At 66.9% G+C, this 56,508-nt stretch carries 50 protein-coding genes, 1 tRNA gene and 1 pseudogene (1 of these 52 only partly in view); 30 read left to right on the forward strand and 22 right to left on the reverse strand.

Features of this window, described 5'->3' with window-relative positions:
* From BDO18943_RS27035 to BDO18943_RS27045, 3 genes and pseudogenes are all read right to left on the reverse strand, one after another.
* Positions 1-992: pseudogene (locus BDO18943_RS27035) on the reverse strand (sigma-54-dependent Fis family transcriptional regulator); the annotation flags it as partial.
* A gap of 232 nt (positions 993-1,224) precedes the next feature.
* Positions 1,225-1,545 (reverse strand): high-potential iron-sulfur protein, encoded by a 321-nt coding sequence (locus tag BDO18943_RS27040; protein ID WP_175024760.1) that lies wholly within the window; start codon positions 1,543-1,545, stop codon positions 1,225-1,227.
* A gap of 118 nt (positions 1,546-1,663) precedes the next feature.
* Positions 1,664-3,157 (reverse strand): aldehyde dehydrogenase family protein, encoded by a 1,494-nt coding sequence (locus BDO18943_RS27045; protein ID WP_043178155.1) that lies wholly within the window; start codon positions 3,155-3,157, stop codon positions 1,664-1,666.
* Between the two features lie 447 nt (positions 3,158-3,604).
* Between BDO18943_RS27045 and peaA the strand changes: the two genes are divergently transcribed.
* The 13 genes from peaA to BDO18943_RS27110 all read left to right on the forward strand — a co-directional run bounded on the left by peaA (position 3,605) and on the right by BDO18943_RS27110 (position 23,121).
* A complete protein-coding gene (peaA, locus tag BDO18943_RS27050; protein ID WP_175024761.1) occupies positions 3,605-5,212 on the forward strand; it encodes a quinohemoprotein amine dehydrogenase subunit alpha in 1,608 nt (535 codons plus the stop codon).
* A 71-nt stretch (positions 5,213-5,283) separates the two neighbouring features.
* Positions 5,284-6,714 carry a quinohemoprotein amine dehydrogenase maturation protein gene (gene peaB / locus BDO18943_RS27055; protein ID WP_175024762.1) on the forward strand — a complete coding sequence of 477 codons (1,431 nt, stop codon included), beginning with the start codon at positions 5,284-5,286 and terminating at the stop codon, positions 6,712-6,714.
* Between the two features lies 1 nt (position 6,715).
* On the forward strand, positions 6,716-7,039 hold the full coding sequence (gene qhpC / locus BDO18943_RS27060; protein ID WP_014900223.1) for a quinohemoprotein amine dehydrogenase subunit gamma: 324 nt from the start codon (positions 6,716-6,718) through the stop codon (positions 7,037-7,039).
* Positions 7,040-7,067: 28 nt separating this feature from the next.
* Positions 7,068-8,186 (forward strand): quinohemoprotein amine dehydrogenase subunit beta, encoded by a 1,119-nt coding sequence (peaD, locus tag BDO18943_RS27065; RefSeq protein WP_175024763.1) that lies wholly within the window; start codon positions 7,068-7,070, stop codon positions 8,184-8,186.
* A gap of 45 nt (positions 8,187-8,231) precedes the next feature.
* Positions 8,232-9,950, forward strand: coding sequence for an AMP-binding protein (locus BDO18943_RS27070; protein WP_175024764.1), 1,719 nt, complete (start codon positions 8,232-8,234; stop codon positions 9,948-9,950).
* Between the two features lie 485 nt (positions 9,951-10,435).
* Positions 10,436-12,667, forward strand: coding sequence for a TonB-dependent siderophore receptor (locus BDO18943_RS27075; RefSeq protein WP_175024765.1), 2,232 nt, complete (start codon positions 10,436-10,438; stop codon positions 12,665-12,667).
* Positions 12,668-12,726: 59 nt separating this feature from the next.
* Positions 12,727-13,359: a nicotinamide riboside transporter PnuC gene (pnuC, locus tag BDO18943_RS27080; RefSeq protein WP_175024766.1), complete on the forward strand. Its 633-nt coding sequence runs from the start codon at positions 12,727-12,729 to the stop codon at positions 13,357-13,359.
* A 41-nt stretch (positions 13,360-13,400) separates the two neighbouring features.
* Positions 13,401-14,591 carry a phosphotransferase enzyme family protein gene (locus tag BDO18943_RS27085; protein WP_175024767.1) on the forward strand — a complete coding sequence of 397 codons (1,191 nt, stop codon included), beginning with the start codon at positions 13,401-13,403 and terminating at the stop codon, positions 14,589-14,591.
* 243 nt (positions 14,592-14,834) lie between these two features.
* Complete coding sequence (locus BDO18943_RS27090; protein ID WP_175024768.1) at positions 14,835-16,163, forward strand: TolC family protein; 1,329 nt, start codon at positions 14,835-14,837, stop codon at positions 16,161-16,163.
* A 34-nt stretch (positions 16,164-16,197) separates the two neighbouring features.
* Positions 16,198-17,673: an efflux RND transporter periplasmic adaptor subunit gene (locus tag BDO18943_RS27095; protein ID WP_175024769.1), complete on the forward strand. Its 1,476-nt coding sequence runs from the start codon at positions 16,198-16,200 to the stop codon at positions 17,671-17,673.
* 125 nt (positions 17,674-17,798) lie between these two features.
* Positions 17,799-21,011, forward strand: coding sequence for an efflux RND transporter permease subunit (locus tag BDO18943_RS27100; protein ID WP_175024770.1), 3,213 nt, complete (start codon positions 17,799-17,801; stop codon positions 21,009-21,011).
* A complete protein-coding gene (irlR, locus tag BDO18943_RS27105; protein WP_021157388.1) occupies positions 21,011-21,694 on the forward strand; it encodes a heavy metal response regulator transcription factor IrlR in 684 nt (227 codons plus the stop codon). The genes BDO18943_RS27100 and irlR overlap by 1 nt, the downstream gene beginning before the upstream one ends.
* A complete protein-coding gene (locus BDO18943_RS27110; protein WP_175024771.1) occupies positions 21,691-23,121 on the forward strand; it encodes a heavy metal sensor histidine kinase in 1,431 nt (476 codons plus the stop codon). The genes irlR and BDO18943_RS27110 overlap by 4 nt, the downstream gene beginning before the upstream one ends.
* A gap of 79 nt (positions 23,122-23,200) precedes the next feature.
* Here the strand turns inward: BDO18943_RS27110 and BDO18943_RS27115 are convergent, their stop codons facing one another.
* Positions 23,201-23,488, reverse strand: a complete 288-nt coding sequence (locus BDO18943_RS27115) for a DUF4148 domain-containing protein (RefSeq protein WP_175024772.1) — start codon at positions 23,486-23,488, stop codon at positions 23,201-23,203.
* Between the two features lie 141 nt (positions 23,489-23,629).
* Between BDO18943_RS27115 and BDO18943_RS42740 the strand changes: the two genes are divergently transcribed.
* Entirely contained in the window at positions 23,630-24,034 is a 405-nt protein-coding gene (locus BDO18943_RS42740; protein WP_235996200.1) for a hypothetical protein, read from the forward strand.
* 32 nt (positions 24,035-24,066) lie between these two features.
* Here the strand turns inward: BDO18943_RS42740 and BDO18943_RS27125 are convergent, their stop codons facing one another.
* Positions 24,067-24,978 carry an aminoglycoside phosphotransferase family protein gene (locus BDO18943_RS27125; RefSeq protein WP_175024773.1) on the reverse strand — a complete coding sequence of 304 codons (912 nt, stop codon included), beginning with the start codon at positions 24,976-24,978 and terminating at the stop codon, positions 24,067-24,069.
* Between the two features lie 275 nt (positions 24,979-25,253).
* Positions 25,254-26,414: a porin gene (locus tag BDO18943_RS27130; protein ID WP_175024774.1), complete on the reverse strand. Its 1,161-nt coding sequence runs from the start codon at positions 26,412-26,414 to the stop codon at positions 25,254-25,256.
* Between the two features lie 317 nt (positions 26,415-26,731).
* Between BDO18943_RS27130 and BDO18943_RS27135 the strand changes: the two genes are divergently transcribed.
* Together BDO18943_RS27135 and BDO18943_RS27140 are read left to right on the forward strand one after the other, a co-directional pair.
* On the forward strand, positions 26,732-27,013 hold the full coding sequence (locus BDO18943_RS27135) for a DUF4148 domain-containing protein (protein WP_175024775.1): 282 nt from the start codon (positions 26,732-26,734) through the stop codon (positions 27,011-27,013).
* Positions 27,014-27,078: 65 nt separating this feature from the next.
* Complete coding sequence (locus BDO18943_RS27140) at positions 27,079-27,582, forward strand: hypothetical protein (protein WP_175024776.1); 504 nt, start codon at positions 27,079-27,081, stop codon at positions 27,580-27,582.
* A 12-nt stretch (positions 27,583-27,594) separates the two neighbouring features.
* Here the strand turns inward: BDO18943_RS27140 and BDO18943_RS27145 are convergent, their stop codons facing one another.
* The gene (locus tag BDO18943_RS27145) at positions 27,595-28,320 is read right to left on the reverse strand and encodes a ZIP family metal transporter (RefSeq protein WP_175024777.1); all 726 of its coding nucleotides are present in this window, start codon (positions 28,318-28,320) and stop codon (positions 27,595-27,597) included.
* A 182-nt stretch (positions 28,321-28,502) separates the two neighbouring features.
* Complete coding sequence (locus BDO18943_RS27150) at positions 28,503-29,798, reverse strand: O-acetylhomoserine aminocarboxypropyltransferase/cysteine synthase family protein (protein ID WP_089453527.1); 1,296 nt, start codon at positions 29,796-29,798, stop codon at positions 28,503-28,505.
* Positions 29,799-29,930: 132 nt separating this feature from the next.
* Here BDO18943_RS27150 and BDO18943_RS27155 point away from each other — a divergent pair, with 132 nt between their 5' ends.
* Positions 29,931-30,599: an O-methyltransferase gene (locus BDO18943_RS27155; RefSeq protein ID WP_175024778.1), complete on the forward strand. Its 669-nt coding sequence runs from the start codon at positions 29,931-29,933 to the stop codon at positions 30,597-30,599.
* A 9-nt stretch (positions 30,600-30,608) separates the two neighbouring features.
* Here BDO18943_RS27155 and BDO18943_RS27160 read toward each other — a convergent pair whose 3' ends face one another.
* The 5 genes from BDO18943_RS27160 to BDO18943_RS27180 form a co-directional block, all read right to left on the reverse strand.
* Positions 30,609-31,769, reverse strand: coding sequence for a DUF1176 domain-containing protein (locus tag BDO18943_RS27160; RefSeq protein WP_235996201.1), 1,161 nt, complete (start codon positions 31,767-31,769; stop codon positions 30,609-30,611).
* A 260-nt stretch (positions 31,770-32,029) separates the two neighbouring features.
* The gene (locus BDO18943_RS27165; RefSeq protein ID WP_175024780.1) at positions 32,030-32,842 is read right to left on the reverse strand and encodes a nucleotidyltransferase domain-containing protein; all 813 of its coding nucleotides are present in this window, start codon (positions 32,840-32,842) and stop codon (positions 32,030-32,032) included.
* A gap of 55 nt (positions 32,843-32,897) precedes the next feature.
* Positions 32,898-34,121, reverse strand: coding sequence for an RtcB family protein (locus BDO18943_RS27170; protein WP_275891898.1), 1,224 nt, complete (start codon positions 34,119-34,121; stop codon positions 32,898-32,900).
* Between the two features lie 59 nt (positions 34,122-34,180).
* Entirely contained in the window at positions 34,181-35,323 is a 1,143-nt protein-coding gene (locus BDO18943_RS27175) for a slipin family protein (protein WP_175024781.1), read from the reverse strand.
* A gap of 258 nt (positions 35,324-35,581) precedes the next feature.
* Positions 35,582-35,654 (reverse strand) — tRNA-Cys (locus tag BDO18943_RS27180).
* A 336-nt stretch (positions 35,655-35,990) separates the two neighbouring features.
* Between BDO18943_RS27180 and rtcR the strand changes: the two genes are divergently transcribed.
* Complete coding sequence (gene rtcR, locus BDO18943_RS27185; RefSeq protein ID WP_175024782.1) at positions 35,991-37,610, forward strand: RNA repair transcriptional activator RtcR; 1,620 nt, start codon at positions 35,991-35,993, stop codon at positions 37,608-37,610.
* Positions 37,611-37,691: 81 nt separating this feature from the next.
* On the forward strand, positions 37,692-38,216 hold the full coding sequence (locus BDO18943_RS27190; protein ID WP_175024783.1) for an SUKH-3 domain-containing protein: 525 nt from the start codon (positions 37,692-37,694) through the stop codon (positions 38,214-38,216).
* A gap of 38 nt (positions 38,217-38,254) precedes the next feature.
* Here the strand turns inward: BDO18943_RS27190 and BDO18943_RS27195 are convergent, their stop codons facing one another.
* Positions 38,255-38,845, reverse strand: coding sequence for a nuclear transport factor 2 family protein (locus BDO18943_RS27195; protein ID WP_175024784.1), 591 nt, complete (start codon positions 38,843-38,845; stop codon positions 38,255-38,257).
* A 128-nt stretch (positions 38,846-38,973) separates the two neighbouring features.
* Between BDO18943_RS27195 and BDO18943_RS27200 the strand changes: the two genes are divergently transcribed.
* A complete protein-coding gene (locus BDO18943_RS27200; RefSeq protein WP_043178107.1) occupies positions 38,974-39,516 on the forward strand; it encodes a MarR family winged helix-turn-helix transcriptional regulator in 543 nt (180 codons plus the stop codon).
* A 58-nt stretch (positions 39,517-39,574) separates the two neighbouring features.
* Here BDO18943_RS27200 and BDO18943_RS27205 read toward each other — a convergent pair whose 3' ends face one another.
* Entirely contained in the window at positions 39,575-40,786 is a 1,212-nt protein-coding gene (locus tag BDO18943_RS27205; RefSeq protein WP_175024785.1) for an IscS subfamily cysteine desulfurase, read from the reverse strand.
* A 255-nt stretch (positions 40,787-41,041) separates the two neighbouring features.
* Here BDO18943_RS27205 and BDO18943_RS27210 point away from each other — a divergent pair, with 255 nt between their 5' ends.
* The 5 genes from BDO18943_RS27210 to BDO18943_RS27230 all read left to right on the forward strand — a co-directional run bounded on the left by BDO18943_RS27210 (position 41,042) and on the right by BDO18943_RS27230 (position 45,164).
* Positions 41,042-41,590, forward strand: coding sequence for a flavin reductase family protein (locus BDO18943_RS27210; protein WP_205187747.1), 549 nt, complete (start codon positions 41,042-41,044; stop codon positions 41,588-41,590).
* A 36-nt stretch (positions 41,591-41,626) separates the two neighbouring features.
* A complete protein-coding gene (locus tag BDO18943_RS27215) occupies positions 41,627-43,105 on the forward strand; it encodes a 4-hydroxyphenylacetate 3-hydroxylase family protein (RefSeq protein WP_175024786.1) in 1,479 nt (492 codons plus the stop codon).
* A gap of 48 nt (positions 43,106-43,153) precedes the next feature.
* Complete coding sequence (locus tag BDO18943_RS27220) at positions 43,154-43,540, forward strand: cupin (RefSeq protein WP_089453518.1); 387 nt, start codon at positions 43,154-43,156, stop codon at positions 43,538-43,540.
* Between the two features lie 72 nt (positions 43,541-43,612).
* Entirely contained in the window at positions 43,613-44,302 is a 690-nt protein-coding gene (locus BDO18943_RS27225) for a DUF2848 domain-containing protein (protein WP_175024787.1), read from the forward strand.
* A 319-nt stretch (positions 44,303-44,621) separates the two neighbouring features.
* Positions 44,622-45,164: a MarR family winged helix-turn-helix transcriptional regulator gene (locus BDO18943_RS27230; RefSeq protein ID WP_175024788.1), complete on the forward strand. Its 543-nt coding sequence runs from the start codon at positions 44,622-44,624 to the stop codon at positions 45,162-45,164.
* Between the two features lie 217 nt (positions 45,165-45,381).
* On the opposite strand, the gene BDO18943_RS27235 is transcribed toward BDO18943_RS27230, so the two are convergent.
* The 5 genes from BDO18943_RS27235 to BDO18943_RS27255 all read right to left on the reverse strand — a co-directional run bounded on the left by BDO18943_RS27235 (position 45,382) and on the right by BDO18943_RS27255 (position 50,443).
* Positions 45,382-46,566 carry an OmpP1/FadL family transporter gene (locus BDO18943_RS27235; RefSeq protein ID WP_175024789.1) on the reverse strand — a complete coding sequence of 395 codons (1,185 nt, stop codon included), beginning with the start codon at positions 46,564-46,566 and terminating at the stop codon, positions 45,382-45,384.
* Positions 46,567-47,079: 513 nt separating this feature from the next.
* Entirely contained in the window at positions 47,080-47,505 is a 426-nt protein-coding gene (locus BDO18943_RS27240; protein ID WP_175024790.1) for a nuclear transport factor 2 family protein, read from the reverse strand.
* A gap of 23 nt (positions 47,506-47,528) precedes the next feature.
* Entirely contained in the window at positions 47,529-48,281 is a 753-nt protein-coding gene (locus tag BDO18943_RS27245; RefSeq protein WP_186248553.1) for an alpha/beta fold hydrolase, read from the reverse strand.
* A 372-nt stretch (positions 48,282-48,653) separates the two neighbouring features.
* Positions 48,654-49,643 (reverse strand): AraC family transcriptional regulator, encoded by a 990-nt coding sequence (locus BDO18943_RS27250; RefSeq protein ID WP_175024791.1) that lies wholly within the window; start codon positions 49,641-49,643, stop codon positions 48,654-48,656.
* Positions 49,644-49,816: 173 nt separating this feature from the next.
* The gene (locus BDO18943_RS27255; protein ID WP_175024792.1) at positions 49,817-50,443 is read right to left on the reverse strand and encodes a LysE family translocator; all 627 of its coding nucleotides are present in this window, start codon (positions 50,441-50,443) and stop codon (positions 49,817-49,819) included.
* 180 nt (positions 50,444-50,623) lie between these two features.
* On the opposite strand from BDO18943_RS27255, the gene BDO18943_RS27260 reads away from it, so the two are divergent.
* From BDO18943_RS27260 to BDO18943_RS27270, 3 genes are all read left to right on the forward strand, one after another.
* On the forward strand, positions 50,624-51,424 hold the full coding sequence (locus BDO18943_RS27260; protein ID WP_175024793.1) for an AraC family transcriptional regulator: 801 nt from the start codon (positions 50,624-50,626) through the stop codon (positions 51,422-51,424).
* Between the two features lie 125 nt (positions 51,425-51,549).
* Positions 51,550-51,969, forward strand: coding sequence for a type 1 periplasmic-binding domain-containing protein (locus BDO18943_RS27265; protein WP_175024794.1), 420 nt, complete (start codon positions 51,550-51,552; stop codon positions 51,967-51,969).
* A gap of 95 nt (positions 51,970-52,064) precedes the next feature.
* Entirely contained in the window at positions 52,065-53,060 is a 996-nt protein-coding gene (locus BDO18943_RS27270) for a LysR family transcriptional regulator (protein WP_235996202.1), read from the forward strand.
* A 22-nt stretch (positions 53,061-53,082) separates the two neighbouring features.
* Here the strand turns inward: BDO18943_RS27270 and BDO18943_RS27275 are convergent, their stop codons facing one another.
* Both BDO18943_RS27275 and BDO18943_RS27280 read right to left on the reverse strand, forming a co-directional pair.
* Entirely contained in the window at positions 53,083-53,325 is a 243-nt protein-coding gene (locus tag BDO18943_RS27275; RefSeq protein ID WP_235996203.1) for a hypothetical protein, read from the reverse strand.
* Between the two features lie 36 nt (positions 53,326-53,361).
* Complete coding sequence (locus BDO18943_RS27280) at positions 53,362-54,270, reverse strand: LysR substrate-binding domain-containing protein (protein ID WP_175024795.1); 909 nt, start codon at positions 54,268-54,270, stop codon at positions 53,362-53,364.
* A 108-nt stretch (positions 54,271-54,378) separates the two neighbouring features.
* Here BDO18943_RS27280 and BDO18943_RS27285 point away from each other — a divergent pair, with 108 nt between their 5' ends.
* Both BDO18943_RS27285 and BDO18943_RS27290 read left to right on the forward strand, forming a co-directional pair.
* On the forward strand, positions 54,379-55,461 hold the full coding sequence (locus BDO18943_RS27285; RefSeq protein WP_043178082.1) for a tartrate dehydrogenase: 1,083 nt from the start codon (positions 54,379-54,381) through the stop codon (positions 55,459-55,461).
* Between the two features lie 219 nt (positions 55,462-55,680).
* Positions 55,681-56,508 carry the 5' portion of an MFS transporter gene (locus BDO18943_RS27290; RefSeq protein ID WP_175024796.1) on the forward strand. It continues 483 nt past the right edge of the window, so the window shows 828 of its 1,311 coding nt (coding positions 1-828); it begins with the start codon at positions 55,681-55,683; its stop codon lies off the right edge, out of view.

A 56,508-nucleotide genomic window follows, 5' to 3' on the forward strand; every position in this document is an offset into this window, starting at 1 on the left:
CCGGCGGCGGCCGGGGCCGGCCCGCGTCCGCGCAACGCCGGCACCGCGGTTGCGCGCGGCAGGCGCAGCGCCTTGCAATGGAACGCGGCATCGACGCCTTCGACTCGCAGCATTCCGCCTTGCTCGGCGAACGCGACGAACGACGGCATGCGCGTGACCGCTGCGCTTTCGCAGCGGCGGCCGACGAGCGCGTCGCGCGCCGTGCCGAGCAGGTCGCACGCATGCGGGCTCGCGGCGACGATGCGGCCGTCTTCCGACACGGCAAGCACGCCGCTCCAGCTCGAACCGAGATACGCATGGCGCGGGTGGAACACGAGCACCACGTGCTCGGGGAAATAGACATCGAACAGGCGCGTCTCGATGTGCGTGGCCGCCGCGCTCATCAGCATCGACATGTCGTCGAGCGTGAGCGGCAGTTCGCCTTCGCGGGTGAGGTCGAGCACGCCGATCGGCTTGCCGTGCGGGTCGCACAGCGGCAGCGAGCGGCACGAGAAGCGGCTCAGCCGGCCGAGGAAATGCTCGCCGCTGTCGATCGCGACCGCGCGGCCTTCGACGAGCGCGGTGCCGAGCGCGTTCGTGCCGCGCAGCGATTCGCACCAGCTCGCGCCGGCGCGGATGTCGCCGATGCCGAGCGCGGCGAGCTGGCTCGCGTCGCCGTCGACCGACAGGATCGTTGCGCGCGCATCGGCCAGCAGGATCATCCCGTCGCGTCCGCAGCGCTCGGCGAGGAATTCGAGTTCGGGGGCGGCCGCGGCGAGCAGCAGGCGGTTCGCGTCGTGCAACTCGTCGAGGTTGCAGAATTCATGCAGGTTCAGCCGCGCGTCGTCGTCCCAGCGCACGCCGTGATCGAGGCTGCGCCGCCACGACTGGTCGATTTCGATGCGCAGGCAACCCTGCGGCAGCACGCCGTCGGAACTGAGGCGCTCGCGAATCAGGCGGGTTGCCTGCAGCCGGTCCGGAAGTCGTTGGCCGGAAGGGAAGTAGTCTTGCACGTCGCCCCTCCTCAGGAGAATGTCGGGCCGTCCGATCCGGCGCGGCCGCACGCAAAAAGGCCCGGCGAGTCTGGCATAAGCCCGGGCATAAATCCATCCGGTCAAAAACCTAAGGCCCAGGCGGGGCGCGGCAGTGCGGGCGATTCGCGCGGGCGGGCGGACCGCAATCGACGTGCGTGACGGGGCGGCGTGCATGGCTCGAGGGCGTGCGGAATGCTTGCGACGGCGGCGCTTACGTCCGCGGGTTGTACGCGTTGCACCAGCCGCCGTTCGCGACCCGTTTTCCGGCGAACAGCGGGCACGGTGCGGCCGGATCCGCGGCCTTGCCCTGGTACAAGCTGCAGCGGCCGCAGTCCTGGCCAGGGGTATAGCGTGCGAACGCGGCGCGGTTCACGTGAGCGGCGTCGGTGCGATAACCGAGCGCTTTCGCGGCCGGATCGGTTTCGTCGAGCAGCGCCGGCGCGGCAGAGGCGGCGCGCGGCAGCGCGGCGGCCGACAGCAGGCCGGCCGCGGCGATCATGAAGGTACGGCGGGAAGCGGGGAGGCGGGGCATCGGGTGTCTCGTTGTTGTTAAAGTTTGGGAACAGCGCAGCGGAATACGAACACGGGCCGACCTGCGCGCCGCGCGATCGTGTCGCGCGGCGCGGGCGTCGCTCAGCTCGGCGACGCGATCACACGTTCATCAGCACCGATTTCAACTCGGTGTAATGCTCGATCGCGGCCGCGCCCATTTCGCGGCCGAAACCCGACATCCGGTAGCCGCCGAACGGCAGCGCCGGATCGAGCGCGCTGTGGCAATTGACCCAGACCGAACCCGAGCGGATCTTCGGGATCATCCGGTGCGCGGCCGACAGGTTGTTGGTCCAGATGCTCGCGCCGAGCCCGTAGCGCGTGTCGTTCGCGAGGCGGATCGCATCGTCGATCGTGTCGAACGGCATCGCGACCAGCACCGGCCCGAAGATTTCCTCCTGCACGAGCGGCCCTTTCTGGTCGACGTCGACGAGCACGGTCGGCTTCACGAAGAAGCCGGGGCCGTACGCTTCGCCGCCGCACGCGAGCTGCGCGCCCAGTTCGCGGCCGCGCTCGATGTAGCCGGCCACGCGCTGTTGCTGCTTCGCCGAAATCAGCGGGCCCATGTCGACCGACGGGTCGAGCGCGTTGCCGAGCTTCATGTTGCTCGCGATGCCCGCGATGTCGCCGACCACACGATCGAAGTGCTTGCGCTGCACGTACAGGCGCGAGCCCGCGCAGCACACCTGGCCGTGGTTGAAGAAGATCGCGGTGGCCGCGCCCGCGGCCGCGACAGCCGGGTCCGCATCGTCGAACACGATCGTCGGCGACTTGCCGCCGAGCTCGAGCGTCACGCGCGTCATCGATTCCATCGCGGCCTTGCCGATCAGCTTGCCGACTTCGGTCGAGCCCGTGAACGTCAGCTTGTCGACATCGGGGTGGTGCGCGAGCGCGGCGCCCGCTTCGACGCCGGTGCCGGTGACGACGTTGAACACGCCGGCCGGATAACCGGCTTCCTGCACGAGTTCCGCGAGCCGCAGTGCGGAGAGCGGCGTTTCGTCGGCCGGTTTCAGCACCATCGTGCAGCCCGTCGCGAGCGCGGGGCCGAGCTTCCAGCACGCGAGCAGCAGCGGGAAATTCCACGCGACGATCGCGCCGACCACGCCCACGGCCTCGCGGCGGATGAAGCCGTGGAACTGGCTGTCGGGCATCAGCGGCATCGACACGTCGACGGTCGCGCCTTCGATCTTGGTCGCCCAGCCGGCCATGTAGCGCAGGAAGTCGATCGACAGCTGCACGTCCATCGCGCGCGCGATCTGCGCGCTCTTGCCGTTGTTCACGCATTCGAGCTCGGCGAGCTGCTGCGCGTCGCGTTCGAGCAGATCCGCGAGACGCCACAGCAGGTTCTGCCGTTCGCGCGGCCGCATGCGGCTCCATGCGGAATCGTCGAACGCCTGGCGGGCGGCGCGGACCGCGCGGTCGACGTCGGCCGCGCCGGAGGCCGGCACGCGACACAGCTCGTCGCCGGTCGCGGGGTTGTGGACGGCCAGGGTGGCGCCACTTTCGGCGCCGCGCCACGTCTCGCCGATCAGCATCGACGGCGTGCGTGCGATGAACGACTGGGTTTGCGGAAGTAACGACAACGTTGCCTGCATGGAAGCTCCTCGCTCATCGGGGTTCGGGTGTCGAGGCGAAAAGCAGCTTCCATACCAACGTTGATGCGGCGGCTTGCGTGCGCGCCGCACACGCCATGCGGCGCGGGGCGCGCGGCGTGACGGCCCGCGATCGCGCACCCGTCCGGCGTCGCGCCGCGTCGGCCGAGCGGTGTCTCAATTTGAGAATCCGGATGCAACGTGAGACGCGACATGCGGCACGCGCGCTGCCGGCCGTCATGGCCACACCGCCGCAAAGGCGCGCGAATGCCGGTTTGGCGCGCCGGTTTGAATCGGGATTTTCCCGAGCGTTCGGCGGTAAAAGCGCGTGTTTTCCTTGTGGCAAACCCGACGTCGGCAATTGGCACGGCCTGTGCTTGAAGAGCATGAGACAAGCGCCGCAGCGCTGCAGGCCGGACGATTCGAGACCCCACGTAAAGGAGCAGAGCCTTGTTCAAGACTTTCATTCGACGCAGCCGACCGCCCCGCGCGGCCGCCGCCGTCGCCGCCGCCGGTGCGCTCGCGCTGGCCTCGGGCGCCGCACAGGCCCAGGCCCAGGCGCCACGCGACGCTCACGCGATCCTGAGCCAGACATGCGCGGCCTGTCACGCGGCCGAGTCGAAGGATTCGTGGAGCCGCATCAGTCACCAGCGCAAGACGCCGGAAGGATGGCTGATGACGATCGCGCGGATGCAGACGATGCACGGCCTCACGATCAGCGACGACGAACGGCGCATTCTGGTGAAGTACCTGTCGGATACGCAGGGCCTTGCGCCGTCGGAGTCGAAGGATTTCCGCTACGCGCCCGAGCGTCGCCTGAACACGCAGGAGACCGCCGGCAACGAGGAATTCAAGCAGATGTGCGCGCGTTGCCACTCGGCCGCGCGCCCGCTGCTGCAGCGCCGCCCGGTCGCCGAATGGGACAAGCTCGTGAACTTCCACCTTGGGCAGTGGCCGTCGGTCGAGTATTCGGCGATGGGCCGCGACCGCGACTGGTTCAAGATCGCGCTGACCGACATGGCGCCGCTGCTCGCGAAGGACTACCCGTACAACAGCAGCGCATGGACTGCGTGGAAGCAGCACCATCCGCCCGCGACCGCGCTGGCCGGCACGTGGAGCTTCGGCGGCCACATGCCGGGCAAGGGCGATGCGTACGGCACGATGACCGTGAAGGGCGGCGCGGGCGACCGCTTCGACGTCGAGCTGAAGGGCCGCTTCGCGGACGGCAGCCCGCTCGTCGGCACCGGCACCGCGACGCTTTATACCGGCTACGAATGGCGGGCGAGCGTGAAGGTCGGCGACACGACGATGCGTCAGGTGCTGATGGCGAGCGACGGCACGCTGCGCGGCCGGATATTCGACGATGCGCACGACGAACGCGGCCTCGACTTCAACGCGGCGAAGCTCGGCAACGCGCAGATCGTGGCGGTGCAGCCGGCTTACGTGAAGGCGGGCGAGGAGACCGACGTGACGATCGTCGGCGCGAACCTGCAGGGCACGCCTGCGTTCGGCACGGGCGTGACGGTTGCATCGGTGCTCGAGCGCACGCCGGAATACGTGCGGGTGCGCGTGAAGGCCGCCGACGGCAGCGCGGCCGGCGCGCGCCGGGTGAGCGTCGGCGCCGCGCATGCGGACGGCTTCGCGGTCTATCGCGAGATCCACGATGTGAAGGTCGAACCCGACTACGCGGTCGCGCGCATCGGCGGCAACGGCGGCTCGACGCCGAAGGTCGAAGGGCGTTTCGACGCGGTGGCATGGGGTGTCGACGGCGCGGGCAAGCCGTTCCGCATCGGCGTCGTGCCCGCGCAATGGTCGGTCGCCCCGTTCGACGATCAGTCGAAGGGCGATCGCGACACGCAGTTCGCCGGCACGATGCAGGCGTCGACCGGCATCTTCACGCCGGGTAACGCGGGCCCGAACCCCGCGCGCCGAATGGGCACCAACAACACGGGCAACCTGAACGTCGTCGCGACGGTGACGGACGGGGCACGCACGGTGACGGGCACCGGGCACATGATCGTCGGCGTGCAGCGCTGGAACAACCCGCCGCTGCCCTGACCGGTCCGCCTGTCCGCACGCCGGGCCGCGACGCGGCCCGGTCCGAATCCGACGAACGCAAGGAGAATCCGATGAGCGCCATGCTGAACGTGGTCGAACGCAACGTGCACGAAGTGCGCGTCGACGACGAGCGCCTGATGTTTCATGTGCCGAGCAGCTCGCTGTTCGCGGCCGATCGCGTGACGGCCGACATCATCGACGCGCTGCGTGCGAGCAGCTGCACGGCCGATGAGCTGTTCGCGCGGCTGGCCGGCCGCTCGCCGCACGGCGAACTCGCCGAGACGCTTGGCGAGCTGATGGCCCTCGAGGTCGTCAGCGACGGCTCGCCGCTTACGCCCGAGATCGCGGTGAAGCGCGTCGAGCGCACCGCGATCGACACGGTCGTGCTGAACGTGAACACCGGCTGCAACCTGAGCTGCACGTATTGCTACAAGGAAGATCTCGACACGCCGTCCGCCGGGCGGCGGATGGACATCGACACCGCGAAGGCGTCGGTCGAGATGCTGCTGAAGGAATCGCCCGACCTGCCGCGCTACACGGTCGTGTTCTTCGGCGGCGAACCGCTCAGCAACCGCAAGCTGATCGAGTGCATGGTCGAGTATTGCGAGCTGCGCTTCGGCGCGCTCGGCAAGCAGGTCGAGTTCGTGATGACGACCAACGCGACGCTGCTGACCGAGGAGATCGTCGACTGGCTCGACGCGCATCGCTTCGGGCTGTCGGTCAGCATCGACGGGCCGCGCTCGATCCACGACCTGAACCGCCGCACGGTCGGCGGCGCGGGCACCTACGACGTCGTGCGCCGCAAGGTCGAGATGCTGCTCAAGCGCTACCGCAGCCGCCCGGTCGGCGCGCGCGTGACGCTGACGAGCGGCGTGACCGACATCGAAGGCATCTGGGATCACCTGTTCAACGAACTCGGTTTCGCGGAAGTCGGCTTCGCGCCGGTCACGTCGGGACAGCTCGACACGTTCAACCTGCAGACCGATGAGCTCGCGCAGGTGTTCGCGAACATGAAGGCGCTCGGCCGGCGCTACCTGGCCGCCGCGCTCGAGAACCGCAACATCGGCTTCTCGAACCTGCACCAGCTGATCACCGATCTGCACGAAGGGCACAAGAAGTCGTTGCCATGCGGCGCGGGGCTCAAGATGCTGGCGGTCGATCACAAGGGCGACCTGAACCTGTGCCACCGCTTCACCGGCTCGGCGCTGCCGACTTTCGGCAACGTGCATGAGGGCGTCGCGCAGGCCGAGCTCAACGACTTCCTGTCGCAACGCCTCGAGCGCAGCGGCACCGGCTGCGAAACCTGCCGGATCCGCAACCTGTGCTCGGGCGGCTGCTATCACGAGAGCTATGCGCGTTACGGCGACCCCGCGCATCCGACCTACCACTACTGCGAGCTGATGCGCGACTGGATCGATTTCGGCATCGAGGTCTACAGCCGGATCATCGCCGGCAACCCGGCGTTCATCGACAACCACATCACTCCGCGCAAGGCGAACTGACATGAAACATCTGAAGCCGCTCAACAACAAGGCGAAAAAGCTCGAGGAGGCCGTGCAGCAGGATCGCCTCGAGGAAGTCGTCGCGATGACGTCCGTCGCGGGCTGCACGTCGACGACCGACCCCGGCTGGGAAACGGACGTGTTCGGCGGGGTCGCGTCGCTGTGCCAGCCGATGGAGGCCGACCTGTACGGTTGCTCCGACCCGTGCTGGTGGCCCGCGCAGGTGCCCGACATGATGAGCACCTATCCCGACTGGAACAAGCACGCGACCGATTCGGGCGCGGACTGGCGCCAGCTCGGCAGCGTGTTCCCCAAAGACAAGTGATCCACCCGGCACCGATCAAGGATTCTCCATGCGATTCACGACACCCCTGAGCCGCGGGCTCCTCGCCGCCGCGCTCGCCTCGGCCGCGTCGCTGTCGGCCGCGGCCGACGGCCCGCTGCAGGCCGGCCACGAGTACCTCGCCGTCACGAACTATCCGAACAACCTGACGGTGATCGACACGGGCACCGACAGCGTCGTCAAGACCTGCACGCTGCCCGACGCGTTCGGCCCCGGCACGATCCAGATCAGCCCGGACCGCACGCGTGCCTACGTACTGAACAACCATTACGGCGACCTGTACGGTGTCGATCTCGATTCGTGCAAGACCGTGTTCCATGCGGAGCTCGCGCAAGCCGGCAACGAGCGGGCGCGCGCGATGTTCTCGATCGGGCTGAGCCCCGACGGCAAGGAGATCTACAGCGTCGTCAATCCGACGAAGCTGAACCGCGACAGCTACGACGTGCAGTCGCCGCGCCTGCAGGTGTACCGCACCGATGGCGGGCTCGACGCGAAGCCGGTGCGCACCTTCCCGGCGCCGCGCCAGACGACGATGCTGCAGGCCGCCGACGACGGGTCGCTGTTCATCGTCGGCGCCGATATCTACCGGATGAACGTGCAGACCGGCAAGTACGACGTCGCGGTGCCGCTGCGCAACTGGAAGCAGCCGCTGCACGGCCAGCCGGACGTGCTGTACGTGTGGCCGCAGCAGCGTCTGCAGCACACGTTGAACCTGCTCTACACGGCCAATCGCTTCAAGGACGAGAAGATGGATCCGGCATCCGCGCAGCCGATGTACGGCTACGTCGACATCGACCTGAAGACGGGCAACGCAACGGTCAGGGATTTCGCGCCGCTCACCGAGGTGTATTTCACGGGCGGGCTGTCGCCGAAGGATCCGAACGCGATGTACGGCGTGCTGAACCGGCTCGCGAAGTACGACGTGAAGAACGAGAAGCTGGTCGAGGCTGCGCCGCTCGATCACTCGTACTACTGCCTGTCGTTCAACCGCGCGGGCAGCAAGGTGTATCTCGCGGGCACCTACAACACTGTCGCCGTGTACGACGCCGACACGCTGAAGAAGCTGAAGGACATCCGCGTGCCGGGCGGCGACATGGCGATCACGACCGCACAGATGTTTACACGATGATGCATGCGCCGGCCCGCGGGCCGGCGCCATAGATCAGGAGACTCCATGACCACCGCCATCGCCGCCGGCATGCCGCGCGACGGCCTGTCGATCGTGCAGGGCCGCACCGACGTGCCGCTGTCGGATGCGACCGTCGCCGCGCTGCTGCGCGACACGGCGTCGCGCTTTCCGGCGCGGCCGGCCGTCGTGTTCCGCGAGCAGGGCATTCGCTGGGACTGGCGCACGTTCGCGCACGAGATCGACGTACTCGCGGCCGGCCTCGCCGCGCTGGGGACCGAACCGGGCGACCGCGTCGGCATCTGGTCGCCGAACCGCGTCGAATGGCTGCTCACCCAGTTCGCGACCGCGCGCATCGGCGCGATCCTCGTCAACATCAACCCGGCCTACCGGCTCGCGGAACTCGACTACGCGCTGAACAAGGCAGGCTGCCGCGCGCTGATCGCGGCCGAGCAGTTCAAGTCGTCGAAGTACCTGGAGATGCTGCAGGCGCTCGCGCCGGAACTCGCGCATTGCGCGCCGGGCGAGCTGCATGCCGCGCGGCTGCCGAGCCTGCGTACGGTCGTGTCGATGGGCGACGTCGCGCCGGCCGGGATGTTCCGCTTCGCGGACGTGATGGCGCGCGGCCGCGACACGCTCGATGTCGCGCGGCTCGATGCGATCGGCGCGACGCTCGCGGCCACCGACCCGATCAACATCCAGTTCACGAGCGGCACGACCGGCAGCCCGAAGGGCGCGACCCTCACGCACCGCAACGTCGTCAACAACGCGCGCTTCATCGCGATGGCGATGCGGTTCAGCGAGCAGGACACGCTGTGCATCCCGGTGCCGCTCTATCACTGCTTCGGGATGGTGCTGGCCGTGCTCGCGTGCGTGTCGAAGGGCGCCGCGATGGTGTTCCCCGGCGAGGCGTTCGACCCGGTCGCGACGCTCGCGGCGGTGGCCGATGAACGCTGCACCGCGCTGCACGGCGTGCCGACGATGTTCATCGCGGAGCTCGATCATCCGGAATTCGCTCGATTCGACCTGTCGACGCTGCGCACCGGGATCATGGCCGGCTCGCCGTGCCCGATCGAGACGATGAAGCGCGTCGTGTCGCAGATGCACCTGTCGGAAATCACGATCGCGTATGGGATGACCGAGACGAGCCCCGTGTCGTTCCAGAGTTCGACCGACGATCCGCTCGAGAAGCGCACGACGACGGTCGGGCGTGTGCAGCCGCACCTGGAAGTGAAGATCGTCGATCCGGACGGACGCATTGTGCCGGTCGGCGCGACAGGCGAGCTGTGCACGAAGGGCTATTCGGTGATGCTCGGCTACTGGGAAGACGAAGCGAAAACGCAGGAAACGATCGTCGACGGCTGGATGCACACGGGCGACCTCGCGACGCTCGATACGGATGGCTACTGCAACATCGTGGGCCGGCTGAAGGACATGGTGATCCGCGGCGGCGAGAACATCTATCCGCGCGAGATCGAGGAATTCCTGTTCCGCCATCCGAAGATCCAGAGCGTGCAGGTGTTCGGCGTGCCCGACGCGACGTACGGCGAAGAGCTGTGCGCGTGGATCGTGTTGCGCGCGGACGAGCGGATGACCGAGGACGACGTGCGCGGGTTCTGTCACGGACAGATCGCGCACTACAAGATTCCGCGCTACATCCGCTTCGTCGACGAACTGCCGATGACGGTGACGGGCAAGGTGCAGAAGTTCGTGATGCGCCAGCAGATGATCGACGCATGGGGGCTGAAAGCCGCCGATACCGCGTAGTACCGGACGGGCGGCCGCCGTGCCGCCCGCTACGCTTGCGATAACCACCCGCCGGGCGGCTTTCCCTGCCGCCCCGTCCGCCCGGGGTAAAATGCGCGCCACGCCGCGATGTCGCGCGCGACGGACATCCGCCGTTCCGACGAACGGCGCACGCAAATGCCCGGCGCCCGCACCGGGGCGTTCGAAGCGTCCCCCCGCATGACAAGACCGCGCGAGGCAGCCGGCCGCCCGACAGGCACCCGATCCACGGATCGGCAGCCGCGTCGGCGCCCGGCGCGTCGCCGTCCTCCGATGCCCATCCTGCGCTTTCCCGATCGAACGGCACGCATGCGGCCGGATCGTCCGATTCGTCAGATGAATGTCGTGCCGATTTGCCGACGGTGTCCGGCGGTTCGCCGGGATCGTCGCGGGTTCATGCGCGGGCACGCTTCGCAACGGCGTAATGGTTTCGACAGGGTCGAGTGGCGAGTTTTCCATCCAGAACAATGACGGTAAATAGAACAACAGCGTCGCCCGCACGGCGGCGGCGCGCGAAGGTCGGGCTTGGCGTCGGTCTCGGCATCACGCTTTTCGCGGCACAGGCCGCCGCGGCGCAGGGCGACACGCCGACGCCGGACGCCGAGGCAGCCGGTAGCGCGACGCTGCCGACGATCACGGTGAGCGGCGAGCGCGGCAACGCGCTGCGCGCCCGCAACGCATCGGTGGCGGGGCTCGACGACACGCCGCTGCGCGACACGCCGGCGTCGGTGAGCGTCGTCACGCGCGCGCAGCTCGACGACCAGCAGGCGAAGCGGCTGAGCGACATCGTGCGCAACGACGCGTCGGTCGTGAACGACTATGCACCGGTCGGCTATTTCGAAGGTTTTGCGATCCGCGGTTTTCCGGTCGATCTCGCGAGCGCGATCCGGATCGACGGGCTGACGGTGTCCGGCGAGCAGAACGTGCCGCTCGAGAACAAGGAGCGCGTCGAGATCCTGAAAGGGCTCGCCGGTATCGACAGTGGCGTCGTCGCGCCGGGCGGCGTGATCAACTTCGTGACGAAGCGCTCGGCGAACGTCGCGAGCGTGACCGGTGGCGTCGACAGCCGCGGCTCGACGTCGGCGGCCGTCGATCTCGGCCGCCGCTTCGGCCCCGACAACCAGTTCGGCTTCCGGATCAATGCCGCGAAGGAGAACATGCACTCGTACATCGACGGCACCAACGGGCGGCGCACGTTCGGCTCGATCGCCGCCGACTGGGACATCAGCCCGCGCGCGAGCCTGCAGCTCAACGCGGAATTCCAGCAGTGGATCCAGCGTTCCGCACCCGGCTACCAGCTGCTCGGCGGCACCGTCGTGCCGTCGATCAAGACGACGTCGAAGGCGCTCGGCACGCAGCCGTGGGCGAAACCGGTGACGACCGACGCGCTGAACCTGAATGCGCGCTTCGACTACCAGTTCAACGACGACTGGAAGGCCTATATCGCCGCCGGCCGCAGCCGCACGATGATCGACGACAACAGCGCGTTCGCGTACGGCTGCTCGTATGCGGCGAGCTGCGCGGCCGGCGCGACGTCGCCGTTCTTCTTCGGCGCGAACGGCGACTACGACGTGTACGACTTCCGCAGCCCCGGCGAATACCGGCGCAACGACGACCTGCGTGCGGTCACGACGGGCAAGTTCGCAACCGGCCCGCTGCGGCACGAGCTGACGCTCGGCGTGAGCGTGCAGCGCCGCGTCGTGAGCATGGCCGACGCGGTGTACGACTACGTGGGCAGCGAGAACATCTACGGGCCCGACACGACGTTCTCGCCGTCGCCGAATTCGCCCGGCCCGTCGTATCCGCGCCTCGACGCGTGGCAGTACGGCGTGTTCGGGCTCGACCGCATCAGCATCGGCGAACACTGGCAGGTGCTCGCGGGCGGCAAGGAGGTGCTGCTGCGCCAGCGCAGCTGGAGCAGCCTCGACGGCGACGCCACGCATACCGACCGCTCGGCGTTCTTGCCGCAGGTCGCGCTCGTCTACAAGCCGGTGAACGTGCTGTCGCTGTACGCGTCGTACAGCAAGGCGTTGTCGCTCGGCGACCAGGCGCCGGTGCGCGCGACCAATGCGTATGCGTTCCTGCCGCCCGTCGAATCGCACCAGATCGAGGTCGGCGCGAAATACGACTGGCTCGATCGGCTGAGCCTCACGGCGGCCGTATTCTCGATCAGCAAGCCGTTCCAGTTCGCCGACCCGGACCCGTCGGGCACGAGCTACACGTTCGTGCAGCGCGGCACGCAGCGGCACCAGGGGATCGAGCTCGGCGCGGCCGGGCGCGTGACCGAGCGGCTCGGACTGACGGCCAGTGTCGCGGCGATTCGTGCTCGTGCGTACGATTCGGGTTCGCCGGCGTACGAAGGGCACCAGATCATCAACGTGCCGGCGCTGCGCGCGTCGCTGTATGCGGACTACGCGGTGCCGGGCGTCGCGGGGCTGAACGTGCTGGGCGGCGTCGAGTACAGCGCGGCCCGCAATGCGAACGAGGAGGGCACCGCGCGCGTGCCGTCGTGGTTCGTGTTCAATCTCGGCGCGCGCTATACGACGAAGATCGGCGGCCATCGCACGGTGTTGCGCGTGTCGGTGGACAATCTGTTCAACAAGTTCTACTGGCGCGACGCGGGCGAGCAGCAGGGCGATGCGTACCTGTTCCCGGGTGCGCCGCGCACCGCGCGCGTGTCGTTGACCTATGATTTCTGACCGTCCGGAACCGGCAGCGTGACGCGCGGCCCCGGCAGCTAACCTGGAGAGCACAGACGATGTCCCCACTCGAAATCGCCGGCGTGATCGTCAGTGCGCTCGCGATCTGGCTGACCGCGAAGCGGCGCATGCTGTGCTGGCCGGTCGGGCTCGTGTCGGTCGCGCTGTACGGCTGGATCTTCTTCGACGCGAAGCTGTATTCGGACATGCTGCTGCAGGGCGCGTTCGCGGTGCTGCAGGTGTACGGTTGGCAACGCTGGCTCGCGCAGCGCGCGAGCGAGGCCGATGGCGGCGCGGCGCGGGCTGGCGACGTCGCGCCCGTCACGGGCGTGCGGCCGCTGCAGATGCTGCCCGACCTGATCGCGGCCGTCGTCGGCAGCGCGTTGCTGGGCGGCATGATGGCGCGCTGGACCGACGCGGCGCTGCCGTTCGTCGATGCGTCGCTGACCGCGTTCAGCCTCGTCGCGCAATACTGGACCGCGCGACGCTACATCGCGTCGTGGGGGCTGTGGATCGTCGTGAACGTCGTGTACGTCGGGATGTTCGTGTTCAAGGAACTGTATCTGACGGCCGGACTCTATGCGCTGTTCATCGGGCTGGCCGTCGTCGGCTGGCGCGACTGGAGCCGGACGGCCGCGGCGCTGCGCGCGGCGGCCGGCGGTGCGCTGGCAACGGGCGGCGGCGCGCGCTGAACCACGCGCCGATCTGAATCAACCACGGAGCAACGTCGTTCATGTCATTCCCACTCGAGCCGGACGGATCCCTGTCGCGTGACGTCGCGCCGCCGCAATTCGGTGTCGACGGCGAGCAGGCCGAACGCGACTGGCCGCTGATGACGCACGACGAAGTGGCGGCGGTGCTCGCACGCATCGACGGCACCGGCGAGCCGGCGCGGTTGACGTGGCACAGCCCGCGGCAGTTCGCGGCGGCCGTCCTGGTGCAGATGACGGACGGGCGCGGGCTGTTCGTCAAGCGCCATCACGTGAGCCTGCGCGATGTCGCAGGACTCGAGGAAGAGCATCGCTTCATCGCGCATCTGCGCGAACGCGGGATGCCCGTGGTGGACATTCTCGCGGATCGCGACGGTGCGACCGCGTTCGCGTCCGGCGACTGGACCTACGAGGTGCACGTGCGGGCGCCGGGCGTCGACCCGTATCGCGGCGTGATGTCGTGGCAGCCGTTCACACATCCGTCGCACGCGTACGCGGCCGGACGTGCGCTGGCCGAACTGCATCGCGCGTCGGCCGGCTACGACGCGCCGGCGCGGCCCGTGCGCACGCTGCTGTCGAGCTTTCGCGTGCTGTCGTCCCCCGATCTGGCGGGCGCACTCGAACGCTGGGTCGACGCGCAGCCGCTGCTCGTGCGCGCGCTCGGCGCGCGCGACTGGCGCGGTGACGTGGCCGACGCGATCGGCCCGTATCACGCGCGCCTCGTGCCGCTGCTGCCTGCGTTGCCGCCGCTGTGGACGCACGGTGACTGGCATGCGTCGAACCTGTTGTGGACCGAGGCGGGGCCCGGCGCGCAGGTGCGGACCGTGCTCGATTTCGGGCTGTCGGATCGCACCTGCGCGGTGATGGATCTCGCGCTCGCGATCGAGCGCAATACGGTCGACTGGATGGCGCCGGCCGATGCGCGCCGCGTCGAGTACGCGCAGATCGGCGCGCTGCTCGACGGGTATGAATCGCTCGAACCGCTGGGCGACGAAGCCTATGCGGCGCTGGTCGCGCTGCTGCCGATCGTGCATACGGAGTTCGCGCTGTCGGAAGTCGCTTATTTCGGCTGCATCATCGATGCGCCGGAAATTGTCGACATCGCGTACGACGGTTACCTGATCGGGCATGCGCGCTGGTTCGGCGCACGCGACGGGCGGCAACTGCTTGATTGGCTCGTGCAGCGGCGGCGGGTGAAGCAAGGGGCCGTTTGATTCCCGTGCCCGGGGTTTCGGCGCGCGCGTGCCGATTCCCCGCACTTCTGCAGTCTTCTTCGTGGCCATCGCGTCGCGCATTCACCGAATCCTCCTGATCGTTCAAGCGGGATGTGGCTCCCGCGGGGCGCCGCACGCGTGCGCGCGGCCGCGCCCAAGATGACGGAAATATCATCTTCGCCTCATGTTCGCACTGCGGTCGGACCGTAGCATCGGTCGCGAACCGTTACCGCAGAACCGAACATGCTCAAGCTCAACCTCGCCGTGGCCGTCGTCTTCGCGATGGCCGCGACGGCTCATGCGCAGCCGTCGCTGTCGCTGTTGCCGGGGCCGGCGCCGGCTGCCTCCGGCAGCGCCGCGCCGATCGGCGCACCGCCACCCGACACCCTTCCTTCCACCTCGTTGACGCTTGCCGATGCGCTGTCGATCGCGGCCCGGAACAATCCGGCGCTGCGCGGCGCGCGCGCGGACGTCGACGCATCGGCCGGCGCGCTGCTGCAGGCCGGCGCGCGCCCCAATCCCGAAGTGTCGTTCCTGCAGGAAGGGTTTCGCCGCGCCGAACGCACGTCGACCGCGCTGATCAACCAGACGATCGAGCTTGGCGGCAAGCGCAGCGCGCGGCTCGACGTCGCGTCGTACGGCCGGGAATCGGCCAATGCGTCGCTCGACGAGCAGGGCGCCGTCGTGCGCGCCGACGTGACCGCCGCGTTCTACGGGCTGCTCGCCGCGCAGCGCCAGCTTCAGGTGACCGAGGAATCGGCCGCGATTGCCGCGCGTTCCGCGGATCTCGCGAACCGCCGTGCGCAGGCCGGCAAGGTGTCGCCGGTCGAGGCGACCAAGGCGCACGTGGCGGCGGCCGGCGTGCAGATCGAAGTCGTGACCGCGCGCGGCCGTGTCGAGGTCGCGAGCGAGAAGCTGAACGCGGTGATGGGCGAAGCGCGCGACGGCCGGCTTGCGGTGCTCGGCGACCTCGAAGCTGTGCCGCCGGTCGACCCGCTGTCCGCGCTGACCGCGCAGCTCGACGATGCGCCGCTCGCGCGGATCGCGCGCGCCGAGATGCTGCGCTCGAACGCGGCCGTGTCGCTCGAACGCGCGCGGCGCATTCCGGACGTGACGATCAGCGCGGGCGTGAAGCGCGTGACCACGGGCGGTGTGCCGGACAACCAGGCCGTGGTCGGCGTGTCGATCCCGATCCCGTTGTTCAACACGAACAAGGGCGCGTTGCTCGAAGCGACGCACAAGGCCGAGCGCGCGAATGCCGATCTCGATCGCGAACGCACGCGCCTGCGGCTGGACCTCACGCAGGCGTACACGAATTTCGAAGCCGCCGCGCAGGAAGCGCAGCGCCTGAAGGCCGACATCCTGCCGGCCGCGCGCCTCGCGCTCGATGCGATGTCGCGCGGCTACGAACTCGGGAAGTTCAGCTTCCTCGACGTGCTCGATGCGCAGCGCACGCTGTTCCAGGGCCAGTCGCAATACGTGCGCGCGCTCGCCGATGCCCATACGGCCCGCGCCGACATCGGCCGGCTCGTCGGTACGCCGCTCTCACCGCTTGCACCGGTCGCGCAATAGCGCAACGGACGCCTCTTTTACCTGAAGGATCACCATGTCACGCAGCAGAATCCTGATCATCGCGGCGGTCGTGCTCGGCAGTGCCGGAATCGTCATCGGCGCACTCGGCGTCACGCGCAACGGCGGCGGCAACGGCGCGTCCGCGTCGGCGGTTGCCGAAGCCGCTTCGTCCGTCGAAGCCGCCGGCGAGCGCGGTGGTGTCGTGCTCAAGCGCGGCAAGCTGTCCGTCGAAATCGTGATGACGGAGAAACCCGGCGATGCGCGCCTCATCGTCTATCCGTTCGTCGATGGCAAGCCGGCCGACAAGGGCGTGACCGTGTCCGGTACGCTGGTCCGCTACGACCGCACGCACGAACCCTTGCGTTTCGACGCGGCCGGCCAGAAGTTCGTGTCCGCGCAGTCGATCGGCAAGCCGCACGTGTTCGATGCGACGATCGACGTGAAGGCGGGCAACGACTCCGCATCGTTCCCGTTCGCCCGCGCCGACGGCGCGATCGCGCTGACCGATGCGCAGTTGGCGACCTCGAAGATTGCGCTGGCGAAGGCCGGCCCCGCGCAGATCGCGACGCCGTTCCAGCTCCCTGGCGAGATCAAGTTCAACGAGGATCGCACCGCGCACGTGGTGCCGCGCGTGGCCGGCATCGTCGAGCAGGTGTCGGTGTCGCTCGGACAGAACGTCGCGAAGGGGCAGGTGCTGGCCGTGATCGCGAGCACCGATCTTGCCGACCGGCGCAGCGAGCTGCTGACGGCCGAGCGCCGGCTGTCGGGCGCACGCGCGACCTACGAGCGCGAACGCACGCTGTGGCAGGAGCGCATCTCGGCCGAGCAGGACTACCAGCAGGCGCAGGTGCAATTGCGTGAAGCCGAGATCGCCGTGCAGAACGCGCGGCAGAAGCTCGCCGCGCTGAACGCGCCGGTCGGCGCGGGTGCGCTGAACCGCTACGAACTGCGCGCGCCGTTCGCCGGCACGATCGTCGAGAAGCATGCGACGCCGGGCGAAGCGATCGCCGCCGATGCCAGCATGTTCGTGATCTCCGATCTGTCGACGGTATGGGCCGAGATGGCCGTGCCGGCGCAGCGGTTGAACGATGTGCGGGTCGGCCGCGACGCGACGGTCGTCGCGACCGCGTTCGAATCGCGTTCGAGCGGCCCGATCGCGTACGTGGGTTCGTTGCTCGGCGAACAGACGCGCACCGCGCCGGCGCGCGTCGTGCTGCCGAACCCGGACGGCGTGTGGCGGCCCGGGATGTTCGTGAACGTATCGGTCGACGCGGGCAAGCAGGGCGTGCCGCTCGCGGTCGCAAGCGACGCGCTGCAGGACGTCGACGGCGCACCGTCCGTCTTCGTGCGCTCGTCGAAGGGCTTCGTCGCCCAGGCTGTCGAAACCGGGCGGCGCGACGAACGGGCGACCGAAGTGTTGAAGGGGCTCAAGCCGGGCCAGGAATACGCGGCGTCGAACAGCTTCGTGCTGAAGGCCGAGCTCGGCAAGGGGAGCGCGGAACATGAATGAGCGCTACGTGTGTGCCGTTGCACGACTCGCGGCCCGCTATGCGGCCCGCTTTCCGGCCCGCCGCGTGACTGGCCGGGCGGCCCGTCCGTCGACGGTGACCGTGCCCCGTTTCAAGGAATCCCGTCATGTTTGAACGCCTGATCCGCTTTGCGATTGCGCACCGCTGGCTCGTGATGCTGGCGATCGCGGCCGTGGCCGCGCTGGGCGTGTTCAGCTACCAGAAGCTGCCGATCGACGCGGTGCCCGACATCACCAACGTGCAGGTCCAGATCAACACGTCCGCGCCCGGTTATTCGCCGCTCGAAGCCGAGCAGCGCATCACCTATCCGGTCGAAACCGTGATGGCCGGCCTGCCGGGCCTCGAGCAGACGCGTTCGATCTCGCGCTACGGGCTGTCGCAGGTCACCGTGATCTTCAAGGACGGCACCGACATCTACTTCGCGCGGCAACTCGTCAACGAGCGCATCCAGGAAGCGAAGGACAAGCTGCCGGCCGGCATCGCGCCCGCGATGGGGCCGACGTCGACGGGCCTCGGCGAGATCTACCTGTGGACCGTCGAGGCCGACGCAGCCGCGCGCAAGCCCGACGGCACGCGCTATACCGCGGCCGACCTGCGCGAGCTGCAGGACTGGGTCGTCAGGCCGCAGCTCCGCAACGTGCGCGGCGTGACCGAGGTGAACTCGATCGGCGGCTACGTGAAGGAATACCGCGTCGCGCCGAACCCGGCGAAGCTGATGTCGTACGGGCTGACGCTCGCCGACGTCGTGCGCGCGCTGGAGCGCAACAACGACAACGTCGGCGCCGGCTACATCGAGAAGCGCGGCGAACAGTATCTCGTGCGCGTGCCGGGCCAGGCGCGCACCGTCGACGACATCGCCAACATCGTGCTGACCAACGTTGGCGGCGTGCCGGTGCGGATGAAGGACGTCGGGCTGGTCGACATCGGCCGCGAGCTGCGCACCGGCGCGGCGACGTCGGACGGCGAGGAGGTCGTGCTCGGCACGGTCTTCATGCTGATGGGCGAGAACAGCCGCACGGTCGCGAAGGCCGTTGCAGCGAAGATGGACGACGTGAACCGCACGCTGCCGTCGGGCGTGAAGGCGATTCCCGTGTATGACCGCACCGTGCTCGTCGAGAAGGCCGTCGCGACGGTGAAGAAGAACCTGCTCGAAGGCGCGATCCTCGTGATCGCCGTGCTGTTCCTGTTCCTCGGCAACATGCGCGCGGCGCTGATCACCGCGCTCGTGATCCCGCTGTCGATGCTGATGACCTTCACCGGGATGGTCAACGCGAAAGTGAGCGCGAACTTGATGAGCCTCGGCGCGCTCGACTTCGGGATCATCGTCGATGGTGCAGTGGTGATCGTCGAGAACTGCGTGAGGCGGCTCGCGCATGCGCAGGCGGCCGCCGGCCGGCCGCTGACGCGCGACGAGCGTTTCGCCGAGGTGTTCGGCGCGTCGCAGGAAGCGCGCCGCGCGCTGATCTTCGGGCAACTGATCATCATGGTCGTGTACCTGCCGATCTTTGCGCTGACGGGCGTCGAAGGCAAGATGTTCCACCCGATGGCGATTACCGTCGTGATGGCGCTCGCGGCCGCGATGGTACTGACCGTCACGTTCATTCCGGCGGCTGTCGCGCTGTTTATCGGCGAGCGCGTCGAGGAGAAGGAGAACCGGCTGATGGGCTGGGCGCGGCGTGCGTACGAGCCGGTGCTCGCCGCGTTCATGACGCGCCCGGCGCGCGTGATGATCGGCGCGGGCGCGATCGTGCTGGTCACGCTCGGGCTTGCCACGCGGCTTGGCAGCGAGTTCATCCCGAGCCTCAACGAAGGCGACCTGGCCGTGTCCGCGCTGCGGATTCCCGGCACGAGCCTGTCGCAGTCGGTCGAGATGCAGAAGTCGATCGAGAAGACACTGAAGGCGCGCTTCCCCGAGATCGAGCGCGTGTTCGCGCGCACCGGCACGGCCGAGATCGCGGCCGACCCGATGCCGCCAAACCTGTCGGACGGCTACATCATGCTGAAGCCCGCCGACCAGTGGCCCGACCCGAAGAAGCCGCGCGACCAGCTCGTGCGCGAGATCGAGGAGGCGCTCGCCGAGCTGCCGGGCAACGCCTACGAGTTCTCGCAGCCGATCCAGCTGCGCTTCAACGAACTGATCTCGGGCGTGCGCAGCGACGTCGCCGTGAAGATCTTCGGTGACGACATGGCCGTGTTGAACCAGACCGGCGAGCAGATCGCGGCCGCGCTGCAGAAGGTACCGGGCGCGTCCGAAGTGAAGGTCGAGCAGACCACCGGCCTGCCCGTGCTGACCGTCAACCTCGACCGCGACAAGCTCGCGCGCTACGGCGTGAGCGTCGCCGACCTGCAGGACTCGGTGGCCGCGGCGGTCGGCGGGCAGAAGGCCGGCACGCTGTTCCAGGGCGACCGCCGCTTCGACATCGTCGTGCGGTTACCCGACGAGCTGCGCTCGGACATCGAGGCGATCAAGCGGCTGCCGATCGCGCTGCCCGCGCCGGCGGCCGGCGCCAGCGCACCGCTCGCGGCGGCGCCGTACGTGCCGCTCGCGGAGCTCGCGACGATCGACGTCGCGCCGGGCCCGAACCAGATCAGCCGCGAGGACGGCAAGCGGCGGGTGGTCGTCAGCGCGAACGTGCGCGGCCGCGACGTCGGCTCGTTCGTCGCCGATGCGCGCGAGCAATTGCAGCAGGACGTGCGCGTACCGGCCGGCTACTGGGTGTCGTGGGGCGGGCAGTTCGAACAGCTGCAAAGCGCGAGCGAGCGCCTCAAGCTGGTCGTGCCGCTCGCGCTGTTCATGGTGTTCGTGCTGCTGTTCGTGATGTTCAACAACGTGAAGGACGGGCTGCTCGTGTTCACCGGCATTCCGTTCGCGCTGAGCGGCGGCGTGGTGTCGCTGTGGCTGCGCGGGATTCCGCTGTCGATCACGGCGGCGGTCGGCTTCATCGCGCTGTCGGGCGTGGCCGTGCTCAACGGGCTCGTGATGATCTCGTTCATCCGCAACCTGCGCGACGAAGGGATGCCGCTCGAGGCCGCCGTGCGCGAAGGCGCGCTCACGCGGCTGCGGCCGGTGCTGATGACCGCGCTCGTCGCGTCGCTCGGCTTCCTGCCGATGGCGTTCGCGACCGGCACCGGCGCCGAGGTGCAGCGCCCGCTCGCGACGGTCGTGATCGGCGGTATCCTGTCGTCCACGGCGCTGACGCTGCTGGTGCTGCCCGTGCTGTACCGCGTGAGCCATGCGGTGTCGTGGCGCGCGGCGTTGCGCGGCGGCTTCGGCTCGGGCGTGCTGCGTCGCCTGGGTTTCTTCAAGGGTAATGCGTGATGCGAATTCTGATTGTCGAAGATGAACCGAAGACGGGCGCGTACCTGCGCAAGGGGCTGACCGAGGCCGGCTATGTCGTCGACTGGGTCGAGGACGGCATCACGGGCCAGCACCAGGCCGAGACCGAGGAATACGACCTGCTCGTGCTCGACGTGATGCTGCCCGGGCAGGACGGCTGGACGCTGCTGCAGAACCTGCGGCGCAGCAAGTCGACGCCCGTGCTGTTCCTGACCGCGCGCGACGACGTCGGCGATCGCGTGAAGGGGCTCGAGCTCGGCGCCGACGACTACCTCGCGAAGCCGTTCGACTTCGTCGAGCTGACCGCGCGCATCAAGTCGATCCTGCGACGCGGCCAGCCGCGCGATTCGAACACGCTGCGCGTGGCCGACCTCGAACTCGACCTGACGCGCCGCAAGGCCACGCGGCAGGGCGACACGATCCTGCTGACCGCGAAGGAATTCGCGCTGCTGTGGCTGCTGATGCGCCGCGAGGGCGAGATCCTGCCGCGCGCGACGATCGCGTCGCAGGTGTGGGACATGAACTTCAACAGCGACACGAACGTCGTCGATTCGGCGATCCGGCGCCTGCGCTCGAAGATCGACGACGCGTACGACCCGAAGCTGATCCACACCGTGCGCGGGATGGGCTACGTGCTCGAGGCACGCGGCGGCGCGGCGGCATGATCACGCGCCTGCTGCCGCGCACGCTGCGCGGACGCCTGACCGCGCTGATCATCCTGTCGACGTCGGTGATCCTCGCGTCGAGCGGCGTCGCGCTCTATGAAGCGTTGAGCAATCGCGTCGAAACGACGGCGGCCGAGCAGATGGCCGGGATTTCCGCCGCGCTGGGCGCGCACCTGGCCGAAGCGCGCTCGACGGCCGACGTCGCGCGCAACACCGATATCTGGATCGACCAGTTGCATGGCCATCCGAACATGGATCTGTCGATCTACGATGCCGCGGGTACGCGCCTGGTCGGCACGCCCGGTTTCCGCCCGTATGGGCCGCTGATGTCGCTGGATGCGGGGCGCGTGCCGGTCGGCGTCGCGCCACCCGGCGCGCGGCACCAGTATCTGGTGACGAGTGTGCCGCTGGCCGGCGCGGGTGCAGGTGCGCCCGTGGTGCGCGTCGTGGTGCAGTACGACCGCAGCGCCGACGTGCTGTTGCTGCGCACGCACGCGTATACGATCGTCGTGATCGAAGTGTTCGGCGTGGTGCTCGCGGCGGCGATCGCGTACGGCATCGCGGCGCTCGGGCTGAGCCCGCTGCGGCGGTTCGCGGCGCGTGCCGAGCAGATGTCGACGAGCCGGCTCGCCCATCCGCTGCCGGCGCTCGACACGGCCGGCGAGCTGAAGGAGCTCGAGCATGCGTTCAACGGCATGCTCGAGCGGCTGAACGAGTCGTTCACGCGGCTGAGCCAGTTCTCGTCGAATCTCGCGCACGACATGCGCACGCCGCTCACGAACCTGCAGGCGGCCGCGCAGGTCGTGCTGTCGCAGCCGCGCAGTGCGGACGAATACCGGAACGTGATCGAGTCGAGCATCGACGAATACCAGCGGCTGTCGCGGATGATCGAGGACATGCTGTTTCTGGCACGCTCGGAACAGGCCGGCACGTCGATCGACGTGCGGCGGCTGGATGCGGCGGAGGAGGCCGGCCGTGTCGCCGGCTACTACGAGCCGCTGGCGGAGGATGCGGGCGTGCAGGTGAAGGTCGACGGCCATGCGTGGGTCGATGCCGATCTGACGCTGTACCAGCGCGCGCTGAGCAACCTGCTGTCCAACGCGCTGAGGTATGCGCCGCGCGGCAGCGTCGTGACGATCGACTGTGTGGAGCAGGGCGGTGCGACGACGATCGCCGTGTCGGATACGGGGCCCGGCATCGCCGCGGAGCATGTCGGGCGGATCTTCGAGCGCTTCTATCGCGTCGATCCGTCGCGGCACAATTCGGCGTCGGGGACGGGGCTCGGCCTTGCGATCGTCCGGTCGATCATGGACAACCACGGCGGCGAATGCGGCGTCGACAGCGACCCCGGCCGGCGCACGACGTTCTGGCTGCGCTTTCCGCGACGGCCGGCCGAGCTGAAACGGCCGGCGGCCATCAGTACCTGACACCGCCGACGGGCACGCCCGCGCGTTCGCCATGAGGCGGCCGCGCGCGGCGCGCTGCCCGCGGTCGTGTACCCGAGCGTCATTGCTGCGCAGTCAGGTTGTCGTGGTTGTCGGTCTGCGGCTTCTTCTCGCCGCCATGCACCGAAATCCCGTGAAGCTCCTTGTTGCGCGCGACGAGTTCGCCGGTCGGCGGGTACTGCGTCTTGCTCACCGGCACGACGCCGTCGTGCTGCGCCTGCTTCAGTTCGTTGACAACTTGCGTGCGGGTCTTGCCCTGCGTTTGCGCTTGCGCGAATGCGGCCTGCGTGGTGATGCCGAGCGACAGCGTGGCGGTGACGAACAGTGCTGCGAGTTTTGCGGTTTTCATCGAGTGCTCTCCTTGATCGGGGCCGCCGGGTGGCGAACCGTGGACCCAGTATGCGAAAGCAGCCGTGCGTGATCGTGATCGCGAGATGAAAAATGCGTCAGATTGCGTGATGCGGAGATGCGTCGATAGGATGCGACCGACATGACGCAAGCGTCATGTTCGCGTCATGGGCGCGATGAGCGGGAAGCGGAACATGAAGTCTGCCGATGGTCGACGTGGCCGACGGCATTCACGCCGTTCGCGACATCGGTATCGAAAGCGGGCGGCCTTGTTCAGACTTTCCTTCCGGACCGAAAAGTGCATCGTCCCGCCATCCGCCTAGCCTTGATCGCAGTCCTGATCGTCCCGTTGTTCGCCGGCTGCGCATCGACACGTTCCGGCACCACGCTGACCGCGCAGACCGCACCGGCCGCCGCAAAGAAGCCGGTGCCGACCGACCTCATGCCTGGCGAGCAGATCGACTATGCCGGGCATCGCTGTGGCAATCCGAACCTGTATGTGAAAACGCATACGTGCCTGTTCCCGCAGCGCAGCGGCACGCGTTGATCGCGATCGTGCCGCTCGGGATGACTCGGCCCTCAGCCGCCGTGCTCGCGGCGGTAGTCGTCCAGTATGCGCTGGATCGTGCGGTTCGACGGATCGTTCTCGCGCAGGTCGTCATCCAGTTTCGCGATCGTAATGAGCGCCTTCCACAGCGCCCAGCCTTGCCCGCGCGCCCAGGTACCGGCATCGACGGCTAGCGTCGATCGAAAAGCGCGGCGCGCTGCGTCGTCGAACAGCGTCCAGTTGATCGCGAGATCGCAGGCCGGGTCGCCCACCGCAGCGCAGCCGAAATCGATGACGGCGTGCAGTGCCCCGTCCTTCATCAGCAGGTTGCCGGCCGAGATGTCGCCATGCACCCAGACGGGAGCGGCGTTCCAGCTGGAATGCACTGCGGTTTCCCACACGGCAAGCGCACGGCCGGTATCGACGAAACCTGACAGGGTTTCAAGTGCGGCGCGTGTTTCGCCGTCGTAGAGCGACAACGGCCCGCCACGGAAGAAATTGTGCGGGCCCGGCGGCGGGCCGTCCGACGCGTCGATCCGATGCAGTTCGGTCAGAAAGCCGGCCACTGCGCGCGCGAACGCCGGCTTGTCGTCGATCGATTCATCGCGCGCGGGTTCGCCGTCCAGCCAGCCATAGACCGACCACGGCCACGGGTAGAACTCGGTAGGCGCGCCCTTGGCAATCGGTGCGGGAATGGGCAACGACAGATGCGAGGCCAGTTGCGGCAGCCAGTGCTGCTCCTTCTCGACCTGGGCGACATAATCGCGGCCGCTGGGGAGTCTCGCCAGCTTGTCGTCGCCGAGCCGGAAGGTCCGGTTGTCCCAGCCGCCCGGCAGCACGGGGACGACGTCGAGGTCGCGCCACTGCGGGAATTGCTGCGCGATGAGCCGCCGAACGAGATCGGCGTCGATGGGAAGTGTCAGGGCTTGTGGGTCGTCTGGCATGACAGGGTGCGGACAGCGGCAATGTCACAGAATAGCTCACGGGCGATGGCGGGTTCATCGCCGAACGCGCGCGGTGTCGATGCGCGATGAGCAAAAAAAAGCCCGGCACTCGACGTGTCCGGGCCTAACGCGTGACGTGCCGTGCGGCAGCGACCCGCTTGCGTGGTCTGGAACGGGCGCTGCCCGTCACGTCTTCGATCGTAGCGATACGACGCTTCGCGAACCTGATCGGAACATGAAATTTTCGTCACGTGGCGCGCGTATCGCCGCCGCGCTCAGAACCGGTGGCGCAACCCGAGATTGACGATGCCCTGCGTGCGCGTGCCGCCATAGCCATAGGAACCGATCGACGCCTGCGCCGTTTGCGTGCCACCGTCGAGCGTGCGTTGCTCGCCGTTCGCGCGTTGCCATGCACCGACCGCGTAGAGATCGGTGCGCTTCGACAGCACGTAATCGGCGCCGGCCGACACCTGATGGTAGGTCGCGCTCGTATCGCCGCGGGCGCGCGTGTAGCTGTAGCCGACGCCGACGAGCAGGCTGGGCGTCGCCTGGTAGTTGAAGAAACCGCGCGCGGTGTCGTACTTCTGCGTGCTGCGAAACGCGGACGTCGCATCGGCCTTGTACAGCGCATTGCTGTAGTCGATGCCGACCGCGAACGGCGCGAAGCTGTAGCGCAACGCGCCGCGCGCGATGCCGATCGATTTTGCCGAGATGTAGCCGCCGTTGACCAGCGACCCGTCGAATGTGCCGTCGGAGGTGCCATTCCAGCCGGTGCGGATGCCGTTGGCGAGCGACGAACGATTGGTCGCGTAGTAGTAGCCGCCCGCCACGTCGACCGGGCCGTTGCTGTACGACAGGCCGGCCGACCAGGTTTGCCCGGCGCCGCTCTTGCCGGCCACGCCGCCGAGCGCAACCATGCCGACGAACTGGAGTCCGTTGATCAAGGGCGACGTGTATTTCACCGCGTTGTCGGTGCGCGACGATGTGTCGTAGTTGTCGACATCGCCGGGTGTCGCGTAGACGCTGCCGAAGTAGAAGTCGCCGGTGACGGGCCATGCGACATCCGCGAGCGCGTCGTACTGGCGGCCGAGCGTCAGCGTGCCCCAGCGCGTGCTTTCCAGGCCGACGAATGCCTGCCGGCCGAACATCCGGTTGCCTTGCCCGAGCGCGCCGGTGTTCGGATTGAAGCCGTTTTCCAGCGTGAAGATCGCCTTCAGCCCGCCGCCCAGATCTTCCGCGCCCTTCACGCCGAAGCGGTTGCCGAGCAGGTTGCCGTTGCCGAGGCCGACGAGATTCCTGCCCTCCGCGTTGGCGTTCCAGACATAAGTCAGCGACGTATCGAACAGGCCGTATAGCGTGACTTCCGACGCATGTGCCGCGTGAGTGGTCGCGAGCAGCGCCCCCGACATCATGGCGAGCCGAACTGGAGTTTTCATGGTTTGCCCCTGGCGTTCAAGATGATCGTTTTGTGCATCGCTCAATTCCGGAGCCGCGTGCTTGGCCGGCGGATGGGAAATATCGCGATCGCGTTGCCGATTCTGGAAAGCGGTTGAATCGTGAAGGTGAGGGACAAATGAGAAAAATGTCATCGCCGCGTCATGAGCACAGAAACGCGTGACGAATTTTCATTCGCAGTGCGATGCAGAAGATGTCCCGGTGATGACGAAACCGTCATGCGGCAATCACGATTCCGCACCGCCGCCGGATCAAAGTGAAGGCTCCTGTCACGGATCTACATCAAGGAGAAAACAACATGAACATTCCGCGACCGATGATCGTCGCCGCCGCCGCCGCCGCCGCACTGTCGATGGCGGTTCTCTCGCAAGCGATGGCCGCACCGCAGAAGACCCGGCAGGAAGTCCTTCAGGAACTGGTGCGGGCGCGCCACGACGGCGTGATCCCGAGCCCGAATCACGACTACCCGGCGAGCCCGGCCGCCGTCGCGCGCAACCAGGAAATCCATCGCGCGACGGTGCATCGCGGCGAGACGGCGCCGCTGGTCGATGCGCATGACAACCGGTTTGCGGTGCGTTGATCGTTCATTCGCGGCTGACCGGCGCGGTGCCCGTCGGCCGCACCCCACACGAAGAGGAGCGTGTCATGCGCAATGTTGCGAAAGGAATCGTGCTCGCGGCGTGCCTGATGTCGACGGCCGCGATGGCGGCCGGCTGGCCGGAACGTGCGCTGTCGCACGCGTCGGCGCATGACGTCGGCCGGCGTGCGAACGAGCGGATGCGCTGCGAGTTCGCGGCCGTGCCGGCCGGCGAGTGGAGCGCGACGTTCACGCGCGGGCAATGCGAGGTCGACAACGGCCGGCTGACGTTCGCGCCGGCCGATGCCGGCGGCGGATCGGCCGTCGCGGAGAGGCGGATCCTGCTCGGCGAAATCCGCAGCGCGTCGCATCAGTCGCGCAAGCTGAAGGAGCAGCTGCAACTGACGACACGCGACGAAGTGATCGCGCTGAACGTGCTGACCGACGACGGCAGCCGCAAGTCGCGCGAGCATGCGATCGACCTGTGGGCCACATTGCGCAACGAAGGCGTGACGCCCGTCAACGGCACGCGCGTCGTCGAACCGTATCCGACGGGCGCGACGACGTGGTAGCCGGCGTCCGGCTTATCCGGCCTTCACCGATCCTTCGATCAGGAAAAACACGATGAAGCCGATGAAGAACGCGGCCGTCGCGAACGGCGTTTCGGGTACCTCGTGCGCTTCGACCAGCAGTTCTTCGGTGACGAGGTACAGCAGCGCGACGGTGCCCAGCCCGAGCAGCGCCGCGTAGAGATTGGCCGGAAGCCCGGCGAACGCCGCGTTACCGGCCACGGCTGCGATGCTCAATAGCGCCGCGAGCCCGACCGGTACGACGATCGATAGCATGCGGCCGATGCCGGCGGCCGCGAGTGCCGCGCTGACCGACAGCGCGAGGAACAGCACCTCGAGCGTCAGCGCGACGGTCAGGATGATGCCGCTTTCGTCGCTCGCGGAGAACGCGATGCCGAGCACGAGGCCGTCGACGACGAGATCGATCGCGGTGACGATGATCAGGCTCACGGGCAGCTGCGCTGCCTCGAAACGCGTCTCGATCGCGCCCGACAGCGCACGGATCGCGAGCATCAGCGCGATGCCGAGCACGAAGCCGACGACGACCGGAAACAGCGCATGCGCGCGGTCCTGCGGCAGCAGTTCGAGCGCCGCGGCCGAGAACACGATGCCGCCGGTGAAATGCTGGATGACGCTCGACGTTTTCGGGCCGGGGGCGCGCCACGCAGCTGTGAGGGCCCCGAAACAGGCCGCCAGCACGGGCGGTAACGTGAGCAGCGCGAGCTTCGCGGTCGGTGTCATGAGGCCTCTCGAACGGTTGGCGTACCGCAGCGGGCCTGGCGTCTGGCTGCCCGGCCGGCTGGTACGGTTCGTACACACCGGGCGGTGCCCCGGCTTCAACCGGGGATTGAACACCTTGAAGCCGCTTCAAGGTCAACCCAATCGATGCCGGGCGCACCGGCCAGCCGGTGCGCCCGTGCCGGTCAAAGCTGCGCGAGCGCCTGGTCGAGATCGGCGAGCAAGTCGTCGATATGCTCGATGCCGATCGACAGCCGTACCGTTTCTTCCTTCACGCCCGCCTTCGCGAGTTCGGCCGGCGACAGTTGCCGGTGCGTCGTCGATGCCGGGTGCGTCGCGAGCGATTTCGTGTCGCCGATGTTGACGAGCCGCGTGAACAGCTTCAGCGCGTCCTGGAACTTCGCACCGCCGTCGCGACCGCCCTTCACGCCGAACGTCAGGATGCCCGGCGCGCGGCCCGACAGGTAGCGCGCGACGAGCGCATGGTCGGGATGATCGGGCAGGCCCGCGTAATTCACCCACTCGACGTTTTCGTGGCGTGCGAGATGCTGCGCGATCTTCAGTGCGTTGTCGGTGATCCGCTCGACGCGCAGCGCCAGTGTTTCGATCCCCTGCAGGATCTGGAACGCATTGAACGGCGAGATCGCCGCGCCCATGTTGCGCAGCGGCACCACGCGCGCGCGGCCGATATAGGCGGCCGGCCCGAACGCTTCCGTATAGACGACACCGTGATAGCTGACGTCGGGCTGGTTCAGCCGCTTGAAGCGGTCCGCATGCTCGGCCCACGGAAACTTGCCCGAATCGACGATCGCGCCGCCGAGGCTCGTGCCGTGCCCGCCGAGATACTTCGTCAGCGAGTGCACGACGATATCCGCGCCGTGCTCGAACGGACGCAGCAGGTACGGCGACGGCACCGTGTTGTCGACGATCAGCGGGATCCCGTGGCGATGCGCGACTTCCGCGAGCGCGGCGATGTCGGTGACGTTGCCGAGCGGGTTGCCGACCGATTCCGCGAAGATCGCCTTCGTGCGCGCGTCGATCAGCGGTTCGAACGACGCGGGGTCGCGCGGATCGGCGAAGCGCGTCGTGATCCCGTATTGCGGCAGCGTATGCGCGAACAGGTTGTAGGTGCCGCCGTACAGCGAACTCGCGGACACGATGTTGTCGCCGGCTTCCGCGATCGTCTGGATCGCGTACGTGACGGCCGATTGCCCTGAGGCGAGCGCGAGCGCGCCGATGCCGCCCTCGAGCGCGGCGATCCGCTGCTCGAGCACGTCCGTCGTCGGATTCATGATCCGCGTGTAGATGTTGCCCTGCACCTTCAGATCGAACAGGTCGGCGCCGTGCTGCGTGTCGTCGAATGCGTACGCAACGGTCTGGTAGATCGGTACGGCGACCGCGCGCGTGGTCGGGTCGGGACGATAACCGCCGTGCACGGCGATGGTTTCGAGACGCCAGTTCGAAGAGGCCTGATCGGTCATGGGTGCTCCGTGTGTTGTTGTGGTGGTCGAGCGATTATAGGAGCACGCGCGCGACGCCTCTTAGAACGAATGGTTTGTTGCTTATGGCCGGGCGCCGCATAAAATGCCTGTTCCGCAAACAAGGGGTGAGCGATGAATCAGGATCATTGGAACCAGGTGGATGCGTATTTCTCCGCGACGCTCGTGCCGTCCGACGACGTGCTCGACGCCGCGCTGGCCGCGAGCGACGCGGCCGGACTGCCCGCGATCAACGTCGCGCCGAACCAGGGCAAGCTGCTGCAACTGCTCGCGACGATCCGCGGCGCGCGCCGGATCCTCGAGGTCGGCACGCTCGGCGGCTACAGCACGATCTGGCTCGCGCGCGCGTTGCCGCCGGGCGGCACGCTCGTGACCCTCGAACTGAACCCCGAACACGCGAAGGTCGCGACGCAGAACATCGCGCGTGCCGGGTTCGCGGAGGCCGTGACGGTGGTGGTGGGTAGCGCGAAGGACAGCCTCGCGCGGCTCGTCGACGCGGGTGGCGCGCCGTTCGATTTCATCTTCATCGATGCCGACAAGGACAACAACCCGGTCTATCTCGACGCGGCGCTGAAGCTGTCGCGGCCCGGCACCGTGATCGTCGTCGACAACGTCGTGCGCGGCGGGCGCGTGGCCGATCCGGACAATCGCGAGCCCGACGTGGTCGGCGTGCGCGACGGGTTCGCGCGTCTCGTGGCCGCCCCGAACGTCACGACCACGGCCGTGCAGACGGTCGGGCAGAAGGGCTGGGACGGGTTCTCGATCTCGATCGTCGGCGCGTGACGTGGTGCGTCAGTGCTGGCTGGCTGCCGCGTCGGCCCGTCGATACAGGCGTGGCCACTGATTGTCGAACAGGCCGTTGCAGGTGCCGTGCGTGGCGATATCGCTGAGCACGAAGTGCCGGCCGTCGAAGACCCACGTTGCGGTCGAGCCGCAATCGCCGGCACTGCGCAGCCTGACCTTGCTCGACAGCATCGAGCCGATCACGGCGTAGCCGGCGTCGGTCAGTTCGTTTGCGAACGACGCCGAATCGAGTCCCGCATTCGCGTTCTCGCCGAAATTCATCGCCGTCGGCGTGAACGGTGCCGTCCGTCGCACGCGATACCACAGGTCGGTGTGGTTATACAGGCTGCTGGTCTGGCACGGAATCGAGACGAGCGCCTCGTCGGCGGAGATCGCGTAGGCGAACGACGCCTTCCTGCGATCGCTGGCGGACATTTCGTCTTCGACGTCGGCAGCACATTGCTTCACGTCGCTGCCGAATTTCGCGAGCACCGCGTCGACGAGCGGGCCCTGTTCGGCGGCCGACACGCCGGCGGCCGGCAGCGGCGCCGGCACGACGGCGGGCGGTAGCGCCGGTGCGGCCGGCACCGACGACGCGGGCCGGGTGCCGGGGCGCAGCAGCGCCGTGACCGTGCCGACGCGGCCCTGCGTGTCGTCGATCAGCAGCAGCGCGGCGCTCAATCCCGACAACGGCGTGCGGGCGGTATGGGCCGACGCCGGATCGCCGAAGCTCAGCAGTTGCCCGTTGCGCGATGCGGCGAGCCAGGCGGCAACCGTTGCCGGATCGCTGGTCCGCATCCGGGCACGCGTCCAGAACGAGGGCGCGTCGTCGTTCTTGTCGCCGGACGCCTGCCATTGTGCGGGAGCCGCATCGAACGGCCGGCCGTCGACGCGTGCGGTGCGCAGGTCCAGCGGCACCGTCGCGTAGAGGTCGAGCGATGCTTGTGCGTCCGGGCCGGCATCGCGCGTCACGCGCAGGATGACGCGCGTGCGTGCGTCGTCGATATCGTCCGTGTGGCTTTCGGCGATGCAGCGGTTGCCGTTGTCGCAGACGACCGACCAGTTCTTGAAGTTGCGCTCGACCGGCGGCCGCGCGAGCGGGCGAGCCTGGGCAACGATCGGGGAAACGGCGAGGAGGGCGGCGATGGCGAGCGAAAGGCGGTGCGACATGACGGTTCGGATCGGCTGTGGATGGGCGGGCGGAAGACGTCGGACTGCAAGCGCATCGTCAGCAAGCGGGGCAGGTCGAGGGCTGCGGCGCATGCGGCGGCGCGCGTGACCGAACGGCATCGAGTATACCGCCGCAATGCGTTGCGATCGCGTCGGCGACGCGTAGTGTGCGGGCACGGACATTGCTGCCCGGTATTGGTCGGACAAGTGCGGGTGCAAAAAAACGGCGCGATCCCCGCAGGCATCGCGCCGTTCGCTTTTCATCGGCCGTCGACCACGTCGCGCAGGAACGCGTCGAGCATCGCCACGTCACCCCACGGCCGCTTGTATTCGCGATCGTGTTCGGCATCGGCGAGCATCGTCTCGACAAGCGCGTGGATTGCCGGCCGGCGGGGCCCGTATTCGCTTTCGTTCGCGCTCATTTTCAGCGCGAGCAACGCGTCGAGCTCCGCGCGCACCGCCGGCTCATGCACGGTGCCGTCGACGAGATCCACGAAGCGCATCGGCGGCATCCCGAGCCCCGAGTCGATCCAGCGTACCGCGAGCAGCGGCCGCAGCACGTACAGGTACTTCTTGTAACGCACCGTGTCGCCTTGCAGATAGCCGCGAAAGTTCTTCTTCGCCATCGCGAGGTAGTGATGACGCCCGCGCACCGGCGAGAAGAACGCTGACGCCAGCGACCTGAGCCGCGGCGCCCAGCGCGCGTCTTCGCGATACACGACGGGCGAGTCGAGCCATTCGAGCAGCGTCGGGTTCGAGCGGCGCAGCAGTTGCAGCGCCTTGCGCAGTTCCCAGCCGCTGACGTCGAGCTCGTCGTCGAGCGGCCGCTCGATCACGTCGCGTTGCGGTTCGACGCTCAGGTACCAGTCGCGCCGGTGCGCATACACGAAGCGCACGTCGTAATCGCTGTCGGGCGATGCGAAGCCCCAGCCGCGGCTGCCCGATTCGCACGCGAACAGCACGCTCACGTCGTGGCGTCGCTCGACTTCCGCGAGCTCCGCCATCACGCGCGCCCGCATGGTCGGGTCGACCGGATGTGCGCTGCGCACGGTCGTCAATTTTTCCGTTTTCATTATTGTTGTTTCCCTTTCGTTGTGCGCGGCCGCCGGCCATCGGCCGCGCACCGCGCTATCCTTTCACGCACACCACCTGGCGCAGCGTGTTCACCACTTCGACGAGGCTGCGCTGGGCCGCCATCACCGCGTCGATGTCCTTGTAGGCCATCGGGATTTCGTCGACGACGCCCGCGTCCTTCCGGCATTCGACGCCTTGGGTTGCCTTGACCTGATCGTCGACCGTGAAGCGGCGCTTCGCTTCGGTACGGCTCATCGTCCGGCCTGCACCGTGGCTGCACGAGCAGAAGCTGTCCGGGTTGCCGAGCCCGCGCACGATGAAGCTCTTCGCGCCCATCGAACCCGGAATGATCCCGAGCTGCCCCTTCTGCGCGGACACCGCGCCCTTGCGCGTCACGAGCACGTCTTCGCCGAAGTGGCGTTCGCGCTGCACATAGTTGTGGTGGCAGTTCACCGCGTGTTCGTCGACCGAGAAGGGTTTGGCGATCACGCCGCGCGCCGCGCCGATCACCGCATCCATCATGGCCTGCCGGTTGCGGCGCGCGTAGTCCTGCGCCCAGCCGACCGCTTCGACGTAGTCGTCGAAGTGCCGGCTGCCCTCGGTGAAATACGCGAGGTTGCGATCCGGCAGGTTCGCGATGTGCTGCCGCATGTCGGCCTGCGCGAGTTCGATGAACAGGCTGCCGATCGCGTTGCCGACGCCGCGCGAGCCGCTGTGCAGCATGAACCACACGTGGTCCGCTTCGTCGACGCACACTTCGATGAAGTGGTTGCCGGTGCCGAGCGTGCCGAGATGCGCGTAGTGGTTCGTCTTTTCCAGCTTCGGATACTTGTCGACGATCCGCTGGAAGCCCGGTTGCAGCGACTTCCACGATTCGGTCACGGCGGCCGGCGTGCGGTCGCCCCATGCGCCCGGATCGCGGCGGCCCGGCGCGCGGCCGTGCGGCACCGCGCGTTCGATCGCACTGCGCAGGCCCGCGAGCGAATCCGGCAGGTCGGACGCCGTCAGCGTCGTGCGCGCGGCCATCATCCCGCAGCCGATGTCGACGCCGACCGCGGCCGGAATGATCGCGCCCTTCGTCGGGATCACGCTGCCGATCGTCGAGCCCTTGCCGAGGTGGACGTCCGGCATCACCGCGACGTGGCTGAAGATGAACGGCATCTGCGCGGTGTTGCGCAGTTGCGCGCGCGCTTCGTCTTCGACGGCGACGCCTTGCGTCCACATCTTCACCGGCTTGCCGTTGGCCAGTTCCATTACCTGGTAATCCATTTCACTCATGTTCATCACCTTGCTTCTTCGTTCATGAGGCACGGCGCCCGTGCGCCGTGCCCGATCATTCATTGCGCACCCTTGATGCTGACGAGTCCGTTCAGCACCTGGTCGAGACCGCCGAACACCGAGATGCGGTCGATCCGTTCCGCGACGCGTTCGAGCGTTTCCAGCTCCTTGAGCCGCAGCGCGGTCGGGTTTTCTTCCATCACCTTCGCGGTGTTCAGCAGCGAACGCGTGGCCGCGGTTTCCTCGCGGCGGCGAATCACGTTCGCCTGCGCGGACTTTTCCGCCTCGACCACCTGCGCAAGAATCGTCTTCATGTCGCCCGGCAGCACGATATCCTTCACGCCGACGCTGCGCACCTCCACGCCCGAATGGCCGAGGCGGGCACGCACCTGTGCGATCACGACGTCGTCGATCGACTGCTTGTCCTCCAGCAGCTCGTCGAGCGAACGCGTGCCGACCGCCGACCGCAGTGCGAACTGCAGCTCGCGATACAGGTGTTCGACCGGCTTCTGCAGCTGGCCGAACGCATGCAGCACGTCCGCATAGCACCACGTCGCCGACAGGTTCAGCCGCAGCGCGACCTTGTCGCGCGTCAGGATTTCCTGTCCGCCGACTTCGATCGCCTGCAAACGCAGGTCGACGAGTTCGACCGTGACGTCACGGTTGAAGCGCCAGAACGCCGAAGTACCCGCGTCCAGCAACCGCTCGATCTTGCCGTCGATCTTCAGCACGCCGACGTGGTACGCCGGCACCTGCGCCAGCAGCACGCCCGCCAGGCCCGCCACGCCGCGCGCCCGCAGCGCCGGTTGCGCGATGCGCTTCACGAGCGCGGCCGGCAGCACACTGTCCTGCGCGAGATCGACGCGTTCGAGACGGTGCGTGGCCAGGCCGCGCCAGTACAGCCGGCGCGTGCCCGGCGCCAGAATCTCGACGAGCACGTCGTCTTCGTAGCGCAGGCCGGCTTCATCGTCGGCGATATCCATCGCGACGAAGTGCCGGGCGAGCACGTCCGGTGCGTCGTGACGCAGGTAATCGGCCAGTGCCGCGTCGACGAGCGGCGCGTCGAGACGCGCGGTCTGCACCGACAGGCGCTTGAACGGATCGAAGGCCTTGAACACGCCCGGTTCCAGCACCTTCACGAAATCGCCCTCATTCATCAGCAGCGCGCGTTCGTTCTTTTTTACGACATGTCGCATCCACATATTCTTGTCCTTTTCTTCATTGACCGCCGGGTGACGCGCATCGTGCGGATCGCGGGGCGACGCAACCGGGCGGGCGGCGCGCTGGCCCGGCGCTGAAGGGCACGGCGACGCATCCTGCATCGCGTCGTCGTGCGCCTTCGCGCGGGCCGTGCGGCCGTCCGGCCGATCGCGCGGAACCGCAACCGGTCCGACGCGCGGCGGGCCTTGCGGCCCGCACCGGCGGGTACTGCTTCTATCAACAGACTGTCGTTACGGACAGTGTTCGAGCGGGATTCGAACCCGCTACACACCGGCTTGCGCCGGCTGCTCTACCCGAATGAGCTACCGAACGGAGGGCGCCCCGGGATTCGAACCCGGGCGAAGTTCCAGTACGCGCCCGTTTGCCTTCGTCTGCCCATGGCGGCATGCGCGACCGCGACGAACCAGGTTCGGCGGCGGCGCACCAGCAGGGTTTTGTGAACCCTGGCTCGTGGGCCAGCGGGACATCCGGCACTTTCTATTTAGCGAGGAGCGTGCCAGCGCTCGGATTGATGCTCGAAAAATTTCTCAAGCCTTTGAAATAAAAGGAGAAATTATTTTTCGTGACGGGTGGGGTATGCACGTCCGGTCGTCGCGTGATGCGGAAAATCCGATACAATCGGATCGCCTATTATCTTGTGGGATAAACATGCGCAAGACCGTCGCGATCGGCTTTCTCGGCACGGTGCTCGACCAGGGCGGCGGCTCGCAGCGCCGCTGGCGCAACTGGCGGCCGACGATTTCGCTGTGCGAGCAGCGCGACACGCCGATCGACCGGCTCGAACTGCTGCACTCGCCGAACTACGCGCGGCTCGCGAACCGCGTGAAGCAGGATCTGGAGCGCGTGTCGCCGCACACCGACGTGCGGCTCATCCCGTTGGAGATTCGCGATCCATGGGATTTCGAGGAGGTCTACGCGACGCTGCACGATTTCGCCCGCGCCTACCCGTTCGATCTCGATCGCGAGGAGTACCTGATCCACATCACGACGGGCACGCACGTCGCGCAGATCTGCTGGTTCCTGCTGGCGGAGGCGCGCTACCTGCCTGCGCGTCTCGCGCAGACGGCGCCGCCGCAGAAGACCGACGAGGGGCCGAGCGGGCCCGGCACGATGTCGGTGATCGATCTCGACCTGTCGCGCTACAACCGGATCGCACAGCGCTTCACGCGCGAGCGCGACGAAACCGTGTCGTTCCTGAAGGCCGGCATCGCGACCCGCAACGCACGCTTCAATGCGTTGATCGAGCAACTGGAGCGCGTGGCCGTGCGTTCGCGCGCGCCGATGCTGCTGGTTGGGCCGACGGGCGCCGGCAAGTCGTTTCTCGCGAAGCGCGTGTACGAGCTGAAGCGCGGCCGCCATCGGCTTGCGGGGCCGTTCATCGAGATCAACTGCGCGACGCTGCGCGGCGACGCGGCGATGTCGACGCTGTTCGGTCACGTGAAGGGTGCGTTCACGGGCGCGCAGACGGCGCGGGCCGGGCTGCTGCGCGCGGCGGACGGCGGCTTGCTGTTTCTCGACGAGATCGGCGAACTCGGGCTCGACGAACAGGCGATGCTGCTGAAGGCGATCGAGGAGAAGCGCTTCCTGCCGGTCGGCGCGGACGTCGAGGCGACCAGCGATTTCGAGCTGATCGCGGGCACGCACCGCGACCTGCGGCAGATGGTGGCCGCCGGCACGTTCCGCGAGGATCTCTATGCGCGGATCAACCTGTGGACATACGAATTGCCGGGGCTGGCCGAGCGCCGCGAGGATATCGAACCGAACCTCGAATTCGAACTCGACCGTTTCGGCCGCGAGCAGGGCGAGCAGGTGCGGTTCAACGTCGAGGCGAAGCGGCGCTATCTCGCGTTCGCCGCGTCGCCCCGCGCGGCGTGGGCCGGCAACTTCCGCGAGCTGTCGGCATCGGTCACGCGGATGGCGACGCTGGCCGATGCGGGGCGGATCACCGAGGCGCTCGCCGAACAGGAAGTCGAACGGCTGACGCGCACGTGGTCGTCGCCGGGCGGCGCGAGTGCGTCCGATGCCTGCGTCGACGCGGTGTTCGGCGCGCGTGCGGCGGAACTCGACCTGTTCGACCGCGCGCAGCTCGAGCGCGTGCTCGACGTGTGCCGCGTGTCGGCCAGCCTGTCGGAAGCGGGGCGCACGCTGTTCGCGGTGTCGCGGCAGAGCAAGAAGCAGCCGAACGATGCGGACCGGCTGCGCAAGTATCTCGCGCGGTTCGGGCTGGATTGGGAAGGCGTGCGGCAGGCGCTCGACGGGGTGCGGTGAAGGGCCGGTAGGGGTGATGCCTTAACGGCGGCGGGCGTTCACGTGTGCCGTATCGTGTGCGAGAACTTCAGGAGCGTTGTCGTGATCGAGATTCCTTCGACTGTCAGGCCGCTATTTGTCGCGGCCGGTTGGCGCGGTGATGCAGAGGGCCGGGTGTCGTCGCACGATGGCGACCATCCGGGCGACACGATCCTGCGCGCGTTCGACGGGTTGATCGTGGGAACGGATCGCGCCGATCGCCGCGGGGAAACCTGCGCGCGGATGGGGCTCGCGTTTCATGCGCTGGCACACCAGGATCGCCAGATTGCCGCGTGGGAACAGGCGCTCGGGACGACGATGATCGGCGTTGCCGAGGACGATCTCGGGTACGTCGAGTTTTATGTCGATGCGCAGGGGCGTGTGTTCGCGACGAATTGCGTGGTCGACGGCGTGTATCTGTGCGGATTCACGTTCGGCGAAGCGGTCGAGCGGACGTTGTGCGGGCGGGTCGCGGTTCCGCTATTGCTCGACGAACGCGCGACGATCGCCTATTACGGCGGGGATCTGACGAGCGACGATCCCCGCGTGATGACGGCCGCGCAGCTCCTGGCCGGGCGCGACGGTTAGCGGCCGCGCCGTGATGCGGTTGCTCGCCCGGCCGTCCTTCAACCGGCCGCGGCTGCCTGCCGGAACGGCGCCAGGAATGCCCATTCCGGTTGCGCCGCTGCGACATCCGCGAGCCCGCGCGCGAACGCGTGCGCCGGCAGCCACGGATACCCGAACGCCGCGTGCAGCGCCTCGAGTTTCGCCGACTGCGGATCGTCGATCGTATCCATTCGTGCGATATGAATATGCAGCGCCGCAATCCGCGTGGCATGTTCGCTTTCGCCGTTGCCCGCGAACTGCCAGCGGTAGGTGCCATGCCCGATCCGCAACGCGCCGTTGTCCTTCTGCCGCATCACGACGAGCCACGACATCCCGCAGACGCCGTGTGAGTCGACTTCGGGTTCCGTGCAAACGTAATACGTCCGGCAGCGCTCGAACCGCTCGCCGAATTCCTCCACCAGCGTGCGTGCAATCGCGGCCGCGCCGGTCACGCGCGGCGGAAAATCGATATCGTCGTTCGCGAGCGAAAAGCTCAGCTCGGCATCGGCCGCGAAGCAGTCGGCGATCAGCGCGGACCGGTTCAGGTCCTTTGCGCGCAGATAGCATTCGAGCAGCGCGCGAACCGTTGCGGGATGAAGCGGGAAGGGCATGGACGAGCCTCCTGTATCGGGAAATCGGGCCGCATGCGCCGGCCGGCCTTGGCCGGGGGCGGATGTGCCTTTGCCGTATAATTTCGTTTCAAAGCTAAATTCGCATGACCGTACGGAGCGTCGAAGTCATGGCCAAGCAGCAAGAGGAGTCCGTTCTGACCATTACCAACCCGGCCTGCCTGATCGACGGCACGGACACGGAATTTCGCCATCTGATCAACGGGCTGCTGCCGTTCGCGGCCCGCCTGCTGTCGGTGCGCGACGGCTTCGGCTCGCTGATGGGCCTCACCGGCATCCAGTATTCGCTGCTCGTCTCGGTCGCGCATCTGTCGCACGACGACGTCGTGACCGTCAACCGCCTCGCCGATCACCTGCACCTGAGCGGCGCCTTCGTCACGATCGAGACCGGCAAGCTGAAGAAGCTCGGCCTGATCGACAAACGTTCGGATCCCGACGACAAGCGCAAGATGCGGCTCACGGTCACGCCGGCCGGCTCGAAGCTGCTGAAGGCCCTCGCCGACACGCAGCAGCGCATCAACAACGTGCTGTTCGAAGGTGTGACGAAGACCGAATTCAAGGCACTCTGCTCGGTGATCGACCGCCTCGTCACCAACGGCGATCGCGCAACGCTCGATCTCGCACACCTGATCGCGCGCCAGGAAAAAGGCTGACGCGCACGAGCCGCAGGCCCGCCCGCGATCGCCGGCCGGCCTGACGCATCGGCCATGCTCAGTGCGCGGCCCACTCGATCGTATTGAGGTCGACCCCTTCGAGATGCATGTCCCACAGCGGGCTCAGCGCACGCAGCTTGCCGACCGTGTCGCGCACCTGCGCGATCACGCTGTCCACTTCGGCTTCGGTCGTGAAGCGGCCGAGCGTGAAGCGGATCGAGCTGTGCGCGAGCTCGTCGCTGCGGCCCAGCGCGCGCAGCACGTACGACGGTTCCAGCGAGGCCGACGTGCACGCGGAGCCTGACGATACCGCGACACCCTTGATTCCCATGATCAGCGATTCGCCTTCGACGAAATTGAAGCTGACGTTCAGGTTGTGCGGAATCCGGCGAGCGAGATCGCCGTTCACGTAAACCTCGTCGAGCGTCGACAGGCCCGCCAGCAACCGGTCGCGCAATGCGCCGACGCGGCGGCTTTCTTCCACCATCTCCTTCTTCGCGAGCCGGAACGCCTCGCCCATCCCGACGATCTGGTGCGTCGGCAGCGTGCCCGAGCGCATCCCGCGCTCATGGCCGCCGCCGTGCATCTGCGCTTCGATCCGCACGCGCGGCTTGCGGCGCACGTACAGCGCGCCGATCCCCTTCGGGCCGTAGACCTTGTGCGCGGTCACCGTCAGCAGGTCGACGTTCAACGCATTCACGTCGACCGGAATCTTGCCGGCCGCCTGCACGGCATCGCAGTGGAACACGATGCCGCGCGCGCGGCACAGCGCGCCGATTTCGGCGACGGGCTGGATCACGCCCGTTTCATTGTTCGCGAGCATCACCGACACCAGGATCGTGTCGGCGCGCAGCGCCTGCTGCACCGTATCGAGATCGAGCAGGCCGTCTTCCCGGACGTCGAGATACGTGACGTCGAAGCCCTGGCGTTCGAGTTCGCGGCACGTATCGAGCACGGCCTTGTGCTCGGTCTTCACCGTGACGAGGTGCTTGCCCTTGCCCTGGTAGAAGTGCGCGGCGCCCTTGATCGCGAGGTTGTTGCCTTCGGTCGCGCCGGAGGTCCACACGATTTCGCGCGGATCGGCGCCGAGCAGTGCCGCGACGTGCGCGCGCGCTTCCTCGACGGCCTGTTCGGCGTCCCAGCCGTAGCTGTGGCTGCGTGAAGCCGGATTGCCGAACTGCTCGTGCAGGAACGGCACCATTTTGTCGACCACGCGCGGATCGACGGGCGTCGTCGCGCTGTAGTCCATGTAGATCGGACGGGATTGCATCGAAGCGGCTCCGGAAAGCGGTGTCTCCCGCGGGGCATGAAAGCCCCGCGGCACAGGGTAGCCGCAGTGTACGTGGACATTCGCGGGCGCCGCGCAACATCCATCACGCCAGTAGGGTTGTCTTTTAAACAAAGCTTTCAAGGTCAGGGTTTACGACAACTTGAACCCGCCTTTGTGTTTACATTTAATAAAAGCTAAATAACAAAGCTAAATGACGGTGCTTTGTTGGGCTGGATTCCGCAGCGGAATCCGGTGATGCAACCCAAGGAGGACGAGATGAGCGAGAACCATGCCGGAACCGGTGCGGGTGCCGACGCGCAGCGGCGCTTTCGCACTGCGCTGTCGATGTTCGCGACGGGCGTCGCGGTGATTACCGCCCCGCGCAAAGAGGGGGTGCCGATCGGCATCACGGTCGCGTCGTTCAATTCGGTGTCGCTGGATCCGCCGCTGATCCTGTTCTCGGTCGACCGTCGCAGCCTGAGCCTCGGCGACCTGGCCGGTGCAGGCGGCTATGCGGTCAACGTGCTCGACGAGACGCAGCAGCACCTGTCGAACAGCTTCGCGAAAGCGAACGGCGACAAGTGGGGCTGGCGGGCCGACGCGGCCGATGACGACGGCGCGGTGCTGCTGCCCGACGCGCTCGCGACATTCGAATGCGAACCCTATGCGCAGTACGACGGCGGCGATCACGTGATCTTCGTCGGCCGCGTGACGCGGCATTGCGCGCGCTCGGAAGGGCGCCCGCTGATCTTCTTCGGCGGCCGCTACCGCACGCTCGACGGCATGCACGCGCCGTCTGCCTGAATGCAACCCACGCTTCATTCCACCCTGGAGGACATCATGATCAAGAACGGAACTCAGCACATCGCGTCGCTGCGCGACGGACGGCAGGTCTACCTGAACGGCCAGCCGGTTGGCGACGTGACCGCACACGCGGCATTCCGCAATTCGATCCGCAGCTACGCAAGCTTGTACGACTACCAGGCGCGCGACGAGAACGTCGAGAAGATGACGTTCGTGTCACCCGACACGGGCAACCGCGTCAGCCGGATCTGGCAACTGCCGACGTCCTACGACGAACTCGTCGAACGCCGTGCCGCGATGGAGGCGTGGTCGGAGCTGCATTACGGCTTCATGGGCCGCTCGCCTGACCACGTCGCGTCGTGTCTGTCGGGTATGTATATGGGCGCCGACGTGTTCGAGCAATACGACCCGGCCCGCGCGGGCGCACTGCGCGACTACTACCGTTATGCACGCGACAACGACCTGTTCCTGACTTACGTGATCGTGAATCCGCAGGCGAACCAGTCGAAGGCCGCGCACGAGCAGGAGGACAAGTACCTCGCGGTCGGCATCGTCGATCAGGATGCCGAAGGCATCACGGTGCGCGGCGCGAAGATGCTCGCGACGAGCGGGATCATGGCGAACGAAGTGTTCTGCAGCTGCATCCAGCCGTTGCGCGAAGGGGACGAGATGTACGCGCTGTCGTTCGCGGTGCCGATGAACGCGAAGGGCATGAAGATCCTGTCGCGCAAGTCGTACGAGGAAAACGCGACGTCGGTGTTCGACAACCCGCTGTCGAGCCGCTTCGACGAAAACGACGCGGTGCTGTATTTCGACGACGTGAAGGTGCCGTGGGAACGGATCTTCGTCGCCGGCAACACGGCGATGTGCGCGAAACAGTTCCACGCGACGCCCGCGCACGTGTACCAGAACTACCAGTGCCAGGTACGGCTGATGACGAAGCTGCGCTTCCTCGTCGGGCTCGGCCTGAAGATCTCCGAGGTCAACGGCACGAATGCGTTCCCGCAGGTGCGCGAAACGCTGGGCCAGCTCGCGGCCGAAGCGTCGATGGTCGAGGCGTGGGTCTACGGGATGGAAGCGAAGGGCACCGTCGTCAACGGCTTCTACGTGCCCGACCGCAACATGCTGTACGGCTCGCAGGTCGTCACGCAGCAGCTCTATTCGAAGGTGCTCAACACGCTTCGCGAGCTCGCCGGCGGCGGAATGATCATGCTGCCGTCGAGCGTGCGCGACTTCGAGAACCCCGACCTGCTGCGCATCATCGAGAAGACGCAGAAGTCGCCGGTGTGCTCGTCCGAGGAGCGCGTGAAGTTCTTCAAGCTCGCGTGGGACGCGGTCGGCTCCGAATTCGCGTCGCGCCACAACCAGTACGAACTGTTCTATGCCGGCGCGTCGTTCGTCACGAAAGGGCACGCGTATCGCACGTACGACTGGCAGCGCGCGTCGCATCTGGTCGATTCGATGCTCGGCAGCTATTCGCTGAACCAGGAACTGTCGACGCCGCGCGCCGCCTGATGCGTCGCATCGCGCCCGACTTACCCGCTATCGCAACAGGAGAGACAGATGGCCATCAACAAGCTTCACGACGAATTCCATACGCTGGACATGCAGCGCGACTGGCGGCTGCCGGAAGGCTATGACCCGGCGTCCGGCGCGCAGGAACTGATCCTGTCCGGCGCGCTCGACACCGAGCGCAAGCGCGGCAGCCGCACGCGCCTGCTGCGCCTGCCGGCCGGGCTGCACACGAAGAAGCCGTTCGTCCACGACTACTGGGAAGAGGTGTTTCTCGTCGAGGGCGACCTGACCGTCGGCAACGACGAGCACGGCAACGGCGGCACGCCGTTCAACGGCTATACGTACGCGGTGCGTCCGCCCGGCGCATGGCATGGCCCGTTCAAGTCGAATGGCGGCTGCGTGCTGCTCGAGATCCACTACTACGACCCGGCGTAAGCGCGGCCGATCCATGACATACGGCGGGCGGCGGCGCATCCCGCGTGCGCTGCCCGCCACGAGGAGCATTCGATGAAAACCATCACGTTCGCGATCGACGGTCGCGACGGCCGCACCGAGCGCGCGATCGCGATCGACACGCTCGTGATCGCGGGCTGGACGGGCCGCGACACGGTCGCTATGGAGAAGCACATCCGCGAGCTGGAGGAACTCGGCGTCAAGCGCCCGGCGACGACGCCGGTGTTCTACCGCGTCGCGGCCGATCGTCTCGATCCGGCGCTCGCGATCCAGGTATCGGGCGGGCAGAGCAGCGGCGAAGCCGAGTTCGTGCTGGTGCGCGACGGCGGCGAGACTTTCGTCGGCATCGCGTCCGACCACACCGATCGTGAAGTCGAGACGTACGGGATCACGGTGTCGAAGCAGATGTGCGGCAAGCCGTGCGCGAACACGCTGTGGAAGTTCGACGACGTGGCCGGGCACTGGGATCAGCTCGTGCTGCGCGCGTACGCGACGATCGACGGCGAACGCGTGCTGTACCAGGAAGGCAAGGTGACCGCGATGCGCGCACCGGACGACCTGCTCGCGCAGTTTGCACGTCACGACGGCCGTTTCGTCGACGGCACCGCGATGCTGTGCGGCACGCTTGCGGCGATCGGCGGTATTCGGCCGGCCGAGCGGTTCGAGGTCGAGCTGGAGGATCCGGTGCTGGGCCGCACGATCCGGCACGCGTATGCGGTGGATGCGCTGCCTGTCGCGGGCTGACGCGTTCTCGACGAAAACACCGTCACGCGCGGCAGCTCGCGATGACCTTTGCGCGGGGCACCGTGCTTGCGCGATCCGGTAGCCACAACGAATCGTGGCACCGGTTCCGTTCGCAGTGGCCCTGCCGCCGGGCCTCTCGTCGGTGCGACAGGATCGCGCAAGCGGTTGGCGTCTCTTTGCTTGAATGGGGCGATCTGCGGGCACGACGGAAGACGTCGCTTGGCTTGGCAGTCTCCAAAAATGGCACTGGTCATCAAAAAAGATTTGATATATATCTATTCAACAAAGCTAAATGATGTGCCATCAAGGAGCGGCTGCCATGGCGAACTTGAACGACGAGCGCATTCTGTCCATCACCACCGGAGCGTGTCTGGTTGACGGGACGGATGCGGCGTTTCGGTGCCTGGTCAACGGGCTGTTGCCGTTCGCGGTGCGGTTGCAATCGGTGCGCGACGGTTTCGGTTCATTGATCGGGCTGACAGGCATCCAGTACTCGTTGCTGATCTCGATTGCCCATTTCTCGTCGGATGGTGCGGTGACGGTAGATCGTCTGGCGGACCAGTTGCACCTCAGTGTCGGGTACGTCACGGCCGAGACCGACAAGCTCAAGAAATACGGGCTGGTCGAAAAACAGCGCCGTCCGGAGGACAGGCGGCGAACGCTGTTGACGATCACGTCCGCCGGTTCACGGCTGCTTCGGGGGCTGGCGTGCCGGCAACAGGACATCAATAACGTACTGTTCGAGGGCGTCACATCGGCCGAATTCAAGGTGCTTTGCTCGCTGGTCGACCGCCTCGTGATCAATGGCGATCGGGCAACGCTCAATCTGAACCAGTATCTGGCGGACTTGGGAACGATCTGACCAGCGCATTCAGGCCGATGGCGAAGCGCCGTCGGGTCGCGCTGCCGCAGCTGGCAGGATCGGATGCGCGTGGCATCCCCCGTGTCCGCTGCAATGTCCTTGGTCGATTGGTTCGCACGCACGGATTCCACCGGTCACATCGCACACGCGATGAACAATGCAACGGCTCGCTCGCCGTGCATTGTTCGTGCATTCCTTTTTGCAGAATCGTCCGCCGTCAAAATTTCCTTGTGTACGTGAGCGCAACGTAATTGTTTTGCAAAAACGGGTTGGTCCCCGCACTCAGACCGGTTCCATTCACCTGCACACGCGGCGAGATGGCATACGCGAATGACAGCTCCGACTGCTTGTTCATCCGATACGTCGCACCAGCCGTGTAGGTGCGATTGAGCGTGATGGGAACGAGGAACGTAAATGCCGTATTCGCCGGTGTCACGAGCTGGTTCGTGATCTCGAAGCCGCCCCGCAACGTGAGCTTGTCAGTCACGTCGTATTGAACGCCGATGCGGTAAGCGTTGATATTGGTCAGGCCGAACCCCGGACCGTTCTCTGCACCGAGCGGCGCGGAGAAGGTGACCGGATTGCCGAGCACACGCGTGCTGCCGTAGTTGAAGCGAATCCAGTCGAACCCGATCAGCCACTTCGGCGTCGGACGGAAGGCGATGCCGATGCCGTATTGTTCCGGTTCGGCGAACCGGCCCCCGTCAGGGAAGATCGCGCGGTATTTGTGCCAGGGCGTGTAGCGGATCTTCGATGCGTAGAACGCACCCACCGACAGTTGAGACGTGATCTGGCTCATCCACCCGATCTTGAAGCCGTAGCCCGGCGTCCAGTTGCGACCCTGGTTCGGTAGCCCGGTCTGCACCTCGACACCTTCGACGTCGATGGTCGACAGTGCGCCGACCACGGACAATGCAATCGAGTGGTTCCGTTCCGTGCCGAAGCGATACGCGACGGTGGGCGCGACGTGCACGAAGACGCCTTGCGCAAACGTGTTCGAATTTCCCGGGATGCCGCCGTAGGGTGTTCGGTAACTCATCAATGCACCCGATGCCCAGGATGCCACCCCGAACACGAGCGACGGAGACAGCGACTTGACATAGCCGAATTCGGGCATCGGCACGATGCCCGTTCTCGTGTCGTATGTCGCTCCGTTGACTTGTGCGCCGCCGTGGATCGCGAACAAACCGCCGCCAATCTCCACCCGATCACCGGAAAACGCGATGCCGGCAGGGTTCTCTGCCGGTGCCAGCGCCGACTCTCCGGTCGCGATGCCGACGCCGCCCATCCCTTGCTCACGGGTGCCATAGCCGGTCGTATAAATTCCGGTGCTGGCGACACATACATTCGCCACGCCGGCCGATAGTGCCACGGCCAGCGAAATGACTTTACGCTGTTCCATCCTGTCTCACTTGTCCTGTTGTTGCTTTTATTCGGTTCGCAATAGCATTGCGACTTGCTATGTCGATATGGGCTTAATATGTTCGTAAATATGAATACGTAATCCTAATCATGATGATGAAGTGGATTTCCTGAACGATTGATCTGCAACGGAGGTCCTTGCTACGATGAAGCGATACCTATCGATTTCCACCCGTGGTGACGACGTCTACGCGAATGTCGGTTTCAGTCATGGCAGGAAGCCAAGACGCGGTGTATCGAGAAGACGATTGACCCGGATCGCGAGCGCGTCGCCACGCTCAGAGACCTGGCCCGGTTTCGCGTGTCGCCCGTGTGCGATCGAGCGCACTGCTTCTGCCTGACGATATCGAAAGCAGGCCAACGTCGTTGCCGGGAGGCTTGAGCCGTCGTGTCCCGACGCGAGCGAATGCCAGCAGAGGCGCGTTGTTGCTCCAGCGCGTCCGACACCATGCGGCGGCGTGCGTGGAGCAACCCATCCAGAATTCGCGACGGCCTACTCGGTCGGCATCGCGGGCGAAGGCGCCGTAAGCGTGATGGCCAACGTCAGGTGCTCGAACATCCACCGTCCGGCTCGCCGTGTCATCCGGCCGATCAGCTTTGCGCAACCGAGGATCTCGACGGGGCGCCGATCCATGCCGAACTTCACGACGTATCCATGAATCACTGGCGCATCGTTGCTGCCTTCCACAACGAAGTTGGTCACGGTATGCATCGCGCCGTTCTCGGCTCCCTTGTCGATATGGCTCTGAATGAATGCTTCGATTTCCGCGCGCCCGTGGAACGCGCCATAGATCGCTTCGAACTGGCCGTCCTGGGTGAAGCACTCGGCCCATGCGCGCGCATTGTGACCGTCGAGCGCCTGATAAGCGCGCGCGACGGCTTCCTGGACTTCAAGTTTGGTTTCTGCCGATAACGTCATGTTGATTCTCCTTGGGGGTGGCTTCAGGCGGGTGCACGAGCAGCGCTTTGCCAGAACTGTTCGAGCACATCGTTGAAAGGTTTGCCGATCCGCTGTACTGCGTGCGTCGAGCCGGGGAAGACTGCTCGTTGTGCACTCAGCGCTGCAGCCAGCGTGTCGCAGATCGCTTCGAACACCGGGCTGCACTGCCCCGAGACGATCAACTTCGGGAACCGGGCGCGCTTGAGCTGCGCGAGCGGAATGTAGGTTGCCCACGGTGTCTCGGTCTTCAGGTTGGCCGTTGCCGCAGCAAGCCCCGGCGGAAGCGGCGAGGGCAGTTGCAACGGCATCTGCAGCGCGGCGGCAAATCCGTCGAGGAAGGTGGCGGCGTTTGCAGTCGACGAGCTGGCCCAGTGCCTTTGCATCGCCAGCGATGCTTCGGCCACGACCGGATGGCCCGCCGCGTTGGGGAATGCCGGTGGTTCGATGAGTGTGAGTGAACGAACACGATCCGGCGCGAGTGCCGCGGCACGCGCTGAAATGACGCCGCCCATCGATGTGCCAACCACATGCGCGCCGTCTTCCAGCAGTTCGACGATATCCAGCGCGTCCGCTTCGGGATCGACGCAGGTGATCGGCGGATTGTTGCCGTATCCGCGTCGATTCACGATGACCAGCCTGACCCGCTCGGCCAGCGAACGCTGTTCCGAAAAGGCCGCTCGCCCGTCGTTCAGGCTGCCGTGAACCATCACGACCCGGTCGCCGTGGTCGCCCAGTGTCTCGATATCGAATTTCATTGCCTTTGTCCCCATCACGTTGAATTCGCTCGTGACGGCGCCGAAGCATGTGATTGCCTCAGCGCACCACGATTCAGGAGAATTGCGGTGCCGTTTCAGCGGTGGTTGGCCGAAACAGCCAGGTGCGCAATTTCTGAAGACAGGGTAGGTGGCCGGAAATCCGTGAACTATCGGAAACGCGAAGACTTGCTATCGGAATCGCGCAATTCGCAGCAACGTGATGGAGGCGACCGGACGCATCGCCCCGTTGAGCCGGGAGCGGCACAGGGCAGGCGCAGGTGAGGACGTGGCGTCAGGCCGAATGGGTGGCGCGCGACGCGGGGCGCAGCTGCGTTCAGAAGGAGGGGGGCAGGAGCGGGTGCCCGGTCTCGCCTATTTGTTCAGGACTTCGGAGGGCTTTTTTCCGTAGCGACGCTTGAAACTCGTCGAGAACTCGCCAAGATGGGTGAAGCCGCACTGGAGCGCGACATCCGTCACGGACGTGCCGCCCGGTGCGGCAAAAGCAAGCGATTCGTACGCACGTTCGAGGCGCCGGGTACGCAGCCACTGGGCGGGCGTCACGCCAAGATCTCGCTGGAAGCCCAGTTGCATGCTGCGCAGGCTGACGTTGCATGCGCGGGCGACTTCGCTGAGTCTGACGGGCTCGCCAAGGCGCTCGAGCATGTATGTCATGGCTCGCCGGATCTGTGCAGCAGGCGCCCGCTGTTGATTCGCGTTGATCGACGCGCTGAAATTGTGGGGTTGTGCCAGAAGGAGTGTTTCGATCAACAGCTCTTCGATCTGAACGAAAAGGCGCGGGTGAGCGTGCGCGTTGTCGAGTGCGGTCAGGCCCACGGCGGTTTCAATGAGCGTCAGCCAGGGCGTGGGCAGCTCGACTAATGAAAGGTTGAAATGCACGGGCTCGAAGGTGGTCTTCCCCAGCATGCTCGCGCAGACCGACTCGACTCGCCGTCGATCCAGACGCAGCATGAGCTGGTCAAAACGCGCGCCGATATCAAGCTTGAAGTCGTGGTACGGTCCGACGATCGTGCCGCACCCCCTGGATAAGGGGGCCATCGACGAACCATAAGAGAAGCTGGCTTTCCCGCCCAGCGGGATCGAAACGATGAATGTGTCTTCTTCCGGCATGGCCGGTACGATCGTGACATCGCCACCGTAAAGTAACCGGCTGAGCGATAACGGCCCCATTGGCAGGTGATGAAGACGCGCGGCAATCCGTCCCTGCCGACGCCTCAGAACGAGCTGGTGCGGGCGAAGCGCTTCGGCACAGCCGCGTACGACAGCGTCCGGGTCTTCACTGGCGAGCATGAGGTGCTCGGCCTGGAAGAGATTATCGGCAATTCTCGATATGGACGTGCTCATCGACTCGCTCCATCGTCGGTGGTCCTGACCGATCGCTCATGCGTTCTGGCGTTCGCTGTTTTGCGGCCGTTGGCGCTGATCCAGGCCTGATGTTTCTCGGTGATTGGCGGCGCAGGTCGGTGTAGAGGGCTTCGCCGGCAGGCGCCGCGGCAGACGTCATGCGGCCGCGTGCGTCAGCGCTGCTGCACGGCCACGCGCAGCCCGAGCGCGATGAAGATCGAGCCGATGATCTTCCCCTGCCGGCGCGTGAGCCACGTGAGCCGCTTCACGAGGCGGCCGAGCGGGCGGATCGAGCACGCGATCAGCGTCGTGTAGAGCGAACTGAGCACGACGAAGATCAGCCCGAGCACCGCGAACTGCACGAACGTCGAGCCGCGTTCCGGATGCACGAACTGCGGCATGAACGCGAGGAAGAACAGCGCGGTCTTGGGATTCAGCACTTCGGCGGGAATCGCCTGCAGGTACGCCTTGAGCGGCGTGACGGGCGCCACGCTCGGCAGCGACGGATCGGATGGTTTCTCCAGCAGCGCGCGCACGCCGAGATAGATCAGGTAGGCGGCGCCGACCACCTTCACGACGTTGAACGCGAGTGCCGACGTCATCAGCAGCGCCGACAGGCCGACGGCCGCGAACAACGTATGCACGAAGTCGCCGCTCGCGACGCCGAGGCCGGTCAGGATGCCGGTCTTGCGGCCGCCCTGCACGGTGCGGCTCAGCACCAGCAGCACGGCGGGGCCGGGGATCAGGAACAGGCCCAGGACGACGGCCGTGAAGGTGGTCAGCGTGGTCAGGTCGAACATGGCGGCTCCGGGAGGTGGGCGCAGCGGCGGGGGATCGGGGCATTGTATTCGCTTCGGCGTGCGGTTGCAGACGCGGCACGGGCAGCGGCCCAGTGGCAGGGCCGCGCCGGCGCCTTTCTGGTATAAGCACGAAAGAGCGCGCGGGCAGCGCGTCCGGCTTCCTCCATCGTCCACCGTTTCATGCGCAAGCTTCCATCGACCACCGATCCCGCAGCGGATGACGACGTCTTCCACGTGCCGCGCACGCTCGTCGTGTTCGGCGGCTCGGTCGTCGAGCCCGAATGGCGGCTGGAGCGGCACAGCCATCCACAGGCGCAACTGCTCTACACGCTCAGCGGCGTCATCTATTGTGAGATCGACGGCGGCGTGTGGAGCGCGCCGCCGCAATGCACGGTGTGGATTCCGGGCCGCGTCCCGCATGCGGCGCGCGGCTCGGCCGGCGCGACGTTCTACTCGGTGCTGGTCGAACCGGACGCCGCACTCGACCTGCCCGCGCGGTGCTGCACGCCGTCGGTGTCGCCGCTGCTGCGCGAACTGCTGCTGAAGGCGGCGAGCTTTCCGAACCTGTACGACGTCGACGGGCCGCAGGGGCGGTTGATGGCCACGCTGCTCGACGAACTCGTCGCGGCGCCGGTCGAGGATCTGTATCTGCCGATGCCGGCCGATCGCCGGCTGCGCAAGCTGATCGACCATCTGCTCGACGACCCGGCCGACAAGTCGCCGCTGCCCGAACTCGCGCGGCGCGCGGGCATCAGCGAGCGCAGCCTGACGCGGCTCGCGGCGAAGGAGCTCGGGATGAGCCTCGGCGACTGGCGCCGGCGGCTGCACGTCGCGCTGTCGCTGCGGATGCTGACGACCGGCCGCCGTGTACACCAGATCGCGATCGACCTCGGCTACGAGAGCGCGAGCAGCTTCGTGACGATGTTCCGCAAGGCGACCGGCAAGTCGCCGACGCAATTCCTGACCGACCGGCAACGCTGAACGTTGACGTCCGCGCGGCCATCCGTGCGCGATTGGCCGGATTGAGCAAGCGGTTGGCCGGGACGATAAATGACGCGATGGGCCTCGATCCATAAAATGAGAATCGTTCTCATATGGGGGCCGACATGCAGATCGTCACAACTGAATTCCCGTTTGTCTGGTTGCGTTACACCGGTTCGACGCACACCGATCCCGCCCGTCTGATCGCCGAACTCGACGCGCTGCTGGCGCGTCGGAAACCGTTCGTTCTTCTGACTGACGATGCGCCGTCCGGCGACGATCGCGGCACGGACGATCACGAGTTGCGCAAGCAGCTCGCGAAGTGGAGCAAGGCCAACCGCGCGCAGTCGTGCGAATGGATCCCCGCGATGATTGCGATCGAGCCGGACGCATCGCGGCGCGTGGCGCTCAACGCCTTCTCGGGCGCGTTCGAGAAGGTGTGGGGTTATCCGCTGAAGGCGACCGAAAACCGCGACGATGCACTCGCGCTGGCGCAGCGGCTGCTCGACGAACCGGCGCGCGGCGCCGTGGCGGCGAACGGCTGAACCGTCCGCCGCGCCGGCGGCGCGGCGTTCCTCGACACGCATGCACGGTGCGCAAGCGCGCGCCGCGGCATGCGGCAAACATGCAGGTGTGTCCGGTGGACAATCCGATCCGCGCGATGCGCATCTTCACGCGCATCGTCGAAATGAACAGCTTTACGCGTGCCGCGCAGGCGCTCGGCATTTCGCGCGCCACCGCGACGCGGACCGTGCAGGAACTCGAAACGGCGCTCGGCATGCCTTTGCTGGTGCGTACGACGCGCGCGCTGCGGGCGACGCCCGAAGGCGACGCGTATTACCGGCGCTGCGTGCGCATCACGGCGGATGTCGACGACCTCGAAGCCAGCATCCGCGGTGCCGCGCTGCATCCGAGCGGGCCGCTGCGCGTCGAGCTGCCGGCGGCCGTGGCGGCCGCGATCGTGCTGCCGGCGTTCGGCGAGTTTCATGCACGGCATCCCGACCTGGTGCTGACGTTGGGCGTGTCAGGGCGCGCGGCCGATCGCGTCGGCGACGCGATTGACTGCAGCGTCCGGCTCGGCGAGCTGCCCGATTCGTCGCTCGTCGCGCGCCGGCTCGGCATGCTCGAGCGCGTGACCTGCGCGAGTCCCGCGTATCTCGACCGTCACGGCACCCCGCGCACGCTCGACGATCTGGCCGTGCATCGCGCGGTCAGCGCGCCGTCCATTCCGGGCCAGCGCACGGCTGAACTCGATTTCCTCGTCGATGGCGCGGAGCGCAAGGTGCGGCTCGACGGAATCGTCAGCGTGGACGACGAGCAGGCGTATCTGGCGTGCGGCGTGCACGGCCTCGGGTTGATCCAGCCGCCGCGCGTCGCCGCGCAGCCGCTGATCGACGCGGGGCGGTTGCGGGAAGTGTTGTCGCGGTGGCAGCCGGCGGCGATGCCCGTGTCGGCGGTGTATGTGAAACGTCCGCATGTGTCGCCCGGCGTGCGCGCGTTCGTCGACTGGATCGTGGAGCGGTTCGATGCGGCGGTGAGCGGCCATGCGGGCCTGGTCACCGCACGGGTGTGGCGGCCGACGGTGGACGTTGTGGACGGTGTTGATCGGGTGGATACGGAGGTGGTCCCGGTTTGAGCGGCGAGCATCGAAGGCGGGTTCAATCGTTTGCAAGGTGGAACGCGGGGCCCATGCGTTCCTGCTCGCGGGCGGAAAGCCCGAGTCTTGTCGCCAGTGTTCTCCATTGACCGACGATGTTGCGGAAGCTGTCGACGATCTCGTCCGCTGTACCCAGGTCCAGTCGAAAATACTCGCATACCTCGCGCGCCAGTTCGAGGTCGAGCGCATTGTCGGCTTCGGTGATGTTGAGCTTGAGGCCATCAGCAGCGGCGACGGGATTCATGTCGTAGGCAGCAGATCGACAAGCGTTGAGCCCCTCTTACCCTCCCAACTCACCGGCCAGAAAGTCCACGAACGCCCGAATGCGCGTGGACATCTGGTGCCGCTGCGCATACACCGCATAGATATCGGCGCTTGGCGTCTCGTGGTCGGGCAGCACGACGACCAGGCGGCCGTCGGCGAGATAGTCGCGCAGGTCCCATTCCGCGCGCATCAGGATCCCGTGCCCGTCGAGCGCCCATTTCACGGCGATCTCGCCGTCGTTCGTCGTCAGGTTGCCGTTGATCCGCACGGCTTCCGTGTGGCGTGCCGTGCCGCGCCCGCTCGTCAGGCGCCAGACGCCGTAACCTTCGTCCCCCTGCCGGATGCCGATGCAGTTGTGCCGCGTCAGGTCGTGCGGCGTGACGGGGGTGCCGTGCTGCGCGAGATACGCGGGCGCCGCGCACAGCAGCCGGCGGTTCGGCGCGAGCCGCCGCGCGACGACGCGCGTATCGGGCGGCTCGCCGAAGCGGATGCACACGTCGAACGCGTCGTCGGTGAGCGGCGGCGGCATCACCGACAACTGCAGTTGTACCGACACCTCCGGATAACGCGCGACGAAGCGCGAGATCGCGGGGCCGACTTGGTTGCGCCCGAAACCGAGCGTCGCGTTCACGCGCAGCAGCCCCTTCGGGCGCTGCTTCGCGCTGCCGAGCAGTTCGCCGAGTTCGTCCATCTGGTCGAGGATCCGGCGCGCGTAGTCGAGATACACGTCACCTTCCGGCGTCAGCATCATTCGCCGCGTCGTGCGGTTCACGAGCGGCACGCCCGCGCGCCGCTCCATCTGCGTGAGCCGCTTGCTGACGGCCGCCGCGGTCAACCCGAGTTCGCGCGCGGCCGCGCTCAGGCTGCCCGACGCGGCGAGCGTCGAGAAGAAGCCGAGATCGGCCGGCTGGACGGTATCCGCCATGACGGGATTCGTGAATTAGAGTTAAAGATGCTTTGAGTTTAGCACCGGTTCCAGCACTTCTGGTTCGGTAAAGTGCATCCACGCTTACGATCAATCGAGGATGTCCGCATGAAGACCTACCGTATCGCGACGATTCCCGGCGACGGCATCGGCAAGGAAGTGGTGCCGGCCGGCAAGCAGGTGCTGGAAGCGCTGGCCCGCGGCAGCGACCGCTTTGGGTTCGAGTTCGAGGATTTCGACTGGGGCGCCGATTACTACCGCCAGCACGGCGCGATGATGCCGGCCGATGGTCTCGACGCATTGCGCGGCAAGGACGCGATCCTGTTCGGCTCGGCGGGCGACCCCGACGTGCCCGATCACGTGACGCTGTGGGGGCTGCGCCTGAAGATCTGTCAGGGCTTCGACCAGTATGCGAACGTGCGCCCGACGCGCATCCTGCCCGGCATCGACGCGCCGCTGAAGCGCTGCGGGCCCGACGACCTGAACTGGGTGATCGTCCGCGAGAACTCCGAAGGCGAATACGCGGGCGTCGGCGGCCGCGTGCACCAGGGCCATCCGATCGAGGTTGCGACCGACGTATCAATCCTCACGCGCGCCGGCGTCGAACGCATCATGCGCTTTGCGTTCCGGCTCGCACAGTCGCGTCCGCGCAAGCTGTTGACCGTGATCACAAAGAGCAACGCGCAGCGGCACGCGATGGTGATGTGGGACGAGATCGCGAAGCAGGTCGCGCAGGAATTCCCCGACGTGACGTGGGACAAGGAGCTCGTCGATGCGGCGACCGCGCGCATGGTCAACCGGCCGGCGTCGCTCGACACGATCGTCGCGACCAACCTGCATGCGGACATCCTCAGCGATCTCGCCGCCGCGCTCGCCGGCAGCCTCGGCATTGCGCCGACCGGCAACATCGATCCCGAGCGCCGCTATCCGTCGATGTTCGAACCGATCCACGGTTCTGCGTTCGACATCATGGGCAAGGGGCTCGCGAATCCGGTCGGCACGTTCTGGTCGGTCGTGATGCTGCTCGAGCACCTTGGCGAAACGGAAGCCGCCGCGCGCGTGATGCAGGCGATCGAGGCGGTGACGGCCGACCCGTCGCTGCACACGCGCGATCTCGGCGGCAGTGCGACGACTGCACAGGTGACTGCGGCCGTCTGCGAGCGCGTCGCTAACGCGGCGGTCGCAGCCTGATGACGAGGGCGGCAATGGGCATGCCGGCCGCGACGTAGCGGCTAACGGCAGCGCGCTTGCGCAACCGGTAACCGGCCGTCGCCCGTTCATCGTTCCCCGGATTTTCCTGCCCCGAGACTCGCGCATCCGACGCGAGCCGGGCGTCGGCCCGCCCGCTTCGCGGTGGCGCCGGCGAGCATTCACAGACAGAGCACGGCTCGACCTCGAAGGAGGAGACACATGCAAGCGGATCTGGAAACCCGCGTCGCGCGGAAACTGATGTGGCGCATCATTCCGTTCGTGATGCTGCTTTACTTCGTCAGCTTTCTCGATCGCGTCAACGTCGGCTTCGCCGCGATGACGATGAACAAGGCGATCGGCCTGTCGCCGACCGCGTTCGGGTTCGGCGGCGGCCTGTTCTTCATCGGCTACTTCCTGTTCGAAGTGCCGTCCAACCTGATTCTTCATCGCGTCGGCGCGCGTATCTGGATCGCGCGCGTGATGATCACGTGGGGCATCGTGTCGGCCGTGTCCGCATTCGCGGCCGGGCCGACGAGCTTCTACGTGCTGCGCTTCCTGCTCGGCGTGGCCGAAGCCGGATTCTTCCCCGGCATCATCCTGTACCTGAGCCTGTGGTTTCCAGCGAAGCAGCGTGCGGTGGCGGCTGCGTGGTTCATGGCGGCCGCGCCGATCTCGACCGCAATCGGTTCGCCGCTGTCGGGCGCGATCATGCAGATGCCACCGATGTTCGGGCTCGCGGACTGGCAGATGCTGTACATCATCGAAGCGCTGCCGGCGGTCGTGCTCGGCTTCGTCGTGCTCAGGTGCCTGATCGATTCGCCGTCGCAGGCCGCGTGGCTGCGCGCGGACGAGCGCGACTGGCTGATCGTGAAGCTGAAAGCCGAAGCCGATGCGCGCCACACGCATGCCGGGCATACGGCCGGCGCGTGGCAGGCGCTGCGCGATCCACGCGTGCTGGCGCTTGCGCTGATCTACTTCGGTACGTCGGCGGGGCTGTACACGCTCGGCCTGTGGGCGCCGCTGATGGTCAAGCAGTTCGGCTTCACC

Source organism: Burkholderia aenigmatica, from assembly GCF_902499175.1.
Taxonomy (GTDB): Bacteria; Pseudomonadota; Gammaproteobacteria; order Burkholderiales; family Burkholderiaceae; genus Burkholderia; species Burkholderia aenigmatica.

Bases quoted from the DNA above. Each gene is read 5' to 3' on its own strand.
- BDO18943_RS27175 (WP_175024781.1), bottom strand. From the start codon at position 35,323: ATGTGGATGCGACATGTCGTAAAAAAGAACGAACGCGCGCTGCTGATG.
- BDO18943_RS27165 (WP_175024780.1), bottom strand. From the start codon at position 32,842: ATGAAAACGGAAAAATTGACGACCGTGCGCAGCGCACATCCGGTCGAC.
- pnuC (WP_175024766.1), top strand. From the start codon at position 12,727: ATGTCCCCACTCGAAATCGCCGGCGTGATCGTCAGTGCGCTCGCGATC.
- BDO18943_RS27220 (WP_089453518.1), top strand. From the start codon at position 43,154: ATGGCCATCAACAAGCTTCACGACGAATTCCATACGCTGGACATGCAG.
- BDO18943_RS27115 (WP_175024772.1), bottom strand. From the start codon at position 23,488: ATGAAAACCGCAAAACTCGCAGCACTGTTCGTCACCGCCACGCTGTCG.
- peaD (WP_175024763.1), top strand. From the start codon at position 7,068: ATGCGATTCACGACACCCCTGAGCCGCGGGCTCCTCGCCGCCGCGCTC.
- BDO18943_RS27140 (WP_175024776.1), top strand. From the start codon at position 27,079: ATGCGCAATGTTGCGAAAGGAATCGTGCTCGCGGCGTGCCTGATGTCG.
- BDO18943_RS27230 (WP_175024788.1), top strand. From the start codon at position 44,622: ATGGCGAACTTGAACGACGAGCGCATTCTGTCCATCACCACCGGAGCG.
- BDO18943_RS27100 (WP_175024770.1), top strand. From the start codon at position 17,799: ATGTTTGAACGCCTGATCCGCTTTGCGATTGCGCACCGCTGGCTCGTG.
- BDO18943_RS27255 (WP_175024792.1), bottom strand. From the start codon at position 50,443: ATGTTCGACCTGACCACGCTGACCACCTTCACGGCCGTCGTCCTGGGC.
- BDO18943_RS27210 (WP_205187747.1), top strand. From the start codon at position 41,042: ATGCAACCCAAGGAGGACGAGATGAGCGAGAACCATGCCGGAACCGGT.
- BDO18943_RS27205 (WP_175024785.1), bottom strand. From the start codon at position 40,786: ATGCAATCCCGTCCGATCTACATGGACTACAGCGCGACGACGCCCGTC.
- BDO18943_RS27265 (WP_175024794.1), top strand. From the start codon at position 51,550: ATGCAGATCGTCACAACTGAATTCCCGTTTGTCTGGTTGCGTTACACC.
- BDO18943_RS27160 (WP_235996201.1), bottom strand. From the start codon at position 31,769: ATGTCGCACCGCCTTTCGCTCGCCATCGCCGCCCTCCTCGCCGTTTCC.
- BDO18943_RS27040 (WP_175024760.1), bottom strand. From the start codon at position 1,545: ATGCCCCGCCTCCCCGCTTCCCGCCGTACCTTCATGATCGCCGCGGCC.
- BDO18943_RS27240 (WP_175024790.1), bottom strand. From the start codon at position 47,505: ATGACGTTATCGGCAGAAACCAAACTTGAAGTCCAGGAAGCCGTCGCG.
- BDO18943_RS27275 (WP_235996203.1), bottom strand. From the start codon at position 53,325: ATGAATCCCGTCGCCGCTGCTGATGGCCTCAAGCTCAACATCACCGAA.
- BDO18943_RS27070 (WP_175024764.1), top strand. From the start codon at position 8,232: ATGACCACCGCCATCGCCGCCGGCATGCCGCGCGACGGCCTGTCGATC.
- BDO18943_RS27195 (WP_175024784.1), bottom strand. From the start codon at position 38,845: ATGCCCTTCCCGCTTCATCCCGCAACGGTTCGCGCGCTGCTCGAATGC.
- BDO18943_RS27215 (WP_175024786.1), top strand. From the start codon at position 41,627: ATGATCAAGAACGGAACTCAGCACATCGCGTCGCTGCGCGACGGACGG.
- irlR (WP_021157388.1), top strand. From the start codon at position 21,011: ATGCGAATTCTGATTGTCGAAGATGAACCGAAGACGGGCGCGTACCTG.
- BDO18943_RS27095 (WP_175024769.1), top strand. From the start codon at position 16,198: ATGTCACGCAGCAGAATCCTGATCATCGCGGCGGTCGTGCTCGGCAGT.
- BDO18943_RS27085 (WP_175024767.1), top strand. From the start codon at position 13,401: ATGTCATTCCCACTCGAGCCGGACGGATCCCTGTCGCGTGACGTCGCG.
- BDO18943_RS27280 (WP_175024795.1), bottom strand. From the start codon at position 54,270: ATGGCGGATACCGTCCAGCCGGCCGATCTCGGCTTCTTCTCGACGCTC.
- BDO18943_RS27150 (WP_089453527.1), bottom strand. From the start codon at position 29,798: ATGACCGATCAGGCCTCTTCGAACTGGCGTCTCGAAACCATCGCCGTG.
- BDO18943_RS27235 (WP_175024789.1), bottom strand. From the start codon at position 46,566: ATGGAACAGCGTAAAGTCATTTCGCTGGCCGTGGCACTATCGGCCGGC.
- BDO18943_RS27250 (WP_175024791.1), bottom strand. From the start codon at position 49,643: ATGAGCACGTCCATATCGAGAATTGCCGATAATCTCTTCCAGGCCGAG.
- BDO18943_RS27090 (WP_175024768.1), top strand. From the start codon at position 14,835: ATGCTCAAGCTCAACCTCGCCGTGGCCGTCGTCTTCGCGATGGCCGCG.
- BDO18943_RS27130 (WP_175024774.1), bottom strand. From the start codon at position 26,414: ATGAAAACTCCAGTTCGGCTCGCCATGATGTCGGGGGCGCTGCTCGCG.
- BDO18943_RS27170 (WP_275891898.1), bottom strand. From the start codon at position 34,121: ATGAGTGAAATGGATTACCAGGTAATGGAACTGGCCAACGGCAAGCCG.
- BDO18943_RS42740 (WP_235996200.1), top strand. From the start codon at position 23,630: ATGACGCAAGCGTCATGTTCGCGTCATGGGCGCGATGAGCGGGAAGCG.
- BDO18943_RS27110 (WP_175024771.1), top strand. From the start codon at position 21,691: ATGATCACGCGCCTGCTGCCGCGCACGCTGCGCGGACGCCTGACCGCG.
- BDO18943_RS27075 (WP_175024765.1), top strand. From the start codon at position 10,436: ATGACGGTAAATAGAACAACAGCGTCGCCCGCACGGCGGCGGCGCGCG.
- peaB (WP_175024762.1), top strand. From the start codon at position 5,284: ATGAGCGCCATGCTGAACGTGGTCGAACGCAACGTGCACGAAGTGCGC.
- BDO18943_RS27260 (WP_175024793.1), top strand. From the start codon at position 50,624: ATGCGCAAGCTTCCATCGACCACCGATCCCGCAGCGGATGACGACGTC.
- BDO18943_RS27245 (WP_186248553.1), bottom strand. From the start codon at position 48,281: ATGAAATTCGATATCGAGACACTGGGCGACCACGGCGACCGGGTCGTG.
- BDO18943_RS27135 (WP_175024775.1), top strand. From the start codon at position 26,732: ATGAACATTCCGCGACCGATGATCGTCGCCGCCGCCGCCGCCGCCGCA.
- BDO18943_RS27145 (WP_175024777.1), bottom strand. From the start codon at position 28,320: ATGACACCGACCGCGAAGCTCGCGCTGCTCACGTTACCGCCCGTGCTG.
- rtcR (WP_175024782.1), top strand. From the start codon at position 35,991: ATGCGCAAGACCGTCGCGATCGGCTTTCTCGGCACGGTGCTCGACCAG.
- BDO18943_RS27155 (WP_175024778.1), top strand. From the start codon at position 29,931: ATGAATCAGGATCATTGGAACCAGGTGGATGCGTATTTCTCCGCGACG.
- BDO18943_RS27200 (WP_043178107.1), top strand. From the start codon at position 38,974: ATGGCCAAGCAGCAAGAGGAGTCCGTTCTGACCATTACCAACCCGGCC.
- BDO18943_RS27285 (WP_043178082.1), top strand. From the start codon at position 54,379: ATGAAGACCTACCGTATCGCGACGATTCCCGGCGACGGCATCGGCAAG.
- BDO18943_RS27045 (WP_043178155.1), bottom strand. From the start codon at position 3,157: ATGCAGGCAACGTTGTCGTTACTTCCGCAAACCCAGTCGTTCATCGCA.
- BDO18943_RS27125 (WP_175024773.1), bottom strand. From the start codon at position 24,978: ATGCCAGACGACCCACAAGCCCTGACACTTCCCATCGACGCCGATCTC.
- qhpC (WP_014900223.1), top strand. From the start codon at position 6,716: ATGAAACATCTGAAGCCGCTCAACAACAAGGCGAAAAAGCTCGAGGAG.
- BDO18943_RS27225 (WP_175024787.1), top strand. From the start codon at position 43,613: ATGAAAACCATCACGTTCGCGATCGACGGTCGCGACGGCCGCACCGAG.